This window comes from Staphylococcus sp. HMSC056G08, from assembly GCF_001812305.1.
GTDB lineage: Bacteria > Bacillota > Bacilli > Staphylococcales > Staphylococcaceae > Staphylococcus > Staphylococcus simulans.
In genome coordinates this window covers 1-57,671 of sequence record NZ_KV808525.1, presented here as the reverse complement: position 1 = coordinate 57,671, position 57,671 = coordinate 1, and the positions used below count along the sequence as shown (strand labels likewise).

At 35.9% G+C, this 57,671-nt stretch carries 51 protein-coding genes (1 of these 51 running past the window's edge); 47 read left to right on the top strand and 4 right to left on the bottom strand.

Annotation, left to right across the window (positions count from 1 at the left end; genetic code table 11):
• From rnc to HMPREF2846_RS10915, 10 genes are all read left to right on the top strand, one after another.
• Window positions 1–409, top strand: partial view of a ribonuclease III gene (rnc, locus tag HMPREF2846_RS10960; protein ID WP_371099759.1) — the 3' portion only. Its footprint begins 299 nt before the window's first position; the window shows 409 of its 708 coding nt (coding positions 300–708); the start codon falls outside the window, past its left edge; its stop codon occupies window positions 407–409.
• A gap of 40 nt (window positions 410–449) precedes the next feature.
• Window positions 450–4,019, top strand: a complete 3,570-nt coding sequence (gene smc / locus HMPREF2846_RS10955) for a chromosome segregation protein SMC (RefSeq protein WP_070626638.1) — start codon at window positions 450–452, stop codon at window positions 4,017–4,019.
• Window positions 4,016–5,251, top strand: coding sequence for a signal recognition particle-docking protein FtsY (ftsY, locus tag HMPREF2846_RS10950; RefSeq protein WP_070626637.1), 1,236 nt, complete (start codon window positions 4,016–4,018; stop codon window positions 5,249–5,251). Before smc ends, ftsY begins: the two co-directional genes overlap by 4 nt.
• The gene (locus HMPREF2846_RS10945) at window positions 5,238–5,570 is read left to right on the top strand and encodes a putative DNA-binding protein (protein ID WP_002480671.1); all 333 of its coding nucleotides are present in this window, start codon (window positions 5,238–5,240) and stop codon (window positions 5,568–5,570) included. The genes ftsY and HMPREF2846_RS10945 overlap by 14 nt, the downstream gene beginning before the upstream one ends.
• 13 nt (window positions 5,571–5,583) lie before the next feature.
• Entirely contained in the window at window positions 5,584–6,951 is a 1,368-nt protein-coding gene (gene ffh / locus HMPREF2846_RS10940) for a signal recognition particle protein (protein WP_002480672.1), read from the top strand.
• A gap of 161 nt (window positions 6,952–7,112) precedes the next feature.
• A complete protein-coding gene (rpsP, locus tag HMPREF2846_RS10935) occupies window positions 7,113–7,391 on the top strand; it encodes a 30S ribosomal protein S16 (protein WP_002480673.1) in 279 nt (92 codons plus the stop codon).
• Between the two features lie 112 nt (window positions 7,392–7,503).
• A complete protein-coding gene (gene rimM / locus HMPREF2846_RS10930; protein WP_002480674.1) occupies window positions 7,504–8,007 on the top strand; it encodes a ribosome maturation factor RimM in 504 nt (167 codons plus the stop codon).
• Entirely contained in the window at window positions 8,004–8,741 is a 738-nt protein-coding gene (trmD, locus tag HMPREF2846_RS10925) for a tRNA (guanosine(37)-N1)-methyltransferase TrmD (RefSeq protein WP_002480675.1), read from the top strand. The genes rimM and trmD overlap by 4 nt, the downstream gene beginning before the upstream one ends.
• 105 nt (window positions 8,742–8,846) lie before the next feature.
• The gene (gene rplS, locus HMPREF2846_RS10920; protein WP_002480676.1) at window positions 8,847–9,197 is read left to right on the top strand and encodes a 50S ribosomal protein L19; all 351 of its coding nucleotides are present in this window, start codon (window positions 8,847–8,849) and stop codon (window positions 9,195–9,197) included.
• A gap of 180 nt (window positions 9,198–9,377) precedes the next feature.
• Window positions 9,378–9,692 carry a YxeA family protein gene (locus HMPREF2846_RS10915; RefSeq protein WP_023015714.1) on the top strand — a complete coding sequence of 105 codons (315 nt, stop codon included), beginning with the start codon at window positions 9,378–9,380 and terminating at the stop codon, window positions 9,690–9,692.
• 56 nt (window positions 9,693–9,748) lie between these two features.
• Here HMPREF2846_RS10915 and HMPREF2846_RS10910 read toward each other — a convergent pair whose 3' ends face one another.
• Together HMPREF2846_RS10910 and HMPREF2846_RS10905 are read right to left on the bottom strand one after the other, a co-directional pair.
• Window positions 9,749–11,380 carry a hypothetical protein gene (locus HMPREF2846_RS10910; RefSeq protein WP_070626636.1) on the bottom strand — a complete coding sequence of 544 codons (1,632 nt, stop codon included), beginning with the start codon at window positions 11,378–11,380 and terminating at the stop codon, window positions 9,749–9,751.
• Between the two features lie 191 nt (window positions 11,381–11,571).
• Window positions 11,572–14,184: a YfhO family protein gene (locus HMPREF2846_RS10905; RefSeq protein WP_070626635.1), complete on the bottom strand. Its 2,613-nt coding sequence runs from the start codon at window positions 14,182–14,184 to the stop codon at window positions 11,572–11,574.
• Window positions 14,185–14,422: 238 nt separating this feature from the next.
• On the opposite strand from HMPREF2846_RS10905, the gene HMPREF2846_RS10900 reads away from it, so the two are divergent.
• Window positions 14,423–15,277, top strand: a complete 855-nt coding sequence (locus tag HMPREF2846_RS10900; RefSeq protein ID WP_002480680.1) for an ABC transporter substrate-binding protein — start codon at window positions 14,423–14,425, stop codon at window positions 15,275–15,277.
• A 96-nt stretch (window positions 15,278–15,373) separates the two neighbouring features.
• Here the strand turns inward: HMPREF2846_RS10900 and HMPREF2846_RS10895 are convergent, their stop codons facing one another.
• On the bottom strand, window positions 15,374–16,129 hold the full coding sequence (locus HMPREF2846_RS10895) for a M48 family metalloprotease (protein WP_070626634.1): 756 nt from the start codon (window positions 16,127–16,129) through the stop codon (window positions 15,374–15,376).
• A gap of 849 nt (window positions 16,130–16,978) precedes the next feature.
• Here HMPREF2846_RS10895 and HMPREF2846_RS10890 point away from each other — a divergent pair.
• Complete coding sequence (locus HMPREF2846_RS10890; protein WP_070626633.1) at window positions 16,979–17,464, top strand: GyrI-like domain-containing protein; 486 nt, start codon at window positions 16,979–16,981, stop codon at window positions 17,462–17,464.
• Between the two features lie 57 nt (window positions 17,465–17,521).
• Here the strand turns inward: HMPREF2846_RS10890 and HMPREF2846_RS10885 are convergent, their stop codons facing one another.
• Complete coding sequence (locus tag HMPREF2846_RS10885; RefSeq protein ID WP_070626632.1) at window positions 17,522–18,274, bottom strand: DeoR/GlpR family DNA-binding transcription regulator; 753 nt, start codon at window positions 18,272–18,274, stop codon at window positions 17,522–17,524.
• A gap of 166 nt (window positions 18,275–18,440) precedes the next feature.
• Here HMPREF2846_RS10885 and HMPREF2846_RS10880 point away from each other — a divergent pair, with 166 nt between their 5' ends.
• The 35 genes from HMPREF2846_RS10880 (at window position 18,441) to rbfA (ending at window position 57,600) form a co-directional block, all read left to right on the top strand.
• A complete protein-coding gene (locus tag HMPREF2846_RS10880; RefSeq protein WP_023015709.1) occupies window positions 18,441–19,196 on the top strand; it encodes an ABC transporter ATP-binding protein in 756 nt (251 codons plus the stop codon).
• Window positions 19,186–20,811 carry an ABC transporter permease subunit gene (locus HMPREF2846_RS10875; protein ID WP_070626631.1) on the top strand — a complete coding sequence of 542 codons (1,626 nt, stop codon included), beginning with the start codon at window positions 19,186–19,188 and terminating at the stop codon, window positions 20,809–20,811. The genes HMPREF2846_RS10880 and HMPREF2846_RS10875 overlap by 11 nt, the downstream gene beginning before the upstream one ends.
• On the top strand, window positions 20,808–21,818 hold the full coding sequence (locus HMPREF2846_RS10870; RefSeq protein WP_070626630.1) for an extracellular solute-binding protein: 1,011 nt from the start codon (window positions 20,808–20,810) through the stop codon (window positions 21,816–21,818). The genes HMPREF2846_RS10875 and HMPREF2846_RS10870 overlap by 4 nt, the downstream gene beginning before the upstream one ends.
• A gap of 15 nt (window positions 21,819–21,833) precedes the next feature.
• Window positions 21,834–22,934, top strand: coding sequence for a 2-aminoethylphosphonate--pyruvate transaminase (gene phnW, locus HMPREF2846_RS10865; RefSeq protein ID WP_070626629.1), 1,101 nt, complete (start codon window positions 21,834–21,836; stop codon window positions 22,932–22,934).
• A 1-nt stretch (window position 22,935) separates the two neighbouring features.
• Window positions 22,936–23,721, top strand: coding sequence for a phosphonoacetaldehyde hydrolase (gene phnX, locus HMPREF2846_RS10860; protein WP_218086523.1), 786 nt, complete (start codon window positions 22,936–22,938; stop codon window positions 23,719–23,721).
• A 130-nt stretch (window positions 23,722–23,851) separates the two neighbouring features.
• Window positions 23,852–24,721, top strand: coding sequence for a ribosome biogenesis GTPase YlqF (ylqF, locus tag HMPREF2846_RS10855; protein ID WP_070626628.1), 870 nt, complete (start codon window positions 23,852–23,854; stop codon window positions 24,719–24,721).
• Complete coding sequence (locus HMPREF2846_RS10850) at window positions 24,721–25,491, top strand: ribonuclease HII (RefSeq protein ID WP_070626627.1); 771 nt, start codon at window positions 24,721–24,723, stop codon at window positions 25,489–25,491. The genes ylqF and HMPREF2846_RS10850 overlap by 1 nt, the downstream gene beginning before the upstream one ends.
• A gap of 228 nt (window positions 25,492–25,719) precedes the next feature.
• Window positions 25,720–26,886 carry an ADP-forming succinate--CoA ligase subunit beta gene (sucC, locus tag HMPREF2846_RS10845; protein ID WP_002480685.1) on the top strand — a complete coding sequence of 389 codons (1,167 nt, stop codon included), beginning with the start codon at window positions 25,720–25,722 and terminating at the stop codon, window positions 26,884–26,886.
• A 20-nt stretch (window positions 26,887–26,906) separates the two neighbouring features.
• On the top strand, window positions 26,907–27,821 hold the full coding sequence (gene sucD / locus HMPREF2846_RS10840) for a succinate--CoA ligase subunit alpha (RefSeq protein ID WP_023015699.1): 915 nt from the start codon (window positions 26,907–26,909) through the stop codon (window positions 27,819–27,821).
• A 220-nt stretch (window positions 27,822–28,041) separates the two neighbouring features.
• A complete protein-coding gene (gene dprA / locus HMPREF2846_RS10835; protein WP_070626626.1) occupies window positions 28,042–28,932 on the top strand; it encodes a DNA-processing protein DprA in 891 nt (296 codons plus the stop codon).
• A gap of 142 nt (window positions 28,933–29,074) precedes the next feature.
• Window positions 29,075–31,141: a type I DNA topoisomerase gene (gene topA / locus HMPREF2846_RS10830; RefSeq protein WP_023015697.1), complete on the top strand. Its 2,067-nt coding sequence runs from the start codon at window positions 29,075–29,077 to the stop codon at window positions 31,139–31,141.
• An 83-nt stretch (window positions 31,142–31,224) separates the two neighbouring features.
• Window positions 31,225–32,532 (top strand): FADH(2)-oxidizing methylenetetrahydrofolate--tRNA-(uracil(54)-C(5))-methyltransferase TrmFO, encoded by a 1,308-nt coding sequence (trmFO, locus tag HMPREF2846_RS10825; protein ID WP_002480689.1) that lies wholly within the window; start codon window positions 31,225–31,227, stop codon window positions 32,530–32,532.
• Between the two features lie 121 nt (window positions 32,533–32,653).
• Window positions 32,654–33,544, top strand: a complete 891-nt coding sequence (gene xerC, locus HMPREF2846_RS10820) for a tyrosine recombinase XerC (RefSeq protein ID WP_070626625.1) — start codon at window positions 32,654–32,656, stop codon at window positions 33,542–33,544.
• Window positions 33,545–33,546: 2 nt separating this feature from the next.
• Complete coding sequence (gene hslV, locus HMPREF2846_RS10815) at window positions 33,547–34,086, top strand: ATP-dependent protease subunit HslV (RefSeq protein WP_023015696.1); 540 nt, start codon at window positions 33,547–33,549, stop codon at window positions 34,084–34,086.
• A 78-nt stretch (window positions 34,087–34,164) separates the two neighbouring features.
• Entirely contained in the window at window positions 34,165–35,571 is a 1,407-nt protein-coding gene (hslU, locus tag HMPREF2846_RS10810) for an ATP-dependent protease ATPase subunit HslU (RefSeq protein WP_002480692.1), read from the top strand.
• A gap of 33 nt (window positions 35,572–35,604) precedes the next feature.
• Window positions 35,605–36,378, top strand: coding sequence for a GTP-sensing pleiotropic transcriptional regulator CodY (codY, locus tag HMPREF2846_RS10805; protein ID WP_002480693.1), 774 nt, complete (start codon window positions 35,605–35,607; stop codon window positions 36,376–36,378).
• Between the two features lie 186 nt (window positions 36,379–36,564).
• Window positions 36,565–37,347, top strand: a complete 783-nt coding sequence (rpsB, locus tag HMPREF2846_RS10800; protein WP_070626624.1) for a 30S ribosomal protein S2 — start codon at window positions 36,565–36,567, stop codon at window positions 37,345–37,347.
• 237 nt (window positions 37,348–37,584) lie between these two features.
• A complete protein-coding gene (tsf, locus tag HMPREF2846_RS10795) occupies window positions 37,585–38,466 on the top strand; it encodes a translation elongation factor Ts (protein WP_002480695.1) in 882 nt (293 codons plus the stop codon).
• Between the two features lie 138 nt (window positions 38,467–38,604).
• Window positions 38,605–39,327: a UMP kinase gene (gene pyrH / locus HMPREF2846_RS10790; protein WP_002480696.1), complete on the top strand. Its 723-nt coding sequence runs from the start codon at window positions 38,605–38,607 to the stop codon at window positions 39,325–39,327.
• Between the two features lie 26 nt (window positions 39,328–39,353).
• Window positions 39,354–39,908 carry a ribosome recycling factor gene (gene frr / locus HMPREF2846_RS10785; protein WP_023015695.1) on the top strand — a complete coding sequence of 185 codons (555 nt, stop codon included), beginning with the start codon at window positions 39,354–39,356 and terminating at the stop codon, window positions 39,906–39,908.
• A 185-nt stretch (window positions 39,909–40,093) separates the two neighbouring features.
• Window positions 40,094–40,861, top strand: a complete 768-nt coding sequence (locus HMPREF2846_RS10780) for an isoprenyl transferase (protein WP_002480698.1) — start codon at window positions 40,094–40,096, stop codon at window positions 40,859–40,861.
• A 19-nt stretch (window positions 40,862–40,880) separates the two neighbouring features.
• On the top strand, window positions 40,881–41,663 hold the full coding sequence (locus HMPREF2846_RS10775) for a phosphatidate cytidylyltransferase (protein WP_002480699.1): 783 nt from the start codon (window positions 40,881–40,883) through the stop codon (window positions 41,661–41,663).
• A 201-nt stretch (window positions 41,664–41,864) separates the two neighbouring features.
• On the top strand, window positions 41,865–43,148 hold the full coding sequence (gene rseP / locus HMPREF2846_RS10770; protein ID WP_002480700.1) for an RIP metalloprotease RseP: 1,284 nt from the start codon (window positions 41,865–41,867) through the stop codon (window positions 43,146–43,148).
• 21 nt (window positions 43,149–43,169) lie between these two features.
• Window positions 43,170–44,870, top strand: coding sequence for a proline--tRNA ligase (locus tag HMPREF2846_RS10765; RefSeq protein ID WP_002480701.1), 1,701 nt, complete (start codon window positions 43,170–43,172; stop codon window positions 44,868–44,870).
• Window positions 44,871–45,134: 264 nt separating this feature from the next.
• Window positions 45,135–49,442, top strand: coding sequence for a PolC-type DNA polymerase III (locus tag HMPREF2846_RS10760; RefSeq protein WP_141751885.1), 4,308 nt, complete (start codon window positions 45,135–45,137; stop codon window positions 49,440–49,442).
• 137 nt (window positions 49,443–49,579) lie between these two features.
• Window positions 49,580–50,047: a ribosome maturation factor RimP gene (gene rimP, locus HMPREF2846_RS10755; protein WP_002480703.1), complete on the top strand. Its 468-nt coding sequence runs from the start codon at window positions 49,580–49,582 to the stop codon at window positions 50,045–50,047.
• 21 nt (window positions 50,048–50,068) lie between these two features.
• Window positions 50,069–51,319 carry a transcription termination factor NusA gene (gene nusA, locus HMPREF2846_RS10750; protein ID WP_057509823.1) on the top strand — a complete coding sequence of 417 codons (1,251 nt, stop codon included), beginning with the start codon at window positions 50,069–50,071 and terminating at the stop codon, window positions 51,317–51,319.
• 18 nt (window positions 51,320–51,337) lie between these two features.
• On the top strand, window positions 51,338–51,622 hold the full coding sequence (gene rnpM / locus HMPREF2846_RS10745; protein ID WP_057509824.1) for an RNase P modulator RnpM: 285 nt from the start codon (window positions 51,338–51,340) through the stop codon (window positions 51,620–51,622).
• Window positions 51,619–51,924: a YlxQ family RNA-binding protein gene (locus tag HMPREF2846_RS10740; RefSeq protein ID WP_070626622.1), complete on the top strand. Its 306-nt coding sequence runs from the start codon at window positions 51,619–51,621 to the stop codon at window positions 51,922–51,924. The genes rnpM and HMPREF2846_RS10740 overlap by 4 nt, the downstream gene beginning before the upstream one ends.
• A 16-nt stretch (window positions 51,925–51,940) precedes the next feature.
• The gene (infB, locus tag HMPREF2846_RS10735; protein WP_060803512.1) at window positions 51,941–54,076 is read left to right on the top strand and encodes a translation initiation factor IF-2; all 2,136 of its coding nucleotides are present in this window, start codon (window positions 51,941–51,943) and stop codon (window positions 54,074–54,076) included.
• Window positions 54,077–54,171: 95 nt separating this feature from the next.
• Complete coding sequence (locus tag HMPREF2846_RS14795; RefSeq protein ID WP_256274742.1) at window positions 54,172–54,348, top strand: hypothetical protein; 177 nt, start codon at window positions 54,172–54,174, stop codon at window positions 54,346–54,348.
• Window positions 54,335–54,556: a hypothetical protein gene (locus tag HMPREF2846_RS14790; RefSeq protein WP_256274740.1), complete on the top strand. Its 222-nt coding sequence runs from the start codon at window positions 54,335–54,337 to the stop codon at window positions 54,554–54,556. The genes HMPREF2846_RS14795 and HMPREF2846_RS14790 overlap by 14 nt, the downstream gene beginning before the upstream one ends.
• Before the next feature lie 271 nt (window positions 54,557–54,827).
• Window positions 54,828–55,577 carry a glycerophosphodiester phosphodiesterase family protein gene (locus HMPREF2846_RS10725; protein ID WP_070626621.1) on the top strand — a complete coding sequence of 250 codons (750 nt, stop codon included), beginning with the start codon at window positions 54,828–54,830 and terminating at the stop codon, window positions 55,575–55,577.
• 29 nt (window positions 55,578–55,606) lie between these two features.
• The gene (locus tag HMPREF2846_RS10720) at window positions 55,607–56,878 is read left to right on the top strand and encodes an MFS transporter (protein WP_070626620.1); all 1,272 of its coding nucleotides are present in this window, start codon (window positions 55,607–55,609) and stop codon (window positions 56,876–56,878) included.
• Between the two features lie 374 nt (window positions 56,879–57,252).
• Complete coding sequence (gene rbfA, locus HMPREF2846_RS10715; RefSeq protein ID WP_070626619.1) at window positions 57,253–57,600, top strand: 30S ribosome-binding factor RbfA; 348 nt, start codon at window positions 57,253–57,255, stop codon at window positions 57,598–57,600.
• The last annotated feature ends 71 nt before the right edge of the window (window positions 57,601–57,671 follow it).

Genomic DNA, 57,671 nt, shown 5'->3' with positions numbered 1-57,671 from the left:
AAATGAATTAATCCTACTTGGCAAAGGCGAAGAAAAAACTGGTGGACGCACACGTCCGTCGCTCGTATCAGATGCCTTTGAAGCTTTTGTAGGCGCTTTATACTTAGACCAAGGATTAGATGTGGTATGGCAATTTGCGCAAGAAGTTATCTTCCCCTACGTTGAAGATGATGCGCTAATGGGTGTCATTGACTTTAAAACACAATTCCAAGAATATATTCATCGCTTGAATAAAGGCAGTGTCACATATCGTTTAATTCATGAAGAAGGTCCAGCACATCACCGTCTCTTTACCTCAGAAGTATTATTAGAAGGTGAAGCGGTGGCAGAAGGCCAAGGCAGAACGAAGAAAGAATCAGAACAAAAAGGCGCAGAGAAGGCTTATAAAGTGATGAATCAGAAACAATGAACAAGCTGTGTCAAACAGTGATAGGGAGATCGAGTGAAGTATGGTTTATTTAAAATCAATCAATGCAGTCGGATTCAAATCGTTTGCGCAGCAAACTGAAGTCCACTTTGACCAAGGTGTGACCGCAATTGTAGGTCCGAACGGCAGCGGTAAAAGTAACGTAACAGATGCCATCAAATGGGTCTTAGGTGAACAGTCTGCGAAATCTTTACGCGGTTCGAAAATGGAAGATATTATCTTTTCCGGCGCAGAACATCGCAAAGCACAAAACTATGCGGAAGTTCGATTAAAATTAGATAATCATGCACATCAATTAAACGTTGAAGAAGACGAAATCATCGTTACACGCAGGCTGTACCGCAGCGGCGAGAGTGCGTATTATTTAAATAACGAACGTGCCCGTTTAAGAGATATCACAGATCTCTTTTTAGATTCAGGACTAGGTAAAGAAGCATTCAGTATTATCTCACAGGGCCGTGTAGATGAAATCTTGAATGCGAAACCCGCTGACAGACGTCAAATTATTGAAGAATCTGCAGGTGTATTAAAGTATAAAAAGCGTAAAGCAGCATCTGTTCAAAAGTTAGATCAAACAGAAGAAAACTTAAATCGTGTTGAAGATATTTTGTATGATTTAGAAGGTCGTGTAGAACCTTTAAGAGAAGAAGCTGCGATTGCGAAAGAGTACCAACATTTATCTAAAGAAATGAAGAAAAGCGATGTATTGGTGACGGTTCATGATATTAATGAGTATAACGAAGCTATCAGTAAAGCAGATGAACGCTTAAATATCTTAAAGAGCCAACAAGCGCAAAAAGAAGCAGACCAAAATCGCTATTCTCGCACGCTAGCGAATTATAAAGCGGAATTAAATCAACAAAACGATGAAATTGAACGCTTGAATTATCAGTTAGTCCAAGCAACAGAAGCAGCAGAAAAATTATCAGGTCAGCTGAATGTATTAGAAGAACGTAAGCGTAACCAATCACAAACGAATGCGCGTTATGAAGAAGAACAAGAAGCATTGCAAGCACAACATGCGCAATTGATTGAAGATCAACAACAAGCTAAAGCAGATAAACAAACGCTGACTGAAAAACAACAAAGTTTAGCTGCAGAAGTGAAAAAGCTTGAAGACCAATTATATGTATCAGATGCAGATCATGAAGAGCAACTAGAAGAGATTAAAAACAGTTATTATGATTTAATGTCTGAACAATCAGAGGTTAATAACGATATTCGCTTCCTCCAACGCACTATCGAAGAAAACGAAGCCAAACAAAATCGTTTAGATAGTCGTTTATTAGATGCGTTCAATCAATTAAAATCAATTCAGTCTGAAATTAATCAAATCACAGTACAACAAAAAGAAAAACAACAACAATTAGCTTCCTTAGAGCAACAACAAAAAGACAATGAAGCACAACTGACTGAAACGAAAAATAAACAAAACGAATACGAAGAAAAGTTATACCAAGCGTATCGTTATACAGATAAATTGAAAGCTAAAATAGAAAGTTTAACCAGTCGTGAAGAAGACTATACGTATTTCTTCAATGGTGTAAAACATGTCTTGAAAGCGAAAAACAATCCATTGAACGGTATCCATGGCGCAGTAGCAGAAGTGATAGATGTACCCTCAGAATTAACCACAGCCATTGAAACAGCATTAGGCGCTTCTATGCAGCATATTATTGTGGATACTGAAAAAGATGGTCGCCAAGCGATTGCTTATTTAAAACAAAACCGCTTAGGCAGAGCAACATTCCTACCGTTAAATGTTATTCAACCAAGACGTTTACAAACAGATATTATGAACACTGCCCAACAAGCAACAGGTTTTATCGGGGTGGCTGCGGATTTAATCGGTGTAGATAACACCTATAGTGCGATTATTTATAATTTGATCGGCAATACCATTATTGTCGATGATTTAAAACACGCAAATGAATTAGCACAAGCGATTCGTTATCGTACACGTATTGTGACATTAGAAGGTGATATCGTGAATCCAGGCGGTTCTATGACTGGTGGCGGTCAACGTCAGACGAAAAGCATTTTAGCACAACGTGATGAATTGACGCAGTTGCGTGAACAGTTGAAACAATTTGAACAGCAGACAACTCAATTTGAAAAAGAAGTTCAAGCAGTCAAAGATGAAGCGAATCAATTGAGTGAAACATATTTAAAAATCAGTCAACAATATAACGAAGCTAAACAAGCGGTGCATAATATCGAACTAGAATTAGACCGTTTGAAGAAAAGTGAAGCACATATTAAGAGTGAACATGAAGAGTTTGAATTTGAGAAAAATGATGGCTATCAAAGTGAAAAGAGCCGTGAAACTTTAGAAGCGAAACAACAACAAAAAGAACAACTCGCGAAAAAGTTAGCCGATTTAGAGCAACAAATCGAAAGTTTGACGCAATTATCTAAAGAAGGTAAAGAAAGTACTGCACAATTACAGCAACAATTACATCAAAAACAATCAGATTTAGCTGTGTTGAAAGAACGTAGTAAAACACAACGTCAACAACTTGAACGTATTGATAATCAAATCAAACAAAATCAACTTCAACAAGAAAAATTAGCGGAAGATATTGAGCTGTTCAACTCGGATGAAGTGACAGGACAAAAAGCTTTTGAAACGATTCAAAAAGATATTGAAATCAAACAACAAGAAAAAGCAGATTTAAATGAACGCTTAGACGTATTAAAAGGTAAACGTCAAGAAACGAACGCTTCAATAGAAGAATTTGATGACAAACTTCAAGAAACACATCGCGATATCCTATCAATTGAAAACAGCTATCAAGATATCAAAGCAGAGCAATCCAAATTAGATGTGTTGATTTCACATAGTATGGATCACTTAAATGATGATTATCATTTAACGTTTGAAGCGGCAAAAGACCTCTATGAACAAGATGAACCGATTGACGCTTTAAGACAGAAAGTGAAATTGACTAAAATGTCGATTGAAGAATTAGGTCCAGTTAATCTCAATGCGATTGAACAGTTTGAAGAAGTGTATGAACGCTTTACTTTCTTAGATGAACAACGTACTGATTTAAGAGAAGCGAAAGCGACATTAGAACAAATCATTCGTGAAATGGACCAAGCGGTAATGGATCGATTCAAAACAACATTCCATGCGGTTCAAGGACATTTCTCAGAAGTGTTTAAATCGTTATTCGGCGGCGGCCAAGCTGAACTGAAATTAACAGATGATGACTATTTAACTGCAGGTGTTGAAATTATCGTACAACCACCAGGTAAGAAGCTGCAGCATTTGTCATTACTTAGTGGCGGAGAGCGTGCATTAAGTGCAATTGCTTTATTATTTGCGTTATTGAAAGTACGCTCAGCACCATTTGTTATACTAGATGAAGTAGAAGCGGCTTTAGATGAGGCGAATGTGATTCGTTATGCGAATTACTTAAGACAATTATCTGAGAAGACACAGTTTATTGTGATTACACACCGTAAAGGAACAATGGAAGCGGCCGATAGACTATATGGTATTACGATGCAAGAATCTGGTGTATCTAAACTGGTAAGTGTGAATTTAAATACGATAGATGAAGTGTTGAAGGAGGAAGAAAAATGAGCTTTTTTAAACGACTAAAAGATAAGTTTGCGGGCAAACCAACGGAAGAAGAAAAAGAGCTTCAAGACTTGGACCAAACGGAATCGTCAGAAGAAGACAAGAAACCAGCTGAAAAAGAAGAAAAATCAACGTTACCTGAAGCAAAACCTAAAGAAGAACCGAAAGATGATTTCGATTTTGATGACGGTTTAATTTCTATTGAAGAATTTGAAGAAATTGAATCACAAAAATTAGGTGCGAAATTCAGACAAGGTTTAGAGAAATCACGTGAAAACTTCCAAGAGCAATTAAATAACTTGATTGCACGTTATCGTACTGTGGATGAAGATTTCTTCGAAGCCTTAGAAGAAATGTTGATTACTGCTGACGTAGGTTTCAACACAGTGATGGAATTAGTTGATGAACTACGTACAGAAGCACAACGACGTAACATTAAAGAAACAGAAGACTTAAAAGAAGTTATTGTTGAAAAAATTGTAGAGATTTATCAACAAGAAGACGATAATTCTGAAGTGATGAACTTAGAAGATGGCCGTTTGAATGTCATCTTAATGGTCGGTGTCAATGGTGTAGGTAAAACGACTACTATCGGTAAATTGGCACACCGTTATAAAGCAGAAGGCAAGAAAGTGATGCTTGCGGCAGGTGATACATTCAGAGCCGGTGCAATCAACCAATTAAAAGTATGGGGCGAACGTGTCGGAGTAGATGTTATCAGCCAAAGCGAAGGTTCAGACCCAGCAGCTGTGATGTATGATGCGATTAATGCGGCCAAACACCAAGGTGTCGATATTTTAATCTGTGACACTGCAGGACGTTTACAAAACAAAGCGAACTTGATGAATGAGTTAGAAAAAATGAAACGTGTCATCGGACGTGCGGTTCCAGATGCGCCACATGAAGTATTGCTTTGCCTTGATGCCACAACTGGACAAAACGCATTATCACAAGCACGTAACTTCAAAGATGTAACGAATGTCACAGGTATTGTATTAACAAAACTTGACGGTACTGCTAAGGGTGGTATTGTATTAGCCATCCGTAATGAACTGCATATTCCGGTTAAATATGTCGGTTTAGGTGAGCAATTAGATGACTTACAACCATTCGATCCTGAAAGCTATGTTTATGGCTTATTTGCGGACATGATTGAACAAACAGTTGAAGAACATCAAGAAGAAGCATCAGAAACAACAGAAAACGACGGTGACACACCTGATGAGCAAAAATGATTTAGTTAAAACATTGCGTATGAATTACTTGTTTGATTTTTATCAATCTTTATTGACGAAAAAACAACGTAATTATTTGGAATTATTTTATCTTGAAGATTACTCTTTGAGCGAAATCGCAGATACTTTTGATGTGAGTCGCCAAGCAGTATATGATAACATAAGAAGAACTGGTGATTTAGTAGAAGATTATGAAGCGAAATTAGCGCTTTATTCAAAATTTGAACAACGTCGTGAAATTTATACTCAAATGAAAGCATCTATTGAAGATCCGGATGCCTTGAAACAATATATTGAGAAACTAGAAGAATTAGAATAAGGAGGTCACTTGGATGGCATTTGAAGGATTATCCGATCGTTTACAAGCGACCATGCAGAAGATCCGAGGAAAAGGGAAAGTGACTGAAGCGGATATTAAAGCAATGATGCGTGAAGTGCGTCTTGCATTGCTTGAAGCCGATGTTAACTTCAAAGTGGTAAAATCATTTATCAAAACTGTTTCTGAACGTGCTTTAGGTTCAGATGTCATGCAATCTTTAACACCTGGCCAACAGGTTATCAAAATCGTTAAAGATGAATTAACACAATTAATGGGCGGCGAAAATGCGACGGTTAATATGGCAAATAAACCGCCGACAGTTGTGATGATGGTTGGTCTGCAAGGTGCAGGTAAAACGACAACTGCAGGTAAATTAGCATTATTAATGCGTAAAAAATACAATAAGAAACCATTGTTGGTTGCAGCCGATATCTATCGTCCAGCAGCGATTGACCAACTTCAAACAGTCGGTAAACAATTAGACATTCCAGTCTATAGTGAAGGCGACCAAGTCCAGCCGCAACAAATCGTTGACAATGCATTGAAACATGCTAAAGAAGAACATTTAGACTTTGTGATTATCGATACAGCAGGTCGTCTGCATATTGATGAAAAACTGATGAACGAATTAGCTGAAGTTAAAGAATTGTCTAAACCAAATGAAATTATGTTGGTTGTAGATGCGATGACTGGTCAAGATGCAGTCAACGTTGCGCAATCATTTGATGATCAATTAGGTGTAACAGGTGTTACTTTAACAAAACTTGATGGTGACACTCGAGGCGGTGCAGCTTTATCTATCCGTTCTGTTACGCAAAAACCGATTAAATTTATTGGTGTCAGTGAGAAACTTGACGGTTTAGAATTGTTCCACCCAGAACGTATGGCGTCGCGTATCTTAGGTATGGGTGATGTGTTAAGTTTAATCGAGAAAGCTCAACAAGATGTAGATGAATCTAAAGCAAAAGATTTAGAGAAGAAAATGCGTACTGCTTCATTTACATTAGATGATTTCTTAGAACAATTAGACCAAGTTAAAAATCTTGGACCATTAGATGAAATCATGAAAATGATTCCGGGTATGGGCAAAATGAAAGGTATGGATAAGTTGAATATGAGCGATAAACAAATCGATCATATCAAAGCAATTATCCAATCTATGACTTTAGCTGAACGTGAAAGACCAGAAATCTTAAACGTATCTCGTAAGAAACGTATCGCAAAAGGATCAGGTCGTTCACTTCAAGAAGTTAACCGTTTGATGAAACAATTCAATGACATGAAGAAAATGATGAAACAATTTACTGGCGGAGGCAAAGGTAAAAAAGGCAAACGCAGTCAAATTGAAAATATGATGAAAGGCATGAACTTGCCGTTCTAATCGAAAAAGGTGTTGTGAGCAGCGACTTATAACACCTTTTACTGTGTATTAGAGATAAAAAATAAAATTGGTAAAGAGAAACCTCTTTACAAACTTTCTGATACCTGTTATTATTATTTCTTGTAGAAAAGAAAACAAAGACTCAAAGGAGAGAATTATACATGGCAGTTAAAATTCGTTTAACACGTTTAGGCTCAAAAAGAAATCCATTCTACCGTATCGTAGCAGCAGATGCTCGTGCGCCACGTGATGGTCGTATCATCGAACAAATCGGAACTTATGATCCGGTTACTAAAGATGCGTCACAAACAGTTAAAATCGACGAAGAGTTAGCACTTAAATGGTTAGCTAACGGTGCGAAACCAACTGATACAGTTCACAATATCTTATCTAAAGAAGGTATTTTGAAAAAATTCGACGACCAACGTCAATCTAAGTAATTTAAGCTATAAGTTGCTTTAATCTCATAACCCTGAGACAATACACTTGTCTTAGGGTTATTGTTAAGTATTGGAGCTTTTTTCACGAGACCAAATATTGGAGGCAATGTGCATGAAAGTAGAAGTCGGTAAAATTGTAAATACACATGGGATAAAAGGTGAGGTACGTGTGAAATCTAACTCAGATTTTACAGACACACGCTTTCAACCTGGTGAAGTTTTGACATTGAATCACAAAGGCGAAGAAATTGCGTTAACAGTCGCTTCTTATCGTATGCACAAAGGGTTCCATATGTTGACATTTGAAGGTATCAACAACATTAATGATGTGGAGCACTTTAAAGGTGATATTCTGACACAAGAGCGTGATCATGAAGCAATTGAACTTGATGAACATGAGTTTTACTATTCCGACATTATCGGCTGCACAGTTTTTGATGGTGAAACACCGATTGGTCGTGTGAAAGAAATTTTTGAAACAGGTGCCAATGATGTATGGGTCGTTCAAGGTGATAAAGAGTACTTGATTCCCTATATCGCAGATGTTGTCCAAGAAGTAGATGTCTCTGGGCGCCGTATTCAAATTACGCCATTGGAAGGAATGTTCGACGAGTGAAAATTGATTATTTAACGCTGTTTCCAGAAATGTTTGATGGCGTATTAAATCATTCTATTTTAAAGCGTGCACAAGAGAAAGAGATTCTAACAGTGAACACCGTCAATTTCAGAGATTATGCGGTTAATAAACATAATCAAGTTGATGATTATCCATTCGGCGGCGGTCAAGGTATGGTATTGAAACCAGAACCTGTCTTTAATGCGATGAAAGACCTTGAGACGACAGAAAACACGCGTGTGATATTAATGTGCCCACAAGGCAAACCCTTCTCACAAGCAGTGGCAGAAGAGTTGAGCCAAGCAGAACACTTAGTGTTTATTTGTGGTCATTATGAAGGCTATGATGAACGTATCAGAGAACATTTAGTGACTGATGAAATCTCAATTGGGGATTATGTATTAACAGGTGGAGAATTGCCTGCGATGAGCATGACAGATGCGATTGTACGCTTGATTCCAGGTGTACTCGGCAATCAACAGTCACATCAAGATGACTCATTCTCTGATGGTTTATTAGAGTTTCCGCAATACACACGTCCAAGAGAATTTGAAGGTATGAAAGTACCAGACGTCTTATTATCAGGTAATCACGCAAACATTGATGCATGGCGACATGAACAAAAATTAATTAGAACATTTGTCAAAAGACCCGATTTACTAACAAAGTATCCATTAACATCAGAAGATGAAAAAATACTTGAAAACTACAAAAACCAATTGAAAACCAAATAGCAGTGTGCTAATATTATTTAAGTGTGCTAAGCACGAAAAATCACTATGATCCGCTGCTATTTTGTTGTCGAGGCAAGAACATAGTTTGAAGGAGAGAATAATAAAATGAGTAATCACAAATTAATCGAAGCAGTTACTAAATCACAATTACGCACAGACTTACCAAACTTCCGTGCCGGTGACACTGTACGTGTACACGTACGTATCGTCGAAGGTACTCGTGAACGTATCCAAGTCTTCGAAGGTGTCGTAATCAAACGTCGCGGTGGCGGAGTTTCAGAAACTTTCACAGTTCGTAAAATTTCATCTGGTGTAGGTGTGGAACGTACATTCCCATTACACACACCAAAAATTGAAAAAATCGAAGTAACTCGTCGCGGTAAAGTTAGACGTGCTAAACTTTACTACTTACGTAACTTACGTGGTAAAGCTGCTAGAATTAAAGAAATTCGCTAATTTTAGACAGATAGACATACGAGTAGACAAGGCTGTTCCTAATCATGGAACAGTCTTTTTTTATGTAAATTGTCGTATGAAAATTCTGAAAAATTAGGTATAATGAAAGCATTCTATAAAACGAAAATCATTATTTTTACAAGTACAACAAGAAAATCATCATAGAAGGAGTAGAAGTAAATGAAAAAGAAGGTTTTAGTAACGATTGCGATATTGTTATTCTTTGCGGTTGTCGCATTCAGTATTGTCAGGAATGAATTCACAGATCGTGTCAATCCGTTTCTAACTACAGAAAAATCATATGCGAAGGTTGAAAAAGGTACACAATACTATGAAAATGTTCAAGCTTACTCAAAAGATGGAGAACGTGTGCCTTATAAGCTGACATTCAATGGTTTTGATCCTCAAAAAGAGAATGTCGTGATTATCCATAAAGGCAAGTATGTGAAAGAAATCCATTATCTAGATACATTGCCTAAAGATGTAAAAGAATAAGAACGATAAAAGAATCGCCATTTTAATAGAGAAGGCGATTCTTTTATTTATATAGTTTAGATAGAATTGTCACTATTCCAATCATCTGCACTTGGCTTTTGATGTGTGTGATATTGATGAATGATTTCATTGTATTCTCGTTGGTTATGTCCTCTGTATGCCCATAGTCTCACTTTAGAATAAACAATTTTGACATGTTTTAAAACATGTTTCGTTTTTACATTGTTATACAATCCTTGTGCTTTCCACATTTGTACAGCATCCTTCAAGTCATCTTCTTTTGGCACCATTTTGATATTAGGAAGAATGACATCTTCGAAAATAGCGATTTCAACCATATATATAGGAATATCAAAGGATTCTCCTTGAAGGTTGATACTACTTCTTAGAAATAGCAGACTGTCTTCGAATTTCTTATTTTCTATCCACTCCTCTGAAGTAGCGGCTTTAAACAATGCCATAAGTGTTGAAGGTAAATAGTAAGGGACAGTTTCATATAATGCATTTAGGGTTTGATAAGCTTCTTTTAACGTCGTATGTGTAAGATAATTATCGCTGATAGCAACCATGTGACTTTTATAATCTGTGCTTATCTTATCTTTTATAGATGCGCTGGTTTCATGTGCTTCAAAGTACGAATTATAAAGTTTGACCACAATTTTAATAGGGATAAATCCATATAAGTTTACAAGTGCTTCAAAGAATTTGATTTTAGTTTCAGTGTTTAAATCAGTAAGAATATTTGCCTGGATTTTATTATGCATCAAAGCTGGTAGAACCTTTTTGGCTTCCCCGACTGATAATCGATTATGGCACAAATCTTTTAATAACGCTTGTTGAAGGTCTTCATCTAAGGATTGATCTGTAAAATCTTCAATCGACTGTTTAAGTATTTCTTCAGGCTGCAGACCACGTAAACTAAAATAACACTTTAAATGTTCAAATAAGTCACAAGGTAAATAAATCATACTGAGTTCAATGTCGCTAAACAAAATAAAGACCGCAATATTTTCACCAGGGAGTTCTGCACCTACAAAACTGTTTCTATCCTCATAAACCATATACGCAAAAAGTATACGTAAAGGTGGCACGATTTGAATTAGTTTTTCAAATAAGCCATAATCTCTTATCACTTTTTTGGTGATTAAGGTACACTTTTCAGTATCAGTCAGTTTATCATAATTTTTAATATTAGCCATCACACATATAAAGTCTAAATTTTTTGTGCTATAACGATCAGCTAAACATGTTTCAAAATCCATGGTTTCATATGATCTACGCTTTTCTTCTATTGAAGCTAAAGTTTCGATTTTTGTATGAACCCAATCTTCAAGCAACGGTAAGGAGGAATATTTTTCATTTAAACAACAGTGGTTATAATCATTTAAAAATTCAGGTGAGAGGTAGTAGCGGTCTTTAGCAATAGCGATGATATAGTGTGTCGCTTTCAAAAGAGTGAGTTGATAATAGTCTGTTCTAGAAAGTGTGATTATCGTAAGTGTGGAATTTAAAACAGACTCAAGTAATGCTTTTTCAGAAGCATTTAGAAGGTGATCAAAATGATTCATTAATGTCTGATAGGAAATAGAGTTGCTTTGAAGTGCTTTAGTAGAAAGTGAAGTGTTAAATTTTGGAAGTATGTGACTCAGATATTCTTGATTGGTGCTTTGGTAGTTACGTTCTTTCATGTTGTGTGATCAAACCTTTCTAGGCGAATGTTAATGGAGTAGAGATATAAAAATAGTATAAGTAAGAAGATAATAGGCTGTATATGCATAATCACAGACAGTAAAAAAAGCGTAAGTCATTGGTAAAAATAGTGTTGGGGATTAAAAAAACAGTGCGTATCCAAAATATAGAAGGATACACACTGTTTGTTTTATTGTTTCGTTTTGTTTCGTCTGAGTAGATAACGGCACCAGACCACGCTCAACACTAAACCAATTCCTGTGATGACGATTAATGGTTTTAATAATGGCGGTTCATATTTTAAATAAATATCTGTTTGACCTTTCTTAGTTGGAATTACTGTCATAATGCCATTACCTTGTTTAACATCATGTTTCTTACCATCGATTAACGCATACATTCCATTTCTATAGGCAGCAGGTAAGACAATATAACCTTGTGCTGATTTTGGTTTTTGAATGTGTAAGTTACGGTTATTCTTAGTAACTTTGACAGGTGTTAAAGTATCTTTAGTACGATTTAAAGTACTGTAATCTTCACCATAAATACCTTTAAGCTGTAGACGGTATTTACCTTTTGGTAGTTGTAACTTCAGTTCTGGTGAAGCTTTAATACGCATAGTCACAGGGCTGACAAATCGTCGGTATTTGTAGTCTAAGCGATTACGTTTTTGTTTATATTCATTGATTTTTACGTAGTGTTCTGAAGTTGGTGCGATACGTTCAATATCCATTTCTACATACATATCTTGATACTTATTCGCAACGGATTCAGGCAGCTGCATAGTTAAACCACCATTGTTTTTTTGAACTTGAATATGTTTTTGATCTATTTGTTTTGCATCGCGTAATGTTGTCTTTGCTTTTGGTAGTAAGTTAGGGTTCGTTTTGAATGTTGAATTACCTTTTTTATCATCCCAAACAACGCCTTCTAACATGGCTTGTTCACGATCTAACGGTGATTTTAATTGGTCCATACTAAATGTTTTGTTGGTAATATGTGCACTTGGATAATCAATTTGATTTTTTGAATGAACAAAGATTCTATCATCATGTTTGATTTTATCTTTTAGTTCGAAACCGTATGGTATGTTTTTATCTGATTCCATTTTGAAGCGGTCTGTGACATCCCATAAAGCCATTAAGTTAGCTCGGTTATTAAATAAACGATAAGTACTGTTTTTATCAATCGGCATATTAATCTGCATCACATTATCATAATAATTAAGAATTTCACCATCAAAGATGCTTGAATAAAGCGAGATGCCGTTGTAGTTGTAAATGAATGGTGAGTTTAAACCATAAACACTCATATAATCAATACGCATTAAATCATCTTGATTTTCTTTTTGAATGGCTTTGATTTTTTTATTTAGCGGGTGACTGAAGTAATCATAATTTGTGACTTGTTTTACTTCTGTTTCATACTCAGACAAAATATTTTCTTTATATTCTTTTAACTGCCAGAATTGTTGGACTAAAATCAATGCGACTAACATAAGTTTCATCCAATACTTCGTCTGACCTTTATAAACAATTAATATCAATGCCAATACTGCAATGATGACAGCTGTGCTGAACCACCAATGCCATTCGCCTTCCGCATAACGTGATGAAATGATTAAGACTAAAACAGCTGGAATTGTTGCGGCAATTAAAGAAACGATAGACATTTCCGCTAAATATTGAATCATCAAAGCAACCAATATTGCGGCACTCATTGCCAGCATATAGACCCATCTGCGTTGCGGGATAGAAAAGCCGTTAAAGAAACTATCAAAAGGGTTGGTAAATGAACCTAATAAGAAAATCCATGTCATAATCGCAAATAAACGATAGAAATAATGTTTGTATAGTTTAAATTGCAGTAGGGCAATCAAAACTAAAATCGACAATAAAATATGAAAACCTGATATAAATGTTTGTTTATCTGTGTTCAATAAATCTACAAAGAATGGATACTCTAATAATGGATTTTGTTTACGATCATTATGCAAGAATGAGCTGACACCTGTGTAAAATCCAAAACTAGCGACCATCAAACTTAGTAGTATAGTTACCACTGTAATATAAATCTTCTGTATGCGGTTTAAGATATCCTCTTTATAAACTGCGATAGTTCTATAAATTAAATAAGCACCGATAATAATAGCTTCATAGTAACTGAAATAAAAGTTCGACATCAGTGTTAAGCCTAAACCGATAATCAATAAAGCAGCTTTACGTTCTCTAAATAACTTTTCTACACCTAATATTGTCAACGGTAAGTAAATCAATACATCACCATAAAATGACCAAGTGAAGTTGAAATACATCATGACATTAGAAGCGGTGTATAAAATTGTAGCGATCAGTGCGGTATAACGTTTTAATTTAAAATAGCGCATCATATAGTAAGCAGCAATAAATGTCAAAATAGCTTTGACAATCGCAAAGAATAATTGGTTTCCTGGCCAAAATTCAATACTGCTTGGATTCATATGTAAGAGATGTTCGCCTAACCACACAAATAAAAAGTTTAAGTAGGTAAGTGGAGAGGTTGAATAATAATAAGCTAAGTCTGCGATATAATCTCCGCCTAAACCGAAAGAAATATCGTAGAAACTTGAAAAGTGTGTGACATGTTCATATAAGTATTTTTGAAATGGCATCATTTGTCTGAAACCATCGCCTGCACCACTGAATACAATTTGATGTTTCGTATAAGCGCGGATTGCAGGATAGAAAATAATCAGCATTATTAATGTGCCGATACCAGCAATTTTTAAAAAACGCACTAGGTTATGTTTTAGGGTGAATTTCATTTTTTGTCTCTCCTGAAATTAAAATGCATATGTAGAATTAGGTAATATACTACATATACCCTTTTTAATTTTAGCAGTAACGCGATTATAAAGGGAAATAAATCAACTAATATTAAAATTTTGTAAAGTATCATATTAACTTAATATGAATAATGTCTAACATATAGGGAATATAACTACCGGTAACAATTATATGGGAGTACTATCAATAACAAATCAATTTGGAGGTCTTAATCATATGGTTGAAGTAAGAAATGAATCAGGCATCACTCAAGTTGCGGAGAATGTGGACAGAGTTGCCGCATTAGAATTTTCATTCGTAGATGATTTATTAGCTTTAGATATTAAACCAGCTGCGATTGCTGATGATGGGAATAAAGAGAATTTATTTGAAGCAGTCAGAACACAGATTGGTGAATATGTTTCTTTAGGAGATAGAAACAATCCTGATTTAGATGCTTTAAGAGAAGCGGAACCACAATTAATTATTGCTGACGGTGAACGTCATCACAAAATCTATAGAGATTTAGAAAAAATTGCACCGACAATTTTACTTGAAAGCTTTGATGGCGATTATAAACAAAACTTAGAGTCATTCGAGTTAATCGGTAAAGCTGTATCAAAAGAACAAAAAGCGAAAACACGTGTCGCTGTGCATGAACAAAAGATCAAACAAATCGAAGAGGGTATTACTTTAGATAAAAGTTTAGGCACATTGGCTGCAGTAGTGACAGATAATCATATTGTAGGACATGATGCGAACAGTTATGTTGGTCAATTCTTAAAACGTCTTGGTTTCAAAATGGCAATCACTCAAGCGGATTCAAAAACGTATCCAGAATATAAAGATGGACCATATCTAAAATTAACGGATGAACAATTAAAAACATTAAATCCAGAACGTTTAATTTTAATGGTTGATGATGAAAATGCAGATGCATTAGAAGAATTACGTCAATCAGAAGTTTATAATTCAATCAATGCGAAGAAAAACGGACGTATTCATTTCGTAAACCGTGAATTATGGGCTAAATCACGCGGTTTAGTAGCGTCTGAACACATTGCAGAAGACTTAGCGAAATTCGAAGAATAAGTCTAAACTAGATCAATGCAAGCACCGAAAACTTCTACCTTTTTCGGTGCTTGTATTTTTTATGATTATATTGTAGTTTATGTAATGCATTTTATGTTATGAGTGATTGTCATTATTAATATTTATTCTTAAGTTATTTAGTCGCTCATCTAAACTAGGATGGCTTGATAAAATACTTCTCTTTTTATAGTCAAATTTACCTAACTCAATAAATTTTTTGAATGCACTTTTTATATGCTTTATATTTACATATTCGGATGCATAAGTGTCACATTTCAATTCGCAATTTCTTTTGTACTTAAAGTTTAATGCTATAATTACAAAGTAAATCAGAATAAACAGAAGAACTACAATGAGTAACAAAATAATATTACTAGGTAATTTGATTATAAGCATTAATAGAAAAAACACAAAAGGGGTTAAGGTGAAAGCACTTAATGAAATCAAATGCATTTTTAATGAGTCATTATCTTTTATATGACTATATTCATGAAAGAGAAAAAATCTGAGTTCATTTTCATTTAACTTTTGAATTAATGAGTCATCAATAATAATAATGGATTCCTTTTTTCTAATAGCGAATAGGTTAGGCTTGAAGGGCATACTGACAGAATAAAAACTAATTTTTTTATTTATTAATTCAGGAACATACTCCATTACAAACTTACTAGTAAGTCTCTTTTTGTTTACAAATATCAAATCGACATGCGGTTTCAAAAAAGCATAAAAAAATAATCCGAAAGAAAAAGCAAACATATATTTTTTTAAATTGTAACTTAAAAACGGAGTGCCTAAAACGTCGAATTTTAATAATATAGCTAGTATTAATAATAGCAATGAAATTATTCTCATATATATCAACTCCTTATCTTAATGGATTTTAATTGTAAAAAATAGGGGTTATATAGGTTTCTAATGCGCCTGCGAATATAATCAGTATAATTCCTAAAATAAACAATGATAGGTATTGATTATAATTATTTTTAATATCACCCCAATTTGATAAACCGATATAAGCTCCAATAAATAAACCGAGCATTTCTGGAGTAGCATGAATTAAAAAGCTAAGACCTCCATATTTAATCAAAATAGGTGAAAAACTATGTATTCTTTCGTATTTATCTCTTAATCAAAGTATTCAATAACTATTTGTTGTTTGAACATTTTTCACAGAAAACTTTTTGACTTTTCGCCCAATTGCTAAGCATTGTATACCCTTTTAATTTGCTTTCGTTTATTTTTATAGTAATTACTTCATTTTTATTTATCTCTTTGTTACAGTTACTGCATCTTAATTTCTCAAGAAACATTAAATCTCCTCCTAATAAAATGAATAAGTAATAAGTAGTGAGGTGTCTTATACTTGCAGACTTGTCGATCGTTATAATGAAATAAGAAGGCAAGTGAAACTTTTTAAGTTTCCATAATGGTATTACACTGATTGATATGATGATGAAAAGGTATATTACGTTAAACGGATTGTATAAATGATTATTAAAATATAAAGGTACATTGTTAAAGTATAAAATTATTACTTATTAGTCAAGTTATATTTGTATACAAATTTGTGGTTTTATTAAGGTTATGGTAGTAATTTGAATACTACCTTTTTCGGTGCTTGTATTTTTTTATGTCGTATTATAAAGAAAATAGGGTATTAAACACTAATGAAGTTTAATTGAAATGACGGGAGTGGCGTATATGGAATACGAAGTAAAGCATTTAAATGAATTAAAGGTTATTGGTTATTTGAGTAAATATGCGACGATGCAAGACGCGCAACAAAATTTACCGAAAGCATGGCAAAAATTTCATGAATCAGGTGAAGAACAAACTTTATCTGAATTAAGCAACCACCAATTAGAAGGATACTTAGGAGTGATTGTACCTACAGAAGCAGGGATGAATTACTTAATTGCGGTAACTTCTGATAATCAATTTGGATCAGGCTTGCATCCTTATGCTTTACCTCAAGGCGATTATATGGTTGTAAATGCTAAAGGACCTGTACCAGAATCTATTCAACAAGTATGTGAAAAAGTATTTAACCCTGATTACCTTGCGAGTGAAGGTTATCACATGGCTGAAGGACCAGCTTTTGAATTCTATCCACATGGAGATGTGACTTCATCAGATTATGAAGCACAAGTGTATGTGCCGGTGGTAAAGAAAGAAGAAAATAAATAATAAAATATACAAAAACACAGACACGTTAATCATCTATACATGTCTGTGTTTTTATATTTATATCACTTTGATTCCGGATTGTTCAAACTGTTCTTGTTGTTCATTGGTAATCTCATCATCTGTAATTAATTGGTTAAAGTCCTCTAACTCCCCAATTTTAGCAGTAACTACACGGTTAATTTTACTGCTGTCTGCGGTTAAGTATTTTTGTTGTGAAATATTCATTAAGCGTCTTCTAGTCTCAACTTCCTCGATACTATAATCTGTCACACCATAGGGTACAGATAATCCACTACAACAAAAGAATCCTTTATTAATATTTAGATGTTCAAAATTGAAAAGAAAATCAAACTGAGTCAATGATTGTTCTGAACTTCTAACTTTCCCACCTATTGAAATCAATGCGTGATTATACTGCATACATTGGATTAAAACTGGAATCGAGTTAGTAACAATTGTTAAATGGCGTTTAGTTTCTAAGCCTTTTGCGATTTGTAGAGTAGTCGAACCACTATCTAAATAGATACAATCCCCGTCACCAATCAACTTTAAAGCTTTTTCAGCGATTAACTTTTTCTTAGTTAAATTACGATCTAAACGACGCTCAATCGCAGACTCTCCATTCGATTCTTTATTAAGTCTGATGCCTCCGTATTCTTTCTGTACTAATTCTAGTTTGACCAATTGTTGAATATCTCTTCGCAAAGTTTCCATAGAAATATTGAGTTCCTTATGTAATGTTTTTAGTTCTAAAAACTCTTGTTCTTCTAGTTTTTCAATGATTTTACTTCTTCTCTCAGTTGGCAACATTAGGCTCACTCCTTGAAAATTGTTAGTTTTATCATACCTTAAATTCAATAGGAGTAAACAGAGTTGGTAAAGAATTAGTCATAAGTTAATCGATACTTACACATTTTTAACACTGACTTAATATGCATCTCTTATACTTTGAGTAGATAAAAGCGGAGGTGCAAAAATGCTTAGTTTAAAAAACGTATCAAAAACATACGGAAAAGATGAAGTTTTAAAAGATATTAATTTAGATATAGAAGACGGTGAGATTGTAGCTTTACTTGGACCAAGTGGTTGTGGAAAAACAACGCTATTAAACATGATTTTAGGTTTAACAGAAGTAACAAAAGGTTCAATTCATTATAATGAGTCGCCAATTCATCATTTGCCAATGAAAAAAAGAGGTTTCAATATTGTGTTTCAAGATTATTGTCTATTTCCCCATTTGAATGCGCGAGACAATGTTTTTTATGGTCTTAAGAATATGAAAAAAGATCCTAACACTAAAGAAATCACAGATCTAATTGAATTATTAGAACTTAGACCACATCTTGATAAGAAAGTTCATGAGTTGTCTGGCGGTCAAAAGCAACGTGTTTCAATAGCACGTACCATAGTGATGCAACCTAAAGTTTTATTAATGGATGAACCGCTGAGTGCTTTAGATGGAATGATTAAAGAAAGAATCAAGAATATGATTGTAAGAGTTGCTAAATCAATGTCACTTACAACTATTATGGTGACACATGACCCAGAAGAAGCATTAACAATGGCAGATAAAATCGTAGTGATTCAAAATGGCAGCATTGCTCAGTTTGGAACACCTGAAGAAATTATTCATCAACCGAAATCAACTTTTGTTAAGCAGTTTATCTTAAATCAATTAGAAATTAAACGTCAACATATTTATCAATTGTTTGGTGAACAACATGGTGCATAAGTTATGGAGTCAACGTATCATTCAAATTCTATTATTTACTTTTTTTGTAATCTTTTTGATTATTCCAATCCTATTTTTACTGGGTCGTTCAATTATTGCTGATGGTCAAATCAGCAGCATTTATTTTAAAGAGGTATTGTCAAATCCTGAAGTTACAACAGCATTAATGCGAAGTTTGAAATTATCTTTGATTTCAGCTTTCACGACAGCAATCTTAGCGTTTTTAATAGCGTATGCACTTCAATTAACAGCTATAGCTAAATGGATAAAACGCTACACGCACAGTATGGTCATCTTACCTATGTTGGTACCTACAATTACTTATGGTTTCTTATTAATGTATTTGTTTGGTAATGAAGGATTGATTGCGAGATTAGTTGGACAACCTTTGTTTACGGTTTATGGCGAGAAGGGCATGTTAATTGGTTACGTGATTTATACGTTGCCAGCGGCATTTATCATTATTAATAATGCGTTTAATTATGTAGATCACCGCTTCTTCTATGTGTCGGAATTATTACATGATAAAGGACCACGAGCTTTCTACCATACAACTTTCAGACCTTTAATGATTCCGATAGGTAATGCGTTTATACTGTCCTTTATTTTAAGTTTTACTGATTTCGGTATTCCTGCTTCCATCGGTGCAGATGATACAGTTATCTCAATTTTACTGTATCAAACCATATTAGGTTCTATACCGAAGTTTGCACAAGGTGCAGTACTTGCATTCTTAATGTTAATACCAGCTATCTTAGGTTTTGTATTTTTATCAGTACTAGAAAGATGGAATGTAGAACATCGATCTGCACAACAATTTGAATTAAATAAAAAACCGCTTCGTGACATTTCTATTGGTGTGCTTGTCTTTGTGATTAGTAGTATGATTCTCTTAATTTTTTTAGTCATGTTTATTGTGCCGTTCACTGAGAATTATCCGTACAATAACAAGTTCACATTAAAGCATATCCTAAATTTATTGAACGATGAAATTTTAGTGCGTGTTTATCTACAATCTATATTTGTAGCTGTAACTACTGCGGTTTTTGGAACAATTATTGCATTCTTCAGTGCCATGATTAGTGTTCGTACTAAGTTAAAAGGACGACGTATGATTAATGTCATTGCAATGTTGACGAATACAGTGCCGGGCATGATTTTAGGTCTTGCATATTTATTGTTCTTTCAAGGGACTACTATCAAAAATACGTTCTTGATTGTAATCATCAGTATTGTTGTTCATTATTTCACCACGCCATATTTAATGGCAAAAGGTGCAATGGACAAACTGGATAAGACTTGGGATGTTACTAGTTCATTATTAAGAGATAGTTGGTTTGACACGATATTCAAAATCATTTTACCTAATATGAAATCAACCATTATAGAGATGCTGAATTATTACTTTATTAATGCAATGGTGACAATCAGCGGTGTTATTTTCTTAGTTTCAACTTCAACACAAATTGTATCTACACAAATTAATCAACTTCAGCATTTCAACAGATTTACAGATATCTTCATTTTATCGATATTGATTTTATTAACAAATGTGGTGGTACGTATTTTCAGTCATTTTTGGCTGCAATTTGATCAAAGGAGGAACTTGCGATGAAATTTAAGATAATCATGACTGCCATATTTTGTGCTGTATTGCTTTATTTTTCTTATGTTGGATTTGGCGCAAGTTCAAACAAAATTATAATTCAAACGAATGCAGATGAAGAAGCCATCGCCGCAATGAAAAAAGCACTTGATACTCACGGATATCGCGGCGAGTATTTGATTCAACCACAATCCACTTCTGAATTGGGTGGGAAAATCATGGCTGAAGGGAAGCATCTTGATGCAGATATTGTAACTCAAGCAAGCTATTACTTAGAAAGTGCACAACAAGAACATGATATGTTTGTACCTTTATCAAATCGTATGTCGAAGAATGAGATTAAGCCATATCCTAATTATATGGCACCTATACTCGGAAATATGGGATCGCTATTTGTGAATACAGAAGCATTAAAAGAGAAAAATTTGCCTGTACCTCATTCAATTAAAGATCTGACAAAACCCCAATATAAAAATGAAATATCATTTCCTAACATCATGGACTCCTCAACAGGATGGTTGCTCATACAAGGTGTCTTAAATGAATATGGTGAACAAGAAGGACAAAAAATATTGAAACAACTGATTATTAATGCAGGCCCACATCTTGAAAGTTCAGGTTCAGGACCTTTGAAAAAAGTACAATCAGGAGAAGCCTCAATAGGTGCTGGTTTAAGAAACCAAGCTATTGATGCTGAACAAGAAGGACAGCCTATTAAACATATAGACCCGACAGAGGGTAATTTTGCATTAACAGAAGCAGCTGCAGTAGTTAAAAAAGGTGGTAAACGTCAGCAAAAAGCAGAAAAAATGGTTGAAGTTATTCAAAAATATGGGCGACAAGATTTATTGAAAGAATATCCAGTCCCGTTATATAAAGGGGAGTCTGTTGATTCTGAGATGAAACCAAGTAGACCTGAATCGTGGCCAAAATCACTAACTGTAGATTTATTAGATAAACATCAAACTATTTTTAAAGAAGCGAAAAAAGAAGCAGATATTGAAAAAAATAAATAAAAGGAGTGGGTAAGGGTGACAAAGCAATATAAATTATTAACGCCTGGTCCATTGACTACAACACAAACGGTAAAAGAACAGATGTTGGAAGATCGATGTACTTGGGACGATGCATATAAAAATTTAACACAAACTATACGTCAAAACTTATTGGAGATTGCAGAAGCAAATCCTGAAACCTATACAACAGTGCTACAACAAGGCAGTGGTAGTTTTGTTGTTGAAAGTGTTCTACAAACAGCATTAAGTGAGAAAGAACATGTGCTAATTATTAGTAATGGGGCTTACGGTAAACGCATGATTGAAATGGCGCAACGTATCAATAAACGTGTTACAGCTGTAAAAGTAGATTTTGAAAACATACCAGATTTTCAACAAGTCGAAGCGGTGGTGCAGGACAATCCATCAATCACACATATTGCAATGGTCCATTGTGAAACGACAACAGGGATATTGAATCCACTCTTAACTTTTACAGAAATTGCGGAAAAATATAATTTGATTACGATTGTAGATGCGATGAGTAGTTTTGGCGGCATACCGATACATGTAGAAGAATTAAATATAGATTATTTAATCAGCAGTGCGAATAAGTGTATTCAAGGTGTGCCTGGGTTTGGTTTTGTCATTGCAAAACAGGCTACACTTAATAATACAAAAGGGAATGCACAGAGTTTAGCCTTAGACTTATATGATCAATGGCAGACAATGGAACAAGATAAAGGAAAATGGCGCTATACTTCACCTACACACGTTGTCGCAGCATTTCATCAAGCATTAATAGAACTTGATAAAGAAGGTGGGGTCGAGGCAAGATATAACAGGTATCGTGAACTTAATGAATATCTAAGAAAGCATTTATCTGATATTGGATTCGAACCATATATCGAGGATGCAAATCAATCACCTATCATCACAACTTTTTTATACCCGTATGAAACGTTTGACTTTAATGATTTTTATCAAAAGATGAAAGAGGTTGGATTTATACTCTATCCAGGGAAGTTGATGGATACACCGTCTTTCAGAATTGGGAACATTGGTGACTTAGAAATAGAAGATTTATACAATTTAATCGGAAATATCCGTAAGTATCTTTTAGAGGAGGCTGAATAACATGATAAACAAAATAGAAGGTGTTATTTTTGACTGGGCAGGCACAATGGTAGATTTTGGGTGTTTTGCACCGGTACATGTTTTTGTAGATATTTTTAAAGATGCAGGTATTGAAGTTACAATCGAAGAAGCTAGAGAACCAATGGGCATGTTAAAACGCGATCATATTCAAGCGATGTTGGAAATGCCGAGAATACAAAAGCTATGGGAAGAAACATATCAACGAAAAGCAACAGAAGAAGATATTGACAGTTTATACGCTAAATTTGAAACGCAATTAATGGAGACGCTCGAAAACTTTACTACGCCTATTCAAGGTGCAGTAGACACAGCAAATTGGTTAAAAGCAAAAGGTATTAAAGTGGGGTCAACCACAGGTTACACGTCAGAAATGATGGAAGTCGTTAAGAAACACGCAGCTCTTCAAGGGTATGAACCTGATTTTATTGCGACAGCTGATTTAGTTGGAGGTTATGGTCGCCCATATCCTTATATGATTTTCAAAAACATGGAACAACTTGTACTACAGAATGTGAAACATGTATTAAAAGTAGGAGATACAGTTTCTGATATTCAAGAAGGTGTCAATGCAGGAGTGATTACTGTTGGTGTGATTAAAGGCAGTTCTCTTGCAGGTTATAATGAAGAAGATTGGCGCCATTTATCGATTGATGAACGCACAGAAATTGGTAAAAAAGTAAAAGAAAAATTCGAAGCAAATGGTGCAGATCATGTAATATACAGTATTGAAGAATTACCAGGATTAATCGAAGAAATAAATGTATAAGATGAAACAGAAACTCAAGCACTTAATCAGTTGTTTGGGTTTCTTTTTTCATTTTTTCAAGACTTCCAAAATATAGTATAATAGAGAGAATGTAAAATAGAGTAAAGCGATGAATGAAAGGTGATGAAACATGGTTATTCAATGGTATCCAGGACATATGGCGAAAGCTAAACGTGAAGTGTCCGAACAGTTAAAGAAAGTGGATGTGGTCTTTGAATTAGTAGACGCACGTATTCCTTACAGTTCAAGAAACCCGATGATTGATGAAGTGATTCAAAATAAACCACGTGTGGTTATTTTAAATAAAAAAGATATGGCGAATTTAAATGAAACAGCCAAATGGGAAGACTATTTCAGAAGTAAAGGTTATTTCCCAGTATCAGTAGATGCGAAGCATGGTAAAGGCTTGAAATCAGTAGAACAAGCGGCTGTACAAGCGACAAAAGAAAAGTTCGAACGTGATAAAGCGAAAGGCTTAAAACCACGTGCAATCCGTGCCATGATTGTAGGTATTCCAAATGTAGGTAAATCTACGTTAATTAATAAACTTGCGAATAAAGCTATTGCGAAAACAGGTAATACACCAGGTGTAACGAAACAACAACAATGGATTAAAGTAGGTAAATCACTGCAATTATTAGATACACCAGGGATTTTATGGCCGAAGTTCGAAGATCAAACAGTTGGTAAGAAATTAAGTTTAACAGGTGCGATTAAAGATAGTATCGTACACTTAGATGACGTAGCCATTTTTGGTTTAGAGTTCTATAAAGCACACGCGCTTGAAGCATTACAAAAGCATTATAATGTTGATTTAGATGCAGAAGCTGAAAATATTGAATGGTTTGATGCGATTGGACGTCGACGTGGTCTACTACAACGCGGCAATGAAGTGGATTATGAATCAGTCATTGAATTAATTATCAATGATATTAGAAATGCGAAACTTGGTACGCAAAGTTTTGATATTTATAAAGAGATGGCAGATGAAATTAAATAATGGGACAGTCAATCAAAGCAATTAAAGAAGCGTTAAAAGATGTAAAAACTTTAGCTGAATTCAAAACACTTGAATGGCATCAAGATGAAAGAAAAGGTGTACAGCAAGCTTTATTAAGTCGTAAAAGACAATTAGAAAAGGAAGCGGCACTTGTTGAGCAGTACCAAGAGATGATGTTATATGAAAATGATATTTTAGCGCATGACAATAAGGCGATTATTTGCGGTATAGATGAAGTCGGCAGAGGACCTTTAGCTGGTCCAGTAGTCGCATGTGCTGTGGTATTAAATGAAGGGCATGCATATTATGGCTTAAATGATTCAAAGAAAGTTTCGGCTGCTAAACGTGCCCAGCTGAAATCTGCGCTAGAAGCAGAAGCGACATATGCATACGGAATTGCGACTCCAGAAGAAATCGATGATTTAAATATTTATCAAGCAACGCAAGTGGCGATGATACGTGCGATTGAAGCTTTATCTATCAAACCGACGCATTTATTGATTGATGCGATGGAATTACCGTTAGATATTGAACAAACTTCTATCATTAAAGGTGACGCAAAAAGTGTGTCCATAGCAGCAGCCAGTATCATGGCAAAAGAATACCGTGATGCTTATATGCGCGAACTCGCAAAACAGTATCCGGGATATGATTTTGAACATAATGTTGGTTATGGCACAAAAGCACATTTAGCAGGAATTGATAAATTAGGTGTGATTCCAGAACATCGTAAATCATTTGAACCGATTAAATCTCTTACAACAAAATAGTTTTAAAAATAAGGTTGGTGCAAATTGTAATATTTGTTTCCAACCTTGTGTAATATTCAGATTAATTTGAAAAAAGCTAGAATAGTTGCAATATCACACTTCGCGAGGATTCGAGATAAAGTCTAAAAGTTAACAAAATTGACAAAAATAGCCGCTTTCAGTTTACAATAGCGCTTACATTTTCTATAATTAACAGTGTACTTAACCTAAGAAACAGGAGGATGGAGAATGAATATCCACGAGTATCAAGGAAAACAAATCTTTCGTTCAATGGGCGTTCCAGTTCCAGAAGGACGTGTAGCATTCACTGCTGAAGAAGCAGTAGACAAAGCTAAAGAATTAGACACTGATGTTTATGTTGTAAAAGCACAAATCCACGCTGGGGGTAGAGGTAAAGCTGGCGGTGTTAAAATCGCTAAGTCATTATCTGAAGTGGAAGCTTACGCTAATGAATTATTAGGTAAAACACTTGTAACTCACCAAACAGGTCCACAAGGTAAAGAAGTTAAACGTTTATACATTGAAGAGGGCTGCGATATTCAAAAAGAATATTATGTCGGATTCGTTATCGACCGTGCAACAGATCGTGTAACGTTAATGGCATCTGAAGAAGGCGGTACTGAAATTGAAGAAGTAGCGGCTAAAACGCCAGAAAAAATCTTCAAAGAAACAATCGATCCTGTTGTTGGTTTAGCACCATACCAAGCACGTCGTATTGCATTCAACATTAATATTCCAAAAGAATCAATCAATAAAGCGGCTAAATTCTTAATCGCTTTATACAATGTATTTATCGAAAAAGATGCATCAATCGTTGAAATCAACCCATTAGTTACAACTGGTGACGGTGATGTTTTAGCGTTAGATGCGAAAATCAACTTTGACGATAACGCATTATTCAGACACAAAGACATTTTAGAATTACGTGATTTAGAAGAAGAAGATCCAAAAGAAATCGAAGCTTCTAAATATGATTTATCATACATCGCTTTAGATGGCGACATCGGCTGCATGGTTAACGGTGCAGGTTTAGCGATGGCTACAATGGATACAATCAATCATTTTGGCGGAAATCCGGCTAACTTCTTAGACGTAGGCGGCGGCGCTACGAAAGAAAAAGTTACTGAAGCATTCAAAATCATCTTAGGTGATGATCATGTTAAAGGTATCTTTGTTAATATCTTCGGCGGAATCATGCGTTGTGATGTTATCGCAGAAGGTATCGTAGCAGCAGTTAAAGAAGTCGACTTAACATTACCTTTAGTAGTTCGTCTTGAAGGTACAAATGTTGAAATCGGAAAACAAATCTTAAAAGATTCAGGTTTAGCAATTGAGCCAGCAGCAACTATGGCTGAAGGCGCTCAAAAAATTGTCAAACTTGTCAAAGAAGTCTAAGGAAAGGATGAGACACTAAGATGAGCGTATATGTAGATAAGAACACAAAAGTAATTGTACAAGGTATCACTGGGTCTACAGCCCTTTTCCATACGAAACAAATGCTTGAATATGGTACTCAAATCGTTGCTGGGGTAACTCCTGGTAAAGGTGGTCAAGTTGTTGAAGGTGTACCAGTATTCAACACTGTAGAAGAAGCGAAAAAAGAAACAGGTGCAAACGTATCAGTTATTTACGTACCAGCACCATTCGCAGCTGACGCAATTTTAGAATGTGCTGATGCTGAATTAGATTTAGCAATCTGTATTACAGAACACATTCCTGTATTAGATATGGTTAAAGTTAAACGTTATTTAGAAGATAAACACACTCGTTTAATCGGACCAAACTGCCCAGGTGTTATTTCACCAGATGATTGTAAAATCGGTATTATGCCTGGCTACATCCACAAAAAAGGCCACGTAGGTGTTGTATCTCGTTCAGGTACATTAACTTACGAAGCAGTGCATCAATTAACTGAAGAAGGCATTGGTCAAACTACAGCGGTAGGTATCGGTGGCGACCCAGTCAACGGTACAAACTTTATCGATGTATTAGATGCATTCAATAAAGACGAAGACACTAAAGCTGTCGTAATGATCGGTGAAATCGGCGGTACTGCTGAGGAAGAAGCGGCTGAATGGATTAGTAAAAATATGACAAAACCAGTTGTAGGATTCATTGGTGGTCAAACAGCACCTCCAGGAAAACGTATGGGTCACGCTGGTGCGATTATTTCTGGCGGTAAAGGTACTGCTAAAGAAAAAATCAAAACATTGAATGACAATGGTGTTAAAACGGCAGATACACCTTCTGAAATTGGTTCAACATTAATTGAAGCAGCTAAAGAAGCAGGTATCTATGAAGAGTTATTAACAGTTAAAAAAGACGCGTAATTCACTGCGTTTTATAAATCAGGCATGGATTTGTACTTAGGTACAAGTCTGTGCCTTTTTTCATGTTAAAGTTGAGTATTCACATAGTCATTGAAACATAACTTGATTTTTCATATATAATAGTAGAAACTCTGAATAAGCTTTTGTATAGAAAAGTATTGTTTCCATTATATAAAAGGTCGTATAATAACGAAAAAACCACAAGAAAGCAGGTAAACGATTGAACCTCAAAGAATTAGATTTAGAACTCCTCAAATTACGCTACGCAGGTTACTCCACAAAGCAAATATATGCACTTTTATTCAGGTATCCATACTATTTTGAACTAAATTTACCAGAAAGAATGACAAAACTTCGACAATTTTCACAAAATACTGCCTCTAAAACTATGCTTCTGCATTATCAAACATATTGTCAGATAGAGCCTAATGCCATTTATCAATCGTTAGTTGCTCAAAACATCCACTTAATTTCCATTTTTCATCCTGATTATCCTCACTTGCTTAAACACATTTATGCACCTCCATTATTATTATTTTGTAAAGGCAATAGAACTTGCTTAAAAGCACCTCACTATTTAAGTGTCGTCGGTTCTAGAGAAGCGACAAAGTATACACAAAATGCATTAGAATACCTCTTTAAGAATGAAGCATTACATGAGCTCGTTATCGTTTCAGGTTTAGCTAAAGGCGGAGATGCATTTGCACATGAAGCGGCTTTACACTATAATATGGCAACGATTGGCGTTTTAGCATTTGGTCATTATCATCATTATCCTAAAGAAACGCGTGCATTACGAAAACGAATAGAACAAACAGGTTTAACCCTCTCAGAATATATCCCCACAGATAGACCTGCCAGATATAAATTTCCGGAACGTAATCGTATCATTAGCGGTTTATCGCAAGGCGTACTGATTACTGAGTCTAGAGAAAGAAGCGGCGCACAAATCACAGTAGATTTAGCTTTAGAACAAGACAGAAATGTTTATGTGTTGCCAGGTAGCTTATTTCAAAAATTGACCATTGGAAATTTAAAACGCGCACAAGAAGGCGCGAAAATCGTTTTGAGTGCGCAAGATATTATGGAAGATTATGAAACATTAAATTGATTGAAAAAATGAAATAAAGACTTAAATGAAATGATGTCTGTTCATTTTCAGGTGAATTAAAATATTGACAAATGTAAAATAAACCGTTTATCATTTATCTTTGTAACAAGGAACATTTTATTGAAGCAGAGGGGGATCTACTTTGGCAGATAATTTAGTCATAGTTGAGTCGCCTGCAAAAGCTAAAACAATTGAAAAATATTTAGGGAAACGATATAAAGTTATCGCTTCAATGGGGCATGTCAGAGATTTGCCAAGAAGCCAAATGGGCGTTGATGTTGAAGATGATTTTGAACCCAAATATATTACGATTCGTGGTAAGGGACCAGTCGTTCAAGAGTTGAAGAGACATGCTAAAAAAGCAAAGAAAATCTTCCTAGCAAGTGACCCGGACCGTGAAGGTGAAGCAATTGCATGGCACTTAGCAAACATTTTGAAATTAGATGAACATGCGAAAAACCGAGTAGTATTTAACGAAATAACAAAAGATGCAGTTAAAGAAAGTTTTAAAACGCCGAGAAGTATTGAAATTAATTTAGTGGATGCACAACAAGCACGTCGTATTGTAGACAGATTAGTAGGTTATAACATTTCTCCGGTATTATGGAAAAAAGTTAAAAAAGGACTTTCAGCAGGACGTGTTCAATCTGTCGCATTACGTTTAGTCATTGATCGTGAAAATGAAATCCGTAACTTCAAACCAGAAGAATACTGGAAAATAGAAGGGAAATTCCGTTATAAAAAATCTACGTTTACAGCGAAATTCCTTCATTATAAAAACAAACCGTATAAACTACAAAAAAATGAAGACGTTAAATTCATTACAGACCAATTAAATGGTAATGAGTTTGAAGTGACTAAAGTCACACGTAAAGAGAAGAAACGTAATCCAGCAAATCCATTTACAACGTCTACTTTACAACAAGAAGCTTCAAGAAAATTAGGCTTCAAAACAAGAAAGACTATGATGGTTGCACAACAACTTTATGAAGGTATTGACCTTAAACGTCAAGGTACAGTTGGTTTGATTACGTATATGCGTACTGACTCTACACGTATTTCTGCAGATGCGAAAGCAGAAACAAAAGACTTTATCACTGAAAAGTACGGTAAAGAATATGTATCTCATCGTAAACAAACAGGTAAGCAAGGGGACCAAGATGCACACGAAGCTATTCGTCCTACAAAGACTCTGCGTACACCTGACGAAATGAAATCATTCTTAACAAAAGACCAACACCGTTTATATAAATTGATTTGGGAACGTTTTGTCGCAAGTCAAATGGCACCTGCTGTAATTGACACAGTTGCGATGGATGTTGAACAAGGTGATATTAAGTTCCGTGCGAATGGTCAAGCAATCAAATTCAAAGGATTCATGACATTATACGTTGAATCTAAAGATGAAGAAGAAGAACAAAACAAACGCTTGCCGATTATTGATGAAGGTGAAACTGTAATCGCAACAGATATCGAACCTTCTCAACACTTCACACAACCACCTCCAAGATATACAGAGGCGCGTTTAGTTAAAACGTTAGAAGAATTGAAAATCGGTAGACCATCTACGTATGCGCCGACAATTGATACGATTCAAAAACGTAATTATGTGAAGTTAGAAAGTAAACGTTTCGTACCTACTGAATTAGGTGAAATTGTTTATGAGCAAGTCAAAGAATACTTCCCGGAAATCATCGATGTTGAATTTACAGTAAACATGGAAACATTGCTGGATAAAATCGCTGAAGGCGATGAAAACTGGCGTAATGTTGTCGGCAACTTCTACAATGGCTTCAAAGACGATGTAGAACGTGCTGAAAAAGAAATGGAAAAAATTGAAATCAAAGATGAGCCTGCTGGTGAAGATTGTGAAAAATGCGGTTCGCCAATGGTGATTAAAATGGGACGTTACGGCAAGTTTATGGCTTGTTCAAACTTCCCAGATTGCAGAAACACGAAAGCCATCGTTAAAGAAATCGGCGTGAAATGTCCGAAATGTAAAGATGGCGAAGTGGTAGAACGTAAATCGAAGAAAGGCAGAATCTTCTACGGCTGTTCAAACTATCCAGAATGTGACTTTATCTCATGGGATAAACCAGTCGGCAGAGATTGTCCGAAATGTGATCATCATTTAGTTGTTCGTAAAAAAGGACGTTCTAGTCAAGTCGTATGTTCGAACTGTGATTATAAAGAAGAAGTACAAAAGTAAAGTAAGAGCTGAGAGGTTGGACACAAAAAGCACAACGCTGCTTGCGTCTCGCCTCTTTTCATCTGAATGAGGAGGATTTATTTATGACAGAGACAGTTAACGTGGTCGGTGCAGGTTTAGCTGGTTCAGAAGCTGCATACCAGCTTGCGCAACGAGGTATCAAAGTTAATTTGATTGAAATGCGTCCAGTAAAACAAACACCAGCCCACCATACAGATAAATTCGCGGAATTAGTTTGTTCGAACTCATTACGCGGCAACTCACTGACAAATGCGGTAGGTGTGTTAAAAGAAGAAATGCGTCGCTTAGATTCATTGATTATTAGAGCGGCTGATAATGCACGTGTGCCAGCTGGCGGTGCGTTAGCAGTAGATAGACATGACTTTGCAGGTTATATTACTGATACTTTGAAATCACATCCGAATATTACAGTTATCAATGAAGAAATTGAGAAAATCCCTGAAGGTTATACAATTATTGCGACAGGTCCATTAACGACAGAAGGGCTTGCGAAAGAAATTGTGGATATTACAGGTGAAGATCAACTTTACTTCTATGATGCGGCAGCACCGATTATCGAAAAAGATACGATTGATATGGATAAAGTCTACTTGAAGTCACGTTATGATAAAGGTGAAGCGGCTTACTTAAACTGCCCGATGACAGAAGAAGAGTTCGACCGTTTTTATGATGCGGTGTTGGAAGCGGAAGTTGCGCCAGTGAACGAATTTGAAAAAGAAAAATATTTCGAAGGCTGTATGCCATTTGAAGTAATGGCTGAGCGCGGACGTAAAACATTACTATTTGGACCAATGAAACCTGTAGGATTAGAAGACCCTAAAACAGGCAAACGCCCATTTGCGGTGGTTCAATTACGTCAAGATGACGCAGCAGGTACACTTTATAATATTGTCGGATTCCAGACACATTTAAAATGGGGTGCACAAAAAGAAGTTATTCGTTTAATCCCTGGTTTGGAAAATGTTGATATTGTACGTTATGGCGTTATGCACCGTAATACATTTATCAACTCACCGGATGTCTTAAGTGAAACATATCAACTTAAAGGACATGATCAAGTTTACTTTGCAGGTCAAATGACTGGTGTAGAAGGTTATGTGGAAAGTGCTGCCAGCGGTTTAGTGGCTGGTATCAATGTGGCGCATAAACTACAAGGCAAAGCAGAAGTGATTTTCCCGCGTGAAACAATGATCGGCAGTATGGCATATTATATTTCACATGCGAAGAACAATAAGAACTTCCAACCGATGAATGCAAACTTCGGTTTAGTGCCGTCACTTGAGAAAAGAATTAAAGATAAAAAAGAACGTTATGAGCAACAAGCGAATCGTGCTTTAACGTACTTAGAAAACTTTAAGCAAACATTGTGATAAATTATGAATATTTTGATAAAATAGATTTGTGTTTAGAAAACGTTTGCGGTTTCGAGACTTAAATCACTGCAGCTCCCTCTGTCTATATGCTACAATGCAAATGATGGAGGGGTTTTTATTGAATAAAATCCAAGATTCTTTTTTATACATGTTAAAGGTAGAACGCTTTTTTTCTAAACATACTTTGAAATCATATCACGACGATTTGATGCAGTTTAATTCTTTTTTAGAACAGGAGCATTTACAATTAAAATCTTTTGAATATAAGGATGCAAGAAATTATTTATCTTATTTATATTCAAAAGGCTTGAAAAGAACAACAGTTTCTCGTAAAATTTCAACGTTACGGTCTTTTTATGAATACTGGATGACGCAAGATGACACAGTAATAAATCCTTTTGTTCAACTTGTGCATCCAAAGAAAGAGCAATATTTGCCTCATTTTTTCTATGAAGAAGAAATGAGTGCGTTATTTGAAACAGTTGAAGAAGATGAACATAAAGGCATGCGTGATCGTGTCATTTTAGAATTATTATATGGTACGGGCATTCGTGTTTCAGAATTAGTGAACATTAAGTTAGAGGATTTAGATTTAAATTCACCAGGTGTGAAAGTGCTTGGGAAAGGTAATAAAGAACGCTTTATTCCTTTTGGAAATATGTGCAGAGAGAGTATTGAACGTTATCTTTCAGAATTTCCTCCGCTCAAAAAAGCGTCTCATGATTATTTGCTTGTAAATATGAATGGGCGACCGATTACTGAACGGGGCGTTCGTTATGTGTTGAATGATATTGTGAAACGCACATCGGGCGTGACGGATATTCACCCGCATAAATTGAGACATACTTTTGCGACACATATGTTGAATGAAGGTGCGGATTTAAGAACAGTGCAATCTTTGCTTGGTCATGTCAATCTTTCAACGACAGGGCGATATACGCATGTTTCCAACCAACAATTGCGCAAAGTCTATTTAAATGCACATCCTCGAGCTAAAAAGGAGAAATAGGAATGAATAATTCAATTCATGCGACAACAATCTTTGCGGTCAGACAAAATGGTCATGCTGCAATGGCAGGCGACGGTCAAGTGACATTAGGACAACAAGTCATCATGAAACAAACAGCAAGAAAAGTTCGTAGACTGTATGATGGCAAAGTCTTAGCTGGCTTCGCTGGTAGTGTGGCAGATGCCTTTACACTTTTCGAAAAATTCGAAACTAAGTTGCAAGAATTCAGCGGTAATTTAGAACGTGCTGCAGTTGAACTTGCACAAGAGTGGAGAGGCGATAAACAGCTGAGACAACTTGAAGCAATGCTGATTGTAATGGACAAAAACGCAATATTAGTCGTCAGCGGTACAGGTGAAGTAATCGCACCTGATGATGATTTAATTGCGATCGGTTCAGGCGGTAATTATGCTTTAAGTGCTGGACGTGCTTTAAAACGTCATACAGACATGTCAGCAAAAGATATGGCTTATGCAAGTTTGAAAGTCGCTTCAGAAATTTGTGTTTTCACAAATGACAACATTATTGTCGAAGAATTATAAGTACAACGAAAATTAAGACAACATTATTTTTCCAAAACATTGGAAGAGGTAAATTATATATTGGAGGTTGATCAACGAATGGATGCTAGCGCAATCAAACTTACCCCAAGAGACATTGTATCGCGTTTGAATGAATACATTGTCGGTCAAGATGACGCTAAGAAGAAAGTAGCCATTGCTTTGAGAAACAGATATCGCCGAAGTCAGTTGGACGAAGAATTAAAACAAGAAATCGTTCCGAAAAACATTTTGATGATTGGTCCAACTGGTGTGGGTAAAACTGAAATCGCAAGAAGAATGGCCAAAATCGTCGGCGCACCATTTATTAAAGTTGAAGCAACTAAGTTCACAGAGGTAGGCTATGTTGGACGTGATGTTGAAAGCATGGTACGTGACTTGGTTGATGTTGCTGTCAGACTTGTTAAAGAAGCTAGAAAAGAACAAGTTAAAGACGAAGCGATTAAAAAAGCAAATGAAAAATTGGTTAAATTGCTTGTACCGAGTATGAAGAAAAAAGCGAACCAAAATGCAGGTAATCCTTTTGAATCATTATTCGGCGGAATGATGCCGAACTTTGGCAACCAAGATGATGAAGATGAAGAACCGCCAACAGAAGACGTTAAAACAAAACGTTCTGAAATTCGCCGTCAATTATTAAATGGTGAATTAGAAGAAGAAAAAGTTCGTATCAAAGTTGAACAAGACCCAGGTGCAATGGGAATGTTAGGTACAAACCAAAACCAACAAGTTCAAGACATGATGAATCAATTGATGCCTAAGAAAAAAGTGGAGCGTGAAGTTCCAGTGAAAACTGCACGTAAAATTCTAGCTGATGATTATGCAGATGAATTAATCGATCATGAAACAGCAAACCAAGAAGCGCTAGAATTAGCAGAACAAATGGGCATTATCTTTATCGATGAAATTGATAAAGTAGCCAGCAATAATCATGCAGGCGGCCAAGACGTATCAAGACAAGGTGTACAACGTGACATCTTACCGATTGTCGAAGGCAGTGTCGTTCAAACGAAATATGGTAGTGTCAACACTGAACACATGCTCTTTATCGGAGCAGGTGCTTTCCATGTGTCAAAACCAAGTGATTTGATTCCTGAATTACAAGGACGTTTCCCAATTCGTGTTGAACTTGAAAGTTTATCAGTTGAAGATTTCGTGAATATTCTTAAAGAACCAAAACTTTCACTGATTAAACAATACGAAGCATTATTACAAACAGAAGAAGTAACGGTTAACTTCACAGACGAAGCGATTACGCGCTTAGCTGAAATTGCTTTCCAAGTTAACCAAGACACTGATAATATCGGTGCACGTCGACTTCATACGATTTTAGAAAAAATGCTGGAGGATCTTTCATACGAAGCACCTGGAATGCCGAATGCGGTGGTAGAGATAACAGCACAATATGTTGATGATAAATTGAAATCTATTTCTACAAACAAAGATTTAAGTGCATTTATCTTATAAACTTATAATTACAAATACAAAAGGAGAAGAAAAATGAGTTTACTTTCAAAAACAAGAGAATTGAATACACTGTTGCAAAAACATAAAGGAATTGCTGTAGATTTTAAAGACGTAGCGCGTAAAATTAGTGAGGTAACTGTAACTAATGTATTTATCGTTTCACGCAGAGGTAAAATCCTAGGAGCAAGCTTAAATGAATTGTTGAAAAACAGTCGAATCAATCAAATGTTGGAAGACCGCCATATTCCAAGTGAATATACTGAAAAATTAATGGACGTTAAACAAACAGAATCAAACATTGATATCGATGATGATTTATCTGTATTCCCTCCAGAAAACAGAGATGCGTTCATTGATAGTAAAACAACAATCTTCCCAGTATTAGGTGGTGGAGAACGTTTAGGTACTTTAGTACTTGGCCGTGTATCTGATGAGTTTAATGAAAACGACTTAGTACTAGGTGAATATGCAGCAACAGTATTAGGTATGGAAATCTTACGTGAAAAACACAGTGAAGTAGAACAAGAAGCACGTGATAAAGCAGCAATCAACATGGCGATCAACTCTTTATCATACTCAGAAAGAGAAGCAATCGAGCACATCTTTGAAGAGTTAGGCGGTAAAGAAGGATTATTAATCGCATCTAAAGTTGCTGACCGCGTCGGCATCACGCGTTCAGTTATCGTAAATGCATTACGTAAACTTGAAAGTGCTGGTGTTATCGAGTCACGTTCACTTGGTATGAAAGGTACTTTCATCAAAGTTAAAAAAGAACAATTCTTAGACGAATTAGAAAAAACAAAATAAGACGATAGAACGCTGACAACTTAAATTTTAAATATTGCTTTATTGACGGCAGTATGTTATATTTAATGACGGCTATAAAGCCGATAACACACATAAAGAGCTGAAATGTAATTGGTGCGATGTTATTGCGTCGTTATTACATGAGCTATTTATGGAGGAAAATAACCAAATTGGAGGATTTTAATCATGGCAGTAATTTCAATGAAACAATTGCTAGAAGCAGGTGTTCACTTCGGTCACCAAACACGCCGTTGGAACCCAAAAATGAAAAAATACATTTTCACTGAAAGAAATGGTATCTATATCATCGACTTACAAAAAACAGTGAAAAAAGTTGACGAAGCTTACAACTTCCTTAAACAAGTATCAGAAGATGGCGGTAAAGTCTTATTCGTAGGTACTAAAAAACAAGCTCAAGAATCAATTAAAAATGAAGCTGAGCGTGCTGGTCAATTCTACGTTAACCAAAGATGGTTAGGCGGAATCTTGACTAACTACAAAACAATCTCTAAACGAGTAAAACGTATTTCTGAAATTGAAAAAATGGAAGAAGACGGCTTATTCGAAGTATTACCTAAAAAAGAAGTAGTTGAAATCAAAAAAGAATACGACCGTTTAATCAAATTCTTAGGTGGTATTCGTGATATGAAATCAATGCCTCAAGCATTATTCGTAGTTGACCCTCGTAAAGAGCGCAACGCGATTGCTGAAGCACGTAAATTACACATCCCAATCGTAGGTATCGTTGATACGAACTGCGATCCAGATGAAATTGATTACGTAATTCCAGCAAACGATGATGCTATCCGTGCCGTTAAATTATTAACAGGCAAAATGGCTGATGCGATCTTAGAAGGACAACAAGGTGTTTCTAATGAAGAAGTAGCTACTGAGCAAAACATCGACTTAAAAGAAGAAGATAAAGGCGAAGCAAAAGAAACTGAAGAAACTTCTGTTGAATCAAACTAAGAATAATTCAAAATGGGTGATAAGATATTGAGGCTTATCACCTTTTTTTAAAAATAATATGAATAAAAAGTAAAGCTTTTATTGAGTATGCGATGCATACTTGATAAGCGTATAAAAAATAAAGAATAATCAGAGTTTACGCGTTTAACGCGAGACAAATAGAGTTATAATTAGAGAGAGAACTGATATACTATATTTGACTGATTATATTATGTTATATAAATGGAGGAAAATTGAATGGCACAAATTACAGCTAAATTAGTTAAAGAATTGCGCGAAAGAACTGGCGCAGGTATGATGGATTGTAAAAAAGCATTAGTGGAAACTGATGGCGATATCGAAAAAGCAATCGACTACCTACGTGAAAAAGGTATTGCGAAAGCTGCTAAAAAAGCAGATCGTATTGCTGCTGAAGGTATGACTTATGTTGGAGTTAACGGTAACGATGCTGTAATCGTTGAAATCAACTCTGAAACTGACTTCGTAGCACGTAACGAAGGCTTCCAAGAGCTAGTTAAAGAAATCGCTAACCAAATTCTTGAAACTAAACCAGAATCAGTTGACGCATTGTTAGAAACTAAATTATCAACAGGTGACACTGTTAGCGAACGTATCAACAAAGCAATCTCAACAATCGGTGAAAAATTAAGCTTACGTCGTTTCGCAGTTAGAACTAAAGGCGACAACGATGCATTCGGTGCATACGAACATATGGGCGGCCGTATCAGTGTATTAACAGTAGTTGAAGGTACAACTGACGAAGAAGCTGCTAAAGATGTTGCAATGCATATTGCTGCTATCAATCCTAAATATGTTTCTTCTGACCAAGTAAGCCAAGAAGAACTTGCACACGAAAAAGAAGTATTAAAACAACAAGCATTAAATGAAGGTAAACCAGAAAAAATCGTTGAAAAAATGGTTGAAGGCCGTTTACGCAAATATTTACAAGAAATTTGCGCAGTTGACCAAGACTTCGTTAAAAACCCTGATGTTACTGTTGAAGAATTCCTTAAATCAAAAGGTGGTAAATTAACTGACTTTGTACGCTATGAAGTAGGCGAAGGATTAGAAAAACGTGACGAAAACTTTGCTGACGAAGTTAAAGGACAAATGAAATAATAATCTATTAAAATGTTGAACAAGAAAGAAGACACCCTTGTATATCTATATAAATGCACACATTTGTATCGGACGTACCTCAATGTGTCTTCTTTACTTGTATCACATACATATTTTTACTATAGAGAGGATAAGAAAATGGCTGAAACTTCTAAATACAATCGCGTTGTCTTGAAATTGAGCGGAGAAGCACTAGCAGGAGAAAAAGGATTCGGAATTAATCCAATCATTATTAAAAGTGTTGCAAAACAAATTGCAGAAGTCGTAGAATTGGACTGTGAAATCGCAGTTATCGTTGGAGGCGGCAACATCTGGAGAGGTAAAACTGGCAGTGATTTAGGTATGGATCGCGGAACAGCTGACTACATGGGTATGTTAGCAACAGTTATGAATGCATTAGCACTCCAAGACAGTTTAGAACAACTTGACTGTGATACACGTGTTTTAACATCAATCGAAATGAAACAGGTCGCTGAACCTTATATTAGACGTCGTGCAATCAGACACCTAGAGAAAAAACGTGTTGTAATTTTTGCTGCGGGTATTGGCAACCCTTACTTCTCAACAGATACAACAGCTGCATTACGCGCAGCTGAAGTAGAAGCTGATGTAATTTTAATGGGTAAAAATAATGTTGACGGTGTTTACTCAGCTGATCCAAAAGTTGATAAAGACGCAGTTAAATATGAGCATTTGACATACATTCAAATGTTACAAGAGGGTCTTCAAGTCATGGACTCAACTGCCGCTTCATTCTGTATGGACAACAACATTCCGTTGAATGTGTTCTCTATTTCAGAAGAGGGTAATATTAAGCGTGCGGTATTAGGCGAAGAAATCGGAACAACTATAACTAAATAATTTTATAAATTTGAGGTGTAAGAAAGATGAGTGACATTTTAAGCGAAACGAAATCAAGAATGAAAAAATCTATCGAGAGTTTATCACGTGAATTTGCGACAGTTAACGCAGGTCGTGCAAACTCTAACTTATTAGCTAGTGTAAATGTTGATTACTATGGTGCACCAACACCTGTACAACAATTAGCAAGCATCAACGTACCTGAACCACGTTTATTAGTAGTATCACCTTACGACAAATCATCAATCTCTGAAATTGAGCGTGCAATCAACGCAGCAAACTTAGGTGTTAACCCTACAAGTGATGGTGAAGTGATTCGTATTACAGTACCTGCTTTAACTGAAGAACGTCGTAAAGAATTAGTAAAAGACGTTAAGAAAATGGCTGAAAATGCGAAAGTATCTGTACGTAATATTCGTCGTGACAGCAATGATGAATTGAAAAAAGACGAAAAAAATGGGGATATCTCAGAAGATGAATTACGTTCAGCAACAGAACAAGTTCAAAAAATCACTGATGATTCTATTAAAGAAATTGAAAAAGTATTAGATGAAAAAGAAAAAGACATTATGGCTGTCTAATCATCTAAACAGATTTAAGCAAGACAGTGTTTAAATCACTTATTAAAACTGTACCAACTCAGACTTTGGTACAGTTTTTTAATTGTTCTATTCATTGCGTTTAACGAGTGTGATAAAATGATAGATAATTGCATGAATAATCTATTATAATGTAACAGAGATAGATTGAGCTCGGAGGATAGACCATGTTTAAAAAGCTAAGAAATAAGAATCGTTCTGAAACTGAAACGAACCATTCAGAATTAGATTTACATAACATACCCGAACATATAGCGATTATCATGGATGGTAATGGCCGTTGGGCGAAGAAACGTAAAATGCCAAGAATCAAAGGGCATTATGAGGGAATGCAAACCATTAAGAAAATCACAAGAGCAGCAAATGATATTGGTGTAAAGTATTTAACGCTCTACGCCTTTTCAACTGAAAATTGGTCCCGTCCTGAACAAGAGGTAAATTATATTATGAATTTACCAGTGAATTTCCTTAAGACTTTTTTACCTGAATTAATTGAAAAAGATGTCAAAGTTGAAACTATCGGATTTACAGATGATCTGCCGGCATCAACGTTAAAAGCAATTAATCACGCGAAAGAAAAGACAGCACATAATCAAGGACTTAAATTGATTTTTGCGATTAATTACGGTGGAAGAGCAGAAATCGTAGACAGTGTTCGTCGAATGTTTGATGATATGCAGAAACAAGGATATAATAGCGAGGATATCACTGAAAGTATGATGAATCAGTATTTAATGACAAGTCAGTATCCTGATCCTGAATTATTGATTCGCACATCTGGGGAACAACGTATCAGCAATTTCTTAATATGGCAGATTTCATATAGTGAATTTATATTTGACCAGAAATTGTGGCCTGATTTTGATGAACAAGAATTGTATGATTGTATTAAGATATATCAAAAAAGACAACGTCGCTTCGGCGGGCTATTATAATTTAAGGTAGGAATTTAATATGAGAGTAAGAACGGTCACGGCTATTATTGCCTTAATCATCTTTTTACCGATATTAATTATCGGTGGTCAAGTACTGATGTACTTTTCATTTTTACTAGCGTTTATCGCTTTAAAAGAATTACTAAATATGAATAAAATCCGTTTTATTTCTATACCAGGGATTATCAGTGCACTTGGGCTCGTCATTATTATGTTGCCGCAAGATTTAGGTTCATTAGTCCCTGCTATACAGTTGAAGGGACTTGTAATCATGAGTTTCGTGGTACTAAGTTATACGGTTATGTCTAAAAACCGCTTCAGCTTCATCGACGCAGCCTTCTGCTTAATGTCTGTTGCATATGTCGGCATCGGCTTCATGTACTTATATGAAACACGTGAAGCAGGTCTTGCCTTCATTTTATATGCTTTCTTAGTCGTATGGACAACAGATACAGGAGCTTACTTATTTGGACGCAGTATCGGTAAACATAAATTATGGCCGGTTATCAGTCCGAATAAAACGATTGAAGGTTTTATCGGCGGCGTGCTATGCAGCTTGTTGGTACCGATCATTATGCAGATGTTTATTGAATTCCCAGTCAACATTTTCGTTATGATGGTTGTAACGGTTGTATTAAGTATGTTCGGACAACTTGGCGACTTAGTTGAATCAGGATTCAAACGTCACTTTGGTGTGAAAGACTCAGGTAAAATATTACCAGGACATGGTGGTATTCTCGATCGCTTCGACAGCTTTATGTTCGTATTACCGCTATTAAATATTTTACTTTTACAAAACTAAAAATGTGAGGCATGCGGTTATGCAAACAAAGAAACAGCGTTTGCTTAAGGCATGCCTCATTTTTGTAACATCGTATATTTGTTGTATGTTCGCATGATTTTCATTAAAATGATTTTATAAAATGTTACCGTCACATGTATCTTGTTTAAGCAAGTTTTACATATTTGATGGACCAATTAATTAAATAGGAGTGGCCCAATTTTGCTAATAACTATACTATCTTTTATTATCGTATTCGGCGTATTAGTCTTCGTGCATGAGTTCGGTCACATGTTCTTCGCGAAGCGTGCAGGGATTATGTGTCCTGAATTTGCGATAGGCATGGGACCGAAAATATTCAGTTTCAGAAAGAATGAAACGTTATATACTATCCGTTTATTACCCGTCGGCGGTTATGTCCGTATGGCAGGGGACGGTTTAGAAGAACCGCCTGTAGAACCAGGTATGTCAGTTAAGATTAAATTAAATGATCAAGATGAAATTACGCATATCTTGTTAGATGATCAACATAAATTCCAACAAGCAGAAGTCATTGAAGTGAAGAAAATCGATTTCAAAGATGAAATGTATTTAGAAGGTATTACCTCTTATGATGACGAACGCCATCGTTTTTATATTGCGAAAGAAGCATATTTTGTAGAAAATGGTTCGTTAATCCAAATTGCACCGCGTAATCGCCAATTGGTACACAAAACACCATGGCAAAAATTCTTAACATTGTTTGCAGGACCATTATTCAACTTCTTGCTTGCGATTGTGATTTTTATCGGATTAGCATATTACCAAGGCACACCGAATAATGTGGTGAAACAAGTCGCGGATAATACACCAGCACAAGAAATCGGTTTGAAGCCTGGTGATAAAATTGAACAAATCGGTGATAAAAAAATTGAGAACTTTAAAGATATCACAAAAGCTTTAGAAGATAATAAAGGTCAAAAAGTTTCAATTCAATATGAGCGTGACGGTCACCAAAAATCAGCTGAATTCAAACCTAAAAAAGTCGTTGAGAAGTTAACCAAACTGACATCTCAAACACGCTATATCTTAGGTTTCCAACCTGATAAAGACCATAGCTCTCTGATTGCGCCGCTTACAACAGGTGTAGAGCAATTCTTCAAAGCAGGAACGATTATTTTCACAGCAATTGTGTCTATGATAGGCAGTATCTTTACAGGTGGATTTTCATTCGACATGTTGAATGGACCTGTCGGTATTTACCATAATGTTGATACTGTGGTGAAAACTGGTATCATTAACTTGATAGCATGGACAGCTATGTTAAGTGTGAACTTAGGTTTAATGAACCTATTACCAATTCCAGCATTAGATGGCGGAAGAATTCTGTTCGTTATTTATGAAGCGATTTTCAGAAAGCCCGTCAACAAAAAAGCGGAAGCCTACATTATTGGTGCAGGTGCTATATTTGTAGTAATTATTATGATATTAGTGACATGGAATGACATACAACGTTATTTCTTATAGGAAATGGAGGAGCTCAGTTTTATGAGACAGTCAAAAGTATTTATACCAACGTTAAGAGAGGTGCCAGCGGAAGCTGAAGCCTTAAGTCATCGATTACTGTTAAAAGCAGGATTGATTAAACAAAGTACAAGTGGAATTTATAGTTATTTACCGCTTGCGACACGTGTATTAAATAATATTACATCAATTATCAGAGAAGAAATGGAGAAAATTGATGCGGTAGAAATCTTAATGCCGGCATTACAGCCTTCAGAATTATGGGAAGAGTCAGGACGTTGGGAAGCTTATGGCAGTGAATTAATGCGTCTGACTGATCGTAATGGTCGTCAATTCGCGTTAGGACCAACACATGAAGAAGTCGTCACATCATTAGTACGTGATGAATTGAAATCTTATAAGCAATTACCTTTAACACTATTCCAAATTCAATCTAAATTCAGAGATGAAAAGCGTCCACGTTTCGGTTTATTACGCGGTCGTGAATTCATTATGAAAGATGCGTATTCATTCCATGCGGATGAAGCGTCATTAGATGAGACATACAATGATATGTATGATGCATATGGCCGTATCTTTAAGCGTGCGGGTATTAACGCACGTCCAGTTGTCGCAGATTCAGGCGCAATCGGCGGCAGCCATACTCATGAATTTATGGCGTTAAGTGAAATCGGTGAAGATACAATTGTTTACAGTGAAAACAGCGACTATGCAGCTAATATTGAAAAAGCAGAAGTTGTGTATGAGCCAAAAGCACACGATGAAGCTTTACTGGAATTAGAAAAGGTTGAAACACCAAATGCCCATACAGCACAAGAAGTGGCAGATTTCTTAAATCGCCCACTAGATCAAATTACGAAATCAATGGTATTCAAAGTAGATGGCGAATTTGTGATTGTCTTAGTGCGTGGCCATCATGAAGTGAATGATGTAAAATTAAAAGCTTACTTCGGTACAGACAATATTGAACTTGCGAGCCAAGATGAAATTATCAACTTAGTGGGTGCGAACCCAGGTTCAATCGGACCTATTCAAGAAAAAGGTATCAAAGTATATGCGGATAATTTCGTACAAGAAATTCCTAATATTGTCGTTGGTGCCAATGAAGATGGTTACCATTATGTGAATGCGAATCCAGAACGTGACTTTAACGTAGAAGCGTTCGGAGACTTCCGCTTCATCCTAGAAGGTGAACCGCTCAGCGATGGTTCAGGCGAAGCTAAATTCGCTGAAGGTATCGAAGTTGGACAAGTCTTCAAACTAGGCACAAAATACTCTGAATCTATGAATGCGACATTCTTAGATAACCAAGGTAAAGCACAACCATTAATCATGGGTTGCTATGGTATCGGGGTTTCAAGAACATTAAGTGCGATTGTAGAACAAAACAATGATGACAATGGTATTATCTGGCCTAAATCAGTGACACCATTTGAAGTACACTTAATTACGATTAATCCTAAGAAAGATGATCAAAGAGAACTTGGTGATGAGTTATACCAAGCACTTCAAGCATCATTTGAAGTCTTATACGATGATCGTAAAGAACGTGCAGGTGTTAAATTCAACGATGCTGACTTAATCGGTTTACCAGTACGTGTTGTAGTTGGTAAACGTGCGGCAGAAGGTATTGTTGAAGTAAAACGTCGTGACAATGGAGAAAGCGAAGAAGTTGCGGCAGCAGATTTAGTGAATTACGTGAAAGATTTATACGAACAGATTTAATTTTATAAATCAACAAGCCGAAGTGCTCTGACTGCACTTCGGCTTTTTACATAGAGAAAAATTCAGTTTGCTCATTTTAAGTATTACTGGAAATTTGGTATAATATTTTAGAACTTCAGAACAGAGATGAAAATCAACCGCGTTGTCAAACGTGGTTCCATTTTTTCTATACTCAAAAGGGCATGCACCTTTTTAAATAAATTAAAATTCTCCCTAACCGTATGAACGATGTAATTAATGACTAAGGTGGTAATGGTCTTGGCAATGACAAATCAAGAAAAATTTAAAGTGTTAGCTGATCAGATTAAAATTGCGAATCAGCTCGAACCAGATATTATAGAAAACAGTGAATTAAACCGCATTGATGTCTCTCAAAAAGAGCGGACATGGTTATTTCAAATTACACTGCCTCGCTTTTTAACTTATGAAGACTACATGTTATTTACCCACGCTTTGATTGAAGAATTTAAAGAGATTGCGACTGTAGATTGGCATTTTGTTGTTCAAGATACAAGAAACCAAGATGAGTTTGCGATGAAATACTTCAACCATTGTATTGAACAGACGAGATTGTCACCCAAAGTAAAAGGACAATTAAGACAAAAACGTCTGATTACTTCAGGTAATGTCTTAAAAGTGATGGTTTCAAATGATATTGAACGTGATTATTTCCATAAAGCGTGTAACGGCAGCTTAGTCAAAGCATACCAACAATGCGGCTTTGATGTGAATAAGATTGTCTTTGAAACAGACACGTCTGAACATGATAATGATTTAGCTTCATTAGAAGCACATATTCAAGAAGAAGATCAACAAAGCGCAAGAGAAGCAACTGAAAAATTAGAACGTATGAAAGCAGAAAAAGCTAAGCAACAAGATAATAATGAAAGTGCTGTTGATAAATGTCAAATCGGTAAACCAATCCAAGTGGATAACGTCAGACCGATTGAATCTATTATTGAAGAAGAATTCAAAGTGGCGATTGAAGGCGTTATCTTTGATATGAATATCAAAGAACTAAAAAGTGGCCGTCACATCGTAGATTTAAAAGTAACAGATTACACAGATTCACTCGTACTAAAAATGTTTACACGTAAAAATAAAGACGATTTAGAACATTTCAAAGCGTTAAGTGTCGGTAAATGGGTACGTGCGCAAGGCCGTATTGAAGAAGATACTTTCGTACGTGATTTAGTCATGATGATGTCTGATATTGAAGAAATTAAGAAAACACCAAAACTAGATAAAGCAGAAGATAAGCGTGTGGAATTACATCTGCATACAGCGATGAGTCAAATGGACGGTATTAATCAAATCGGTGATTATGTTGCACAAGCTGCGAAATGGGGACATCCTGCTATCGCAGTAACAGACCATAATGTCGTTCAAGCTTATCCAGATGCGTTCAGTGCTGCTGAAAAGCATGGCATTAAAATGATTTACGGTATGGAAGGTATGCTGGTCGATGATGGTGTACCGATTGCTTACAATCCGACTGACCGTAATCTTAAAGACGCGACTTATGTGGTATTTGACGTTGAGACGACTGGTTTATCAAACCAATACGACAAAATTATCGAGTTAGCCGCTGTAAAAGTCCATGATGGCGAAATCATTGATAAGTTCGAACGTTTCAGTAATCCGCATGAGCGTTTATCTGAAACTATCAAGAATTTGACGCACATCTCAGATGAAATGTTAGTTGATGCTCCTGAAATTGATGATGTATTAACAGAATTCAAAGAATGGGTCGGAGATGCGATATTCGTAGCCCATAACGCATCCTTCGATATGGGCTTCATTGATACTGGCTATGAACGTGCAGGTTTAGGCCATTATACAAATGGTGTTATCGATACTTTAGAATTATCACGTACGATAAATACAGAATTTGGTAAACATGGTTTGAACTTCTTAGCCAAAAAATATGGTGTTGAACTGACACAACATCACCGTGCCATCTATGATACAGAAGCTACGGCTTATATTTTTATTAAAATGTTGAAACAAGTGGATGAACTCGGTGTTAAAAATCATCAAGATATCAACCAATCACTATCAAACGAAGATGCTTATAAACGTGCACGTCCAAGTCATGTGACGATTTTAGTTCAAAACCAAACAGGTTTAAAAAACTTATTCAAGATTGTCAGTGAATCCTTAGTGACGTATTACTATCGTACACCGAGAATTCCACGTTCATTATTAGATGAGTACCGTGAAGGTTTATTAATCGGTTCAGCATGTGATGAAGGTGAAGTCTTTACTGCGGTAATGCAGAAAGACCAATCTCAAGTTGAACATATTGCGAAATATTATGACTATATTGAAGTTCAACCACCTGCGTTATACCAAGATTTAATCGATCGTGAATTGATTCGTGATAATGAAACTATGATTGAGATTTATCAGCGTTTGCTTGAAGCGGGTAAAGCAGTCAATGTGCCAGTGGTTGCGACAGGTAATGTGCATTACTTAAATGAACATGATGCAATTGCACGTAAAATCTTAATCGCTTCTCAACCAGGTAACCCATTAAATCGTTCTACGTTACCAGAAGCACATTTCAGAACGACAGATGAAATGTTAGATGCATTCCATTTCTTAGGTGAAGAGAAAGCGAAAGAAATTGTCGTTGATAATACACAAGCACTAGCTGATCGTATTGAACGTGTTGTACCGATTAAAGACAAATTGTATACACCTAATATGGATGGTGCGAATGAAGAAATTCGTGAAATGAGTTATGCGAATGCACGTAAATTATATGGTGATGATTTACCGCAAATTGTTATTGATCGTCTTGAAAAAGAATTAGAAAGTATTATTGGTAACGGATTCGCTGTAATCTACTTGATTTCGCAACGTTTGGTTAAGAAATCACTCAACGATGGTTACTTAGTAGGTTCACGTGGTTCTGTCGGCTCAAGCTTCGTTGCGACAATGACTGAAATTACCGAAGTGAATCCATTGCCGCCGCACTACATTTGTCCAAAATGTAAGAAGAGCGAGTTCTTTAATGACGGTTCCGTCGGCTCTGGTTTCGACTTGCCAGATAAGACATGTGAATGTGGTGCTGAAATGATTAAAGAAGGCCAAGATATTCCTTTCGAAACATTCTTAGGCTTCAAAGGTGACAAAGTACCAGATATTGACTTGAACTTCAGTGGTGAATATCAACCTGAAGCACATAACTACACGAAAGTCTTATTCGGTGAAGATAAAGTATTCCGTGCCGGAACTATCGGTACAGTCGCAGAGAAAACTGCATTCGGTTATGTCAAAGGTTATTTAAATGACCAAGGTATTCATAAACGTGGTGCTGAAATTGACCGTTTAGTTAAAGGTTGTACTGGTGTTAAACGTACAACAGGCCAACACCCTGGCGGCATCATTGTAGTACCTGATGATATGGATATTTATGACTTTACGCCGATTCAATATCCAGCGGATGACCAATCATCAGCTTGGATGACAACGCACTTCGACTTCCACTCCATTCATGATAACGTCTTGAAACTAGATATTCTTGGACACGATGATCCGACGATGATTCGTATGCTTCAAGATTTGTCAGGTATTGACCCGAAAACAGTGCCGGTCGATGACAAAGAAACAATGCGTATTTTCAGTACACCAGAATCCTTAGGTGTCACAGAAGAAGACATTTTATGTAAGACAGGGACGTTCGGTGTACCAGAATTCGGTACAGCGTTCGTTCGTCAAATGTTAGAAGATACGAAGCCGACAACATTCTCTGAACTCGTTCAGATTTCTGGATTATCCCATGGTACAGACGTATGGTTAGGCAATGCCCAAGAATTAGTACGTTCAGGTACATGTGATCTATCTGGAGTTATCGGTTGTCGTGACGATATCATGGTGTATTTAATGTATGCCGGATTAGAACCATCATTAGCCTTCAAAATTATGGAGGCAGTACGTAAAGGTAAAGGCCTGCAAGAAGAATGGGAAGAAATTATGAAAGAGAATAATGTACCGGATTGGTATTTAGACTCATGTAAGAAAATCAAGTACATGTTCCCGAAAGCCCATGCGGCAGCTTACGTATTAATGGCGGTACGTATCGCTTACTTCAAAGTGCATTATCCGTTATATTATTATGCGTCTTACTTTACTGTTCGTGCATCAGACTTTGACTTATTAACCATGATCAAAGATAAAGAAGGTATCAAAGCGGCAGTGAAAGATATGTATTCTAAATACATGGAACTTGGCAAGAAAGAAAAAGACGTTTTAACTGTGCTTGAAATCATGAACGAAATGGCGCATCGCGGTTTCCGTATGCAGCCGATCAGTTTAGAAAAGAGTCAGGCATTTGAATTTATTATTGAAGGCGATACATTGATTCCACCGTTTATCGCGGTGCCAGGTCTAGGTGAAAACGTAGCGAAACGTATTGTTGAAGCGCGTAATGAAGGACCGTTCTTATCTAAAGAAGACTTGAATAAGAAAGCGGGTCTTTCTCAAAAAGTCATTGAGTATTTAGATGATTTAGGTTCATTACCTGGTTTACCTGATAAAGCACAATTATCAATTTTTGATATGTAATGCTTAAAAAGTGTCAACTGTGCTACAATTGGCATTTAAAGATGTACTGTGTTATAATCATAGTGCGTAAAAAATGAACTTTAGTCACGAAGAGTGGGGTTTACCCGCTCTTTTCTATTTGTATAAAGGAGGTCAGCATGAGTAAAATTACTGAACAAATCGAAACAATTATTCAACCGGTTTTAGATGAATTGAATTTTGAACTCGTGGATATTGAATTCACAAAAGAAGGTAGAGACCGCTATCTTAGAATCTCTATTGATAAAGAGGGCGGCGTTGATTTAAATGATTGCACATTAGCATCAGAAAAAATCAGTGCAGCAATGGATGAAGCAGATCCGATTGAACAAATGTATTACCTAGACGTTGCGTCACCAGGTGCTGAGCGTCCTATCAAAGACGATAAGGCGTTTCGTAATGCAGTCAATCAACCTGTATTTGTCACTCTTTATGCGCCGGTTGAAGGTGCTAAAGAATGGTTAGGTGTCTTGCAGTCAGTAGATGACGAGTCAGTTGTGATCGAAGTGCAAGTCAAATCAAAGAAAAAGCAAGTTGAAATCCCAAGAAATAAAATTGCTAAAGCACGTCATGCAGTTTTGATTTAACGTGAGTAGGAGGATTTAACCGTGTCAAATGAATTAATATTAGCAGTAGAATATTTGGAAAAAGAAAAGAAAATTCCTAGAGAAGTACTAATCGATGCGATTGAAGCAGCATTGATTACTGCTTATAAAAAGAACTATGAATCTTCACGTAATGCACGTGTGGAATTGAATATGGACGAAGGTACGTTCAAAGTTATCGCACGTAAAGAAGTCGTAGAAGAAGTATTTGATGACCGCGATGAAGTGGACATCAGTACAGCGTTGGTGAAAAACCCAGCATATGAAATCGGTGATATCTACGAAGAAGATGTTACACCGAAAGACTTCGGCCGTGTGGGTGCACAAGCAGCAAAACAAGCTGTGATGCAACGTTTACGCGATGCTGAAAGAGAAATTCTTTATGATGAATTTATCGATAAAGAAGAAGATATCATGACTGGTATCATCGACAGAGTCGATCACAGATATGTGTATGTTAACTTAGGACGCACTGAAGCGGTATTATCTGAAGCTGAAAGAAGTCCAAATGAAAGTTACATTCCAAATGAGCGTATCAAAGTATACGTTAATAAAGTAGAACAAACGACAAAAGGTCCTCAAATCTATGTATCACGTAGTCATCCTGGCTTATTGAAACGTTTGTTTGAAGAAGAAGTACCTGAAATTTATGATGGTACTGTTGTGATTAAATCAGTTGCACGTGAAGCGGGCGATCGTTCAAAAATCAGTGTCTACTCTGAAAATGATGATATTGATGCTGTCGGCGCATGTGTAGGTGCAAAAGGTGTCCGTGTTGAAGCGATTGTTGAAGAGCTTGGCGGAGAAAAAATTGATATCGTACAATGGAATGAAAATCCTAAAGTCTTTGTGAAAAACGCATTAAGCCCTTCACAAGTTTTAGAAGTAATTGTAGACGAAGACAATCAATCTACAACAGTAGTTGTTCCTGATTATCAATTATCACTAGCTATCGGTAAACGTGGTCAAAACGCACGTTTAGCAGCGAAATTGACAGGTTGGAAAATCGATATTAAATCTGAAACAGATGCACGTGAAGCAGGTATCTACCCAGTGCCAGAACAAGACGAAGTTGAAGAAACACCAATCGAAGAAGATCTTTCTGAAGATGTGGTAGTGGCACAAGTAGAAGAAGTACCTGAAGTTGAGGAAGTTGAAGATGTTGAAGTAGAAGAAGCGGAAGACATTGAAGCAGCTGAGTCAGAAGAAGAAGCTTCAGAAGAAACAGAAGCTAAAAAAGACGTAGAAGAATAATTTGGAGTGAATGCCCTTATGAAGAAAAAGAAGATTCCAATGAGAAAGTGTATACTTTCAAATGAAATGCGTCCCAAAAACGATATGATTCGTGTGGTTATAAACAAAGAAGGTGAAATTTCTGCAGATGCGACAGGTAAGAAACCTGGACGTGGTGCGTACGTTTCTAAAGATGTAGCACTTGTAGAAAAAGCACAGCAAAAAGGCATTTTAGAGAAGTTCTTTAATGCTGATGCTGAAACTTTAGAGCCTGTCTATAAAGAAATCATACGTCTCATTTACAGAGAAGAAATTCCAAAATGAATAAGAGCAACATCTTGAATTTTTTAGGATTGGCAATGCGGGCTGGCAAGGTTAAAAGTGGTGAGTCAGTTATTCTGACAGAAATCAAAAAACGAAAAACATCGTTAGTGATTCTGTCTGAGGATGCGTCATCGAGGACAACCAAAGAAATCAGTCAAAAATGTGAGAGTTATCACGTTCCGTTGCGTATATTCGGTACAAGAGAAGAGTTAGGCCTAGCACTTGGCAAATCTTCTCGCGTGAATATAGCTATAATGGATAACGGTTTTGCCAAAAAGCTATTATCAATGATAGATGAATAACGTAAGGAGTGATTATATGAGTAAAAAGAGAATTTACGAGTATGCAAAAGATTTAAAATTAAAAAGTAAAGATGTTATTGATGAATTGAAGAAGATGAATGTTGAGGTGTCTAACCACATGCAAGCGTTAGAACCGAATGAAATCAAAGAGTTGGATAAAAAATTCAAACCAAATTCATCTAAAGATAAGCAAAACGATAAAGCTGCTCAAAATAATCACAAAAAACATCAAAACAATAATAAAGATAAAAATAAAAATAATAACAATAATAGCGGTAATGCTAAAAAGAATAATAAAAAAGGCAACAAGAACCATAACAAAAATAATAATAAAAACAACAACAAACATAAGAAAAACAATAATCAAAAACCAGCACCAGAACAACCGAAAAAAGAAATGCCAGAAAAAATTACTTATTTAGAAGGTATTACGGTTGGCGAATTAGCTGACAAAATGAATATTGAGTCATCAAGTATTGTTAAGAAATTATTCTTACTTGGTATTATGGCAAACATTAACCAATCATTAGACGATGAAACAATTGAGTTAATCGCTGATGATTATGGTGTAGAAGTAGAAAAAGAAGTAGTCATTGACGAAGAAGACTTAGATATCTACTTCGATGATGAAGAAGAAGATCCGGATGCAATTGAGCGTCCAGCAGTTGTAACAATCATGGGACACGTTGACCATGGTAAAACAACGCTACTTGACTCAATCAGAAATACACATGTGACACAAGGTGAAGCGGGCGGTATCACACAACATATCGGTGCTTACCAAATCACAAATGACGGCAAAAAAATCACTTTCTTAGATACACCTGGACACGCAGCCTTCACTACTATGCGTGCACGTGGTGCGCAAGTCACTGATATCACAATCTTAGTGGTTGCAGCAGACGACGGTGTTATGCCTCAAACAATTGAAGCGATTAACCATGCTAAAGAAGCAGATGTGCCGATTATCGTAGCGGTAAACAAAATTGATAAACCAACAGCAAACCCTGATCGTGTTATGCAGGAATTAACTGAACATGGTTTATTCCCTGAAGACTGGGGAGGCGACACAATCTTCGTACCACTTTCAGCATTAAGCGGTGACGGTATTGAAGACTTATTAGAAATGATTGTCTTAGTATCAGAAGTACAAGAATTAAAAGCGAACCCAGACAAACGTGCTGTCGGTACAGTTATTGAAGCTGAATTAGACAAATCACGTGGTCCTGCGGCATCATTATTAGTTCAAAATGGTACGTTGCATGTGGGAGATGCTATTGTAGTAGGTAATACGTTCGGTCGTATCCGTGCAATGGTGAATGATTTAGGTCAACGTATCAAATCAGCTGGTCCATCGACACCGGTTGAAATTACGGGTATTAATGATGTACCACAAGCCGGTGACCGCTTCGTTGTCTTCTCAGACGAAAAACAAGCGCGTAGAATCGGTGAAGCACGTCATGAAGAAAGCATCTTACAACAACGTCAAGAAAGCAAAAACGTTTCATTAGACAACTTGTTCGAACAAATGAAACAAGGTGAAATGAAAGACCTTAACGTAATCATCAAAGGTGACGTACAAGGTTCAGTAGAAGCATTAGCAGCTTCACTTATGAAAATTGATGTTGAAGGTGTTAACGTTCGTATCATCCATACAGCAGTGGGTGCAATCAACGAATCTGACGTTACACTTGCGAATGCTTCAAACGGTATCATCATCGGCTTCAACGTACGTCCTGACTCTGGTGCGAAACGTGCAGCTGAACAAGAAAATGTAGACTTACGTTTACACCGTGTTATCTACGACGTAATCGAAGAAATTGAATCAGCGATGAAAGGTATGCTTGACCCTGAATACGAAGAAAAAGTCATCGGACAAGCTGAAGTTCGTCAAACATTCAAAGTTTCTAAAGTCGGTACAATCGCAGGATGTTATGTAACTGAAGGTAAAATCACACGTAACGCAGGAGTACGCGTCATCCGTGACGGTATTGTCATCTTCGAAGGTAAACTTGATACGTTAAAACGTTTCAAAGACGATGCGAAAGAAGTGGCAAAAGGTTACGAGTGTGGTATTACAATTGAAAAATACAACGACTTAAAAGTTGACGATATTATCGAAGCATACGAAATGGTTGAAATCCAACGTTAAACTTGATAATTTAGATAAAAGCACTTCCTTAAGCGGGAGTGCTTTTTCGTATGATTAAGGGAATACTATCATAAATATAATTGGGAGGTGTATGTATGATGGTTAACAATATTTGGTTTAATCTTGCGAGTCAGGACTTAGACAAAAGCAAGAAGTTTTATCAAAATATCGGCTTTGAGATTATGGAACGTCCGGAACAAGAGGGCAAGATGTTTGGTATCAAAGCAAAAAAAAGGCTCTCCGATAATGATTGTAGCCATGAAATACTTTGAATCATATATTCATCGCGTACCTTATGGTAATGATGCGTTGATTTCACTTTCGGTTGATACAAAAGAAGAAGCACATCAACTTAAAGAAGATGTACAGAGTTTCGGAGGTAAAATTATCGATCAACCTAAAGAACGTGATGGTTTTTATGGCTTCACATTTGAAGATATAGATGGGCATTTCTTCAACATTCTAGTTTTTGATGAATAAAAATCATAAAACATATTAAATATCCAATCTGATGATAGTCTCAGCACTGTATTCAGATTGGATTTTTTTATCTTAAAACAGATTGACCTCTATAAGAACTGGGTTTGTAAATGTATTGTAAAGTTTCAATAAAAACCATAAAACTTATTGAAATAGGCTTTGTATAGGCATATGATTAAATTGAAATTATACATAACTTTTAACAAGTTGTGAGAAGTTGAATTTAATATCACTACAGCAATCTATTTTATAATCTAGAAGGTGAACAGCTATGAAAACAATCTTTGGACACAGGGGTGTACCAAGTGTCGCACCAGAGAACACGTTAGCATCTTTTCATGCCGCAGCAGAATTTCCTGAACTGCAATGGATTGAAGTCGATGTCGGAATTACTGCAGATGAACAATTAATAATGATTCATGATGATTATTTAGATCGTACAACTTCAATGACAGGAGAAATCAGTGAAACCTTATTTAAAGATATCCAACAAGCGAGTGCAGGTTATTGGTTCCATCCAAAATTCAAAGAAGAAAAAGTTCTAACTTTCGATGAATTTATTGATTTTGTGAATGCCTCTCAACTAAATGTCAATATTGAACTAAAAGGTATTACAGGTAATCATGGACCAAAATTAGCTAAATCATTAATTAAACAGTTAGTTGAAGCAATGCCGAAATTTAGTCCTGAAGTAGAAATATTATTTTCAAGCTTTAATATTCCATTGCTTAAAGCAGTTCAAGAAGCACTTCCTCAATATCCTAGAGCGGTACTCTATGAAATGTGTGCATTTTATGAAGATTGGCGTACAGTTTTAGATTTTTGTGATACACATATTTTGCATTTGGAAGATATTGATTTGACTGAAGCGTTAGTCAGACGTATCAAAGATGATGGTTATATTTTAAATGTATATACCGTGAATGATGTAGATAGAGTGAACCAACTCTTTAACTTTGGCGTGGATGGTGTGTTTACAGACTATCCGCAAAATTTAGTACATTTGCAAGAATCACTTTGACATAGGCCGCAACTAGGAGGAAAAACAACATGAATTGGCTGATGCATAAACTAGGATTGAAAAATGCGAGACAACTGGCAGGATACCTTTCTGTTGTCACTGCAGGACAAATTATTTATTCAGGATTCGAAGCTTTTAAAGGTACGTTTTATCACCAACTCTTGCAGGTACTGCATGTTAATAATGCGGAACTTGGTGTGATTTTTAGTTTAATCGGGTTATCAATGTTCTTCTATATTCCAGGTGGATGGATCAATAATAGATTCTCGATTCGTTCTTTACTCATCACGGGGATGTCAATTCGTTTTATCACGATGTGTATCGTGATTTTCTTGAATCCGAGCTTTACGATGTTGAAAGTGATCGCAGTCATTTGGGGATTAGTTGAAGCGTTCTTCTGGCCTGCAGTATTGAATGGGGTAGTTTTCTTCACTGATCGTGAACATAGAGGTTTAGGTTTTGGATTATTAGAATCCATTCGCCGTGCACAAGAAATGTTGATGAACTTATTACTTGTGGCCATTATGGCTGCGGTGAGTGGTGTCGTCGTATTAAAAGGCGGTATATTAGCCTATAACTTATTATTAATCCCGATGATTATTTTAATATGGAAATTTGTACCGAAAAATGGGATTGCGGCTGATGAATCGCATAATCAAGAAACAGGTTATAAATCTGCGAAAGCTTTAAAAGGGTTATTGTATGTGTTAACACAACCAAAAGTGTGGTTAGCCGCGATTACCGCAATGTCAGTATATTGGGGCTATATTATTTTAATTTACACTGTACCTTACTTACAAAGTGTTTATCATTTAACAACAGCACAAACAATCAATACAGCATTGATGGGGGTTATCGCTGGTGTTATTGCGGGAATGATTTCGGACTTTGTCTTTAAATCTTCAGCGAAAATGATTGGTGTAGCATTACTCGCATCAACAGTTATTTTAATCATTATTGTATACTTTAAAATCGGAACGCAGTTAAGTATTGTTTTATTAGTAATCTTGTCATTAACGACATTCTTATCAAAAAGTGTATTGCTTGCGCCAATTTCAGAATTGAAATTACCTGAAGATTTTTCAGGGTCTGCGATGAGTGTCGGTTCGTTTTTAGCGTATGCGCCAGTCTTTTGGGTGTATCAATTAAATGGTAATTTACTGGATGCCTTTAAAGGACATGAAGCTGTTGCCTACCAAATGATTTTTAAAATTGGTATTGTGGTCGCATTATGTGGTGCAGTTTCAGCATTAGTATTAACGTATTTGATGAAACGTTCACGACAACGAGAAGTTCAATAATGAAATGAAATTTAAAAATGAAACGACTAAAAATAACATGATAGTGATTGAATTATTTTTAGTATGAATAAGAAATTTTAACCCAAGTACTTTAAACGCTTGATACAGCTATAAAGTGCTTGGTTTTATTTTTGAAGGAGACTATTATTTTTAAAAAGTATGTGTTCATTTCTGAAATGTAAAGATTGTTTTGAAATGATATCTTATACGTTTACGCAAAATTAATATGCTTAACTGTTTCTTAACATGTTGCGCGTGTCATATTGATTAATTGCTCAATATAAAGGGAAAAGTTTTGTAAAAGGGACGATTATAGTTTATAATCTTGGATTGAACTCAATCGTTCATTGTTGAAATAAAGAGGTGAAACACACATGAGTAAAATGAGAGCAGAACGCGTTGGTGAACAATTGAAACTAGAGTTGATGGATATTATCAACAATAAAGTTAAAGACCCGAGAATCGGATTTTTAACTATCACTGACGTACAAGTGACAAACGATTTATCTCAAGCTAAAGTCTACTTAACAGTATTAGGTAAAGAAAAAGAAGTAGACGATACGTTTAAAGCGTTAGAAAAAGCGCGAGGCTTTATTAAAGCGGAATTAGGTTCAAGACTTCGTCTAAGAACAATTCCAGAATTATATTTCGAATATGATCACTCAATCGAGTACGGTAATAAAATCGAAAGAATGATTCAAGATCTTCATAAAAATGACTAATTAAATGAAGTTATGGGCAGCTATGCAAGTGCATAGCTGCAGACCGTAGACAAACTACCGTTATAACTTGA

Excerpts from the sequence above, each read along its gene's own strand:
- HMPREF2846_RS10875 (WP_070626631.1), top strand. The coding sequence starts at position 19,186 with ATGGTGCATAAGTTATGGAGTCAACGTATCATTCAAATTCTATTATTT.
- rimP (WP_002480703.1), top strand. The coding sequence starts at position 49,580 with ATGAGTAAAATTACTGAACAAATCGAAACAATTATTCAACCGGTTTTA.
- HMPREF2846_RS10765 (WP_002480701.1), top strand. The coding sequence starts at position 43,170 with ATGAGACAGTCAAAAGTATTTATACCAACGTTAAGAGAGGTGCCAGCG.
- rbfA (WP_070626619.1), top strand. The coding sequence starts at position 57,253 with ATGAGTAAAATGAGAGCAGAACGCGTTGGTGAACAATTGAAACTAGAG.
- HMPREF2846_RS10775 (WP_002480699.1), top strand. The coding sequence starts at position 40,881 with ATGAGAGTAAGAACGGTCACGGCTATTATTGCCTTAATCATCTTTTTA.
- HMPREF2846_RS10760 (WP_141751885.1), top strand. The coding sequence starts at position 45,135 with ATGACAAATCAAGAAAAATTTAAAGTGTTAGCTGATCAGATTAAAATT.
- sucC (WP_002480685.1), top strand. The coding sequence starts at position 25,720 with ATGAATATCCACGAGTATCAAGGAAAACAAATCTTTCGTTCAATGGGC.
- HMPREF2846_RS10725 (WP_070626621.1), top strand. The coding sequence starts at position 54,828 with ATGAAAACAATCTTTGGACACAGGGGTGTACCAAGTGTCGCACCAGAG.
- HMPREF2846_RS10850 (WP_070626627.1), top strand. The coding sequence starts at position 24,721 with ATGGGACAGTCAATCAAAGCAATTAAAGAAGCGTTAAAAGATGTAAAA.
- rnpM (WP_057509824.1), top strand. The coding sequence starts at position 51,338 with ATGAAGAAAAAGAAGATTCCAATGAGAAAGTGTATACTTTCAAATGAA.
- HMPREF2846_RS10740 (WP_070626622.1), top strand. The coding sequence starts at position 51,619 with ATGAATAAGAGCAACATCTTGAATTTTTTAGGATTGGCAATGCGGGCT.
- HMPREF2846_RS10910 (WP_070626636.1), bottom strand. The coding sequence starts at position 11,380 with ATGAAAGAACGTAACTACCAAAGCACCAATCAAGAATATCTGAGTCAC.
- rpsP (WP_002480673.1), top strand. The coding sequence starts at position 7,113 with ATGGCAGTTAAAATTCGTTTAACACGTTTAGGCTCAAAAAGAAATCCA.
- sucD (WP_023015699.1), top strand. The coding sequence starts at position 26,907 with ATGAGCGTATATGTAGATAAGAACACAAAAGTAATTGTACAAGGTATC.
- HMPREF2846_RS10945 (WP_002480671.1), top strand. The coding sequence starts at position 5,238 with ATGAGCAAAAATGATTTAGTTAAAACATTGCGTATGAATTACTTGTTT.
- ylqF (WP_070626628.1), top strand. The coding sequence starts at position 23,852 with ATGGTTATTCAATGGTATCCAGGACATATGGCGAAAGCTAAACGTGAA.
- smc (WP_070626638.1), top strand. The coding sequence starts at position 450 with ATGGTTTATTTAAAATCAATCAATGCAGTCGGATTCAAATCGTTTGCG.
- HMPREF2846_RS10890 (WP_070626633.1), top strand. The coding sequence starts at position 16,979 with ATGGAATACGAAGTAAAGCATTTAAATGAATTAAAGGTTATTGGTTAT.
- HMPREF2846_RS10900 (WP_002480680.1), top strand. The coding sequence starts at position 14,423 with ATGGTTGAAGTAAGAAATGAATCAGGCATCACTCAAGTTGCGGAGAAT.
- HMPREF2846_RS10915 (WP_023015714.1), top strand. The coding sequence starts at position 9,378 with ATGAAAAAGAAGGTTTTAGTAACGATTGCGATATTGTTATTCTTTGCG.
- trmFO (WP_002480689.1), top strand. The coding sequence starts at position 31,225 with ATGACAGAGACAGTTAACGTGGTCGGTGCAGGTTTAGCTGGTTCAGAA.
- HMPREF2846_RS10885 (WP_070626632.1), bottom strand. The coding sequence starts at position 18,274 with ATGTTGCCAACTGAGAGAAGAAGTAAAATCATTGAAAAACTAGAAGAA.
- HMPREF2846_RS14790 (WP_256274740.1), top strand. The coding sequence starts at position 54,335 with ATGAAATACTTTGAATCATATATTCATCGCGTACCTTATGGTAATGAT.
- HMPREF2846_RS10720 (WP_070626620.1), top strand. The coding sequence starts at position 55,607 with ATGAATTGGCTGATGCATAAACTAGGATTGAAAAATGCGAGACAACTG.
- infB (WP_060803512.1), top strand. The coding sequence starts at position 51,941 with ATGAGTAAAAAGAGAATTTACGAGTATGCAAAAGATTTAAAATTAAAA.
- hslV (WP_023015696.1), top strand. The coding sequence starts at position 33,547 with ATGAATAATTCAATTCATGCGACAACAATCTTTGCGGTCAGACAAAAT.
- rpsB (WP_070626624.1), top strand. The coding sequence starts at position 36,565 with ATGGCAGTAATTTCAATGAAACAATTGCTAGAAGCAGGTGTTCACTTC.
- phnX (WP_218086523.1), top strand. The coding sequence starts at position 22,936 with ATGATAAACAAAATAGAAGGTGTTATTTTTGACTGGGCAGGCACAATG.
- rimM (WP_002480674.1), top strand. The coding sequence starts at position 7,504 with ATGAAAGTAGAAGTCGGTAAAATTGTAAATACACATGGGATAAAAGGT.
- HMPREF2846_RS14795 (WP_256274742.1), top strand. The coding sequence starts at position 54,172 with ATGATGGTTAACAATATTTGGTTTAATCTTGCGAGTCAGGACTTAGAC.
- rplS (WP_002480676.1), top strand. The coding sequence starts at position 8,847 with ATGAGTAATCACAAATTAATCGAAGCAGTTACTAAATCACAATTACGC.
- HMPREF2846_RS10895 (WP_070626634.1), bottom strand. The coding sequence starts at position 16,129 with ATGAGAATAATTTCATTGCTATTATTAATACTAGCTATATTATTAAAA.
- codY (WP_002480693.1), top strand. The coding sequence starts at position 35,605 with ATGAGTTTACTTTCAAAAACAAGAGAATTGAATACACTGTTGCAAAAA.
- ffh (WP_002480672.1), top strand. The coding sequence starts at position 5,584 with ATGGCATTTGAAGGATTATCCGATCGTTTACAAGCGACCATGCAGAAG.
- HMPREF2846_RS10905 (WP_070626635.1), bottom strand. The coding sequence starts at position 14,184 with ATGAAATTCACCCTAAAACATAACCTAGTGCGTTTTTTAAAAATTGCT.
- pyrH (WP_002480696.1), top strand. The coding sequence starts at position 38,605 with ATGGCTGAAACTTCTAAATACAATCGCGTTGTCTTGAAATTGAGCGGA.
- HMPREF2846_RS10780 (WP_002480698.1), top strand. The coding sequence starts at position 40,094 with ATGTTTAAAAAGCTAAGAAATAAGAATCGTTCTGAAACTGAAACGAAC.
- hslU (WP_002480692.1), top strand. The coding sequence starts at position 34,165 with ATGGATGCTAGCGCAATCAAACTTACCCCAAGAGACATTGTATCGCGT.
- ftsY (WP_070626637.1), top strand. The coding sequence starts at position 4,016 with ATGAGCTTTTTTAAACGACTAAAAGATAAGTTTGCGGGCAAACCAACG.
- tsf (WP_002480695.1), top strand. The coding sequence starts at position 37,585 with ATGGCACAAATTACAGCTAAATTAGTTAAAGAATTGCGCGAAAGAACT.
- frr (WP_023015695.1), top strand. The coding sequence starts at position 39,354 with ATGAGTGACATTTTAAGCGAAACGAAATCAAGAATGAAAAAATCTATC.
- HMPREF2846_RS10870 (WP_070626630.1), top strand. The coding sequence starts at position 20,808 with ATGAAATTTAAGATAATCATGACTGCCATATTTTGTGCTGTATTGCTT.
- HMPREF2846_RS10880 (WP_023015709.1), top strand. The coding sequence starts at position 18,441 with ATGCTTAGTTTAAAAAACGTATCAAAAACATACGGAAAAGATGAAGTT.